This window comes from Arthrobacter parietis (assembly GCF_039530425.1).
GTDB lineage: Bacteria > Actinomycetota > Actinomycetes > Actinomycetales > Micrococcaceae > Arthrobacter_D > Arthrobacter_D parietis.
The window spans coordinates 387,913-445,583 of sequence record NZ_BAAAON010000002.1 but is presented as its reverse complement, the minus strand read 5'-3'; the positions used below and the strand labels follow the sequence as shown (position 1 = coordinate 445,583).

Annotated in this window: 49 protein-coding genes (1 of these 49 running past the window's edge); 11 read left to right on the top strand and 38 right to left on the bottom strand. The window is 63.9% G+C overall.

All coding sequences use genetic code 11. The features are described from left to right. Positions 1–895 carry the 5' portion of a PhoH family protein gene (locus ABFX19_RS10255; RefSeq protein WP_082566156.1) on the bottom strand. Its footprint begins 152 nt before the window's first position, so the window shows 895 of its 1,047 coding nt (coding positions 1–895); its start codon is at positions 893–895; the stop codon falls past the left edge of the window. A gap of 382 nt (positions 896–1,277) precedes the next feature. Here ABFX19_RS10255 and ABFX19_RS10250 point away from each other — a divergent pair, with 382 nt between their 5' ends. Next, the gene (locus tag ABFX19_RS10250) at positions 1,278–2,240 is read left to right on the top strand and encodes a GerMN domain-containing protein (RefSeq protein WP_277357094.1); all 963 of its coding nucleotides are present in this window, start codon (positions 1,278–1,280) and stop codon (positions 2,238–2,240) included. A 7-nt stretch (positions 2,241–2,247) separates the two neighbouring features. Here ABFX19_RS10250 and ABFX19_RS10245 read toward each other — a convergent pair whose 3' ends face one another. The 3 genes from ABFX19_RS10245 to hrcA form a co-directional block, all read right to left on the bottom strand. After that, positions 2,248–3,003 (bottom strand): 16S rRNA (uracil(1498)-N(3))-methyltransferase, encoded by a 756-nt coding sequence (locus tag ABFX19_RS10245; RefSeq protein ID WP_277357093.1) that lies wholly within the window; start codon positions 3,001–3,003, stop codon positions 2,248–2,250. Between the two features lie 15 nt (positions 3,004–3,018). Beyond that, the gene (gene dnaJ / locus ABFX19_RS10240) at positions 3,019–4,146 is read right to left on the bottom strand and encodes a molecular chaperone DnaJ (RefSeq protein WP_346028254.1); all 1,128 of its coding nucleotides are present in this window, start codon (positions 4,144–4,146) and stop codon (positions 3,019–3,021) included. Between the two features lie 66 nt (positions 4,147–4,212). Further along, complete coding sequence (gene hrcA, locus ABFX19_RS10235) at positions 4,213–5,229, bottom strand: heat-inducible transcriptional repressor HrcA (protein WP_056549616.1); 1,017 nt, start codon at positions 5,227–5,229, stop codon at positions 4,213–4,215. 144 nt (positions 5,230–5,373) lie between these two features. On the opposite strand from hrcA, the gene ABFX19_RS10230 reads away from it, so the two are divergent. After that, entirely contained in the window at positions 5,374–6,225 is an 852-nt protein-coding gene (locus tag ABFX19_RS10230) for a DUF3097 family protein (protein WP_277357091.1), read from the top strand. A 119-nt stretch (positions 6,226–6,344) separates the two neighbouring features. Beyond that, positions 6,345–6,776, top strand: coding sequence for a DUF4870 domain-containing protein (locus tag ABFX19_RS10225; protein WP_056549484.1), 432 nt, complete (start codon positions 6,345–6,347; stop codon positions 6,774–6,776). A 4-nt stretch (positions 6,777–6,780) separates the two neighbouring features. On the opposite strand, the gene hemW is transcribed toward ABFX19_RS10225, so the two are convergent. Continuing rightward, positions 6,781–8,010, bottom strand: coding sequence for a radical SAM family heme chaperone HemW (hemW, locus tag ABFX19_RS10220; RefSeq protein ID WP_277357090.1), 1,230 nt, complete (start codon positions 8,008–8,010; stop codon positions 6,781–6,783). Positions 8,011–8,037: 27 nt separating this feature from the next. Beyond that, positions 8,038–9,891 carry a translation elongation factor 4 gene (lepA, locus tag ABFX19_RS10215; protein ID WP_346028416.1) on the bottom strand — a complete coding sequence of 618 codons (1,854 nt, stop codon included), beginning with the start codon at positions 9,889–9,891 and terminating at the stop codon, positions 8,038–8,040. Between the two features lie 146 nt (positions 9,892–10,037). Between lepA and ABFX19_RS10210 the strand changes: the two genes are divergently transcribed. Both ABFX19_RS10210 and rpsT read left to right on the top strand, forming a co-directional pair. Then, on the top strand, positions 10,038–10,484 hold the full coding sequence (locus ABFX19_RS10210; RefSeq protein ID WP_277357089.1) for a type II toxin-antitoxin system PemK/MazF family toxin: 447 nt from the start codon (positions 10,038–10,040) through the stop codon (positions 10,482–10,484). A gap of 225 nt (positions 10,485–10,709) precedes the next feature. Further along, the gene (gene rpsT, locus ABFX19_RS10205) at positions 10,710–10,973 is read left to right on the top strand and encodes a 30S ribosomal protein S20 (protein WP_056549477.1); all 264 of its coding nucleotides are present in this window, start codon (positions 10,710–10,712) and stop codon (positions 10,971–10,973) included. A 96-nt stretch (positions 10,974–11,069) separates the two neighbouring features. Here the strand turns inward: rpsT and holA are convergent, their stop codons facing one another. From holA to leuS, 5 genes are all read right to left on the bottom strand, one after another. Next, positions 11,070–12,065, bottom strand: coding sequence for a DNA polymerase III subunit delta (gene holA / locus ABFX19_RS10200; RefSeq protein ID WP_346028253.1), 996 nt, complete (start codon positions 12,063–12,065; stop codon positions 11,070–11,072). Positions 12,066–12,134: 69 nt separating this feature from the next. Continuing rightward, positions 12,135–14,714 (bottom strand): ComEC/Rec2 family competence protein, encoded by a 2,580-nt coding sequence (locus ABFX19_RS10195; RefSeq protein WP_346028252.1) that lies wholly within the window; start codon positions 14,712–14,714, stop codon positions 12,135–12,137. Then, entirely contained in the window at positions 14,715–15,644 is a 930-nt protein-coding gene (locus ABFX19_RS10190; protein ID WP_346028251.1) for a ComEA family DNA-binding protein, read from the bottom strand. Positions 15,645–15,737: 93 nt separating this feature from the next. Further along, entirely contained in the window at positions 15,738–16,661 is a 924-nt protein-coding gene (locus tag ABFX19_RS10185; RefSeq protein WP_346028250.1) for a DegV family protein, read from the bottom strand. A gap of 23 nt (positions 16,662–16,684) precedes the next feature. Next, positions 16,685–19,183 carry a leucine--tRNA ligase gene (leuS, locus tag ABFX19_RS10180; protein ID WP_346028249.1) on the bottom strand — a complete coding sequence of 833 codons (2,499 nt, stop codon included), beginning with the start codon at positions 19,181–19,183 and terminating at the stop codon, positions 16,685–16,687. 368 nt (positions 19,184–19,551) lie between these two features. On the opposite strand from leuS, the gene ABFX19_RS10175 reads away from it, so the two are divergent. Then, entirely contained in the window at positions 19,552–23,031 is a 3,480-nt protein-coding gene (locus ABFX19_RS10175) for a bifunctional proline dehydrogenase/L-glutamate gamma-semialdehyde dehydrogenase (protein WP_346028248.1), read from the top strand. Positions 23,032–23,202: 171 nt separating this feature from the next. On the opposite strand, the gene glpK is transcribed toward ABFX19_RS10175, so the two are convergent. The 3 genes from glpK to ABFX19_RS10160 all read right to left on the bottom strand — a co-directional run bounded on the left by glpK (position 23,203) and on the right by ABFX19_RS10160 (position 27,419). Continuing rightward, positions 23,203–24,717, bottom strand: a complete 1,515-nt coding sequence (gene glpK, locus ABFX19_RS10170) for a glycerol kinase GlpK (protein WP_056549465.1) — start codon at positions 24,715–24,717, stop codon at positions 23,203–23,205. An 81-nt stretch (positions 24,718–24,798) separates the two neighbouring features. Next, positions 24,799–25,545, bottom strand: coding sequence for an MIP/aquaporin family protein (locus ABFX19_RS10165; RefSeq protein ID WP_277359479.1), 747 nt, complete (start codon positions 25,543–25,545; stop codon positions 24,799–24,801). A gap of 137 nt (positions 25,546–25,682) precedes the next feature. Next, a complete protein-coding gene (locus ABFX19_RS10160) occupies positions 25,683–27,419 on the bottom strand; it encodes a glycerol-3-phosphate dehydrogenase/oxidase (RefSeq protein WP_428831029.1) in 1,737 nt (578 codons plus the stop codon). A gap of 211 nt (positions 27,420–27,630) precedes the next feature. On the opposite strand from ABFX19_RS10160, the gene ABFX19_RS10155 reads away from it, so the two are divergent. The 4 genes from ABFX19_RS10155 to ABFX19_RS10140 are packed head-to-tail and all read left to right on the top strand — an operon-like array spanning position 27,631 to position 31,441. Beyond that, positions 27,631–28,542, top strand: a complete 912-nt coding sequence (locus ABFX19_RS10155) for a sugar-binding transcriptional regulator (protein WP_277359484.1) — start codon at positions 27,631–27,633, stop codon at positions 28,540–28,542. Between the two features lie 58 nt (positions 28,543–28,600). Further along, a complete protein-coding gene (locus ABFX19_RS10150) occupies positions 28,601–29,437 on the top strand; it encodes an aldo/keto reductase (protein WP_277359480.1) in 837 nt (278 codons plus the stop codon). Position 29,438: 1 nt separating this feature from the next. Continuing rightward, positions 29,439–30,320 (top strand): alpha/beta fold hydrolase, encoded by an 882-nt coding sequence (locus ABFX19_RS10145; protein ID WP_404800755.1) that lies wholly within the window; start codon positions 29,439–29,441, stop codon positions 30,318–30,320. Then, positions 30,317–31,441, top strand: a complete 1,125-nt coding sequence (locus tag ABFX19_RS10140; protein WP_277359482.1) for a glycosyltransferase family 4 protein — start codon at positions 30,317–30,319, stop codon at positions 31,439–31,441. The genes ABFX19_RS10145 and ABFX19_RS10140 overlap by 4 nt, the downstream gene beginning before the upstream one ends. Before the next feature lie 20 nt (positions 31,442–31,461). Here the strand turns inward: ABFX19_RS10140 and ABFX19_RS10135 are convergent, their stop codons facing one another. The 13 genes from ABFX19_RS10135 to pyrR form a co-directional block, all read right to left on the bottom strand. Then, entirely contained in the window at positions 31,462–33,540 is a 2,079-nt protein-coding gene (locus ABFX19_RS10135) for a primosomal protein N' (protein WP_346028247.1), read from the bottom strand. A gap of 21 nt (positions 33,541–33,561) precedes the next feature. After that, positions 33,562–34,776, bottom strand: coding sequence for a methionine adenosyltransferase (gene metK / locus ABFX19_RS10130; protein WP_346028246.1), 1,215 nt, complete (start codon positions 34,774–34,776; stop codon positions 33,562–33,564). Positions 34,777–34,780: 4 nt separating this feature from the next. Further along, entirely contained in the window at positions 34,781–36,019 is a 1,239-nt protein-coding gene (coaBC, locus tag ABFX19_RS10125; protein WP_346028245.1) for a bifunctional phosphopantothenoylcysteine decarboxylase/phosphopantothenate--cysteine ligase CoaBC, read from the bottom strand. 30 nt (positions 36,020–36,049) lie between these two features. Then, complete coding sequence (gene rpoZ, locus ABFX19_RS10120) at positions 36,050–36,310, bottom strand: DNA-directed RNA polymerase subunit omega (protein ID WP_026544007.1); 261 nt, start codon at positions 36,308–36,310, stop codon at positions 36,050–36,052. 48 nt (positions 36,311–36,358) lie between these two features. Continuing rightward, positions 36,359–36,928 (bottom strand): guanylate kinase, encoded by a 570-nt coding sequence (gmk, locus tag ABFX19_RS10115; protein ID WP_056549449.1) that lies wholly within the window; start codon positions 36,926–36,928, stop codon positions 36,359–36,361. A 14-nt stretch (positions 36,929–36,942) separates the two neighbouring features. Continuing rightward, positions 36,943–37,278, bottom strand: a complete 336-nt coding sequence (gene mihF, locus ABFX19_RS10110; RefSeq protein ID WP_277357319.1) for an integration host factor, actinobacterial type — start codon at positions 37,276–37,278, stop codon at positions 36,943–36,945. Between the two features lie 99 nt (positions 37,279–37,377). After that, positions 37,378–38,226 (bottom strand): orotidine-5'-phosphate decarboxylase, encoded by an 849-nt coding sequence (gene pyrF, locus ABFX19_RS10105; RefSeq protein ID WP_346028244.1) that lies wholly within the window; start codon positions 38,224–38,226, stop codon positions 37,378–37,380. A gap of 1 nt (position 38,227) precedes the next feature. Beyond that, positions 38,228–41,539, bottom strand: a complete 3,312-nt coding sequence (gene carB / locus ABFX19_RS10100; RefSeq protein ID WP_346028243.1) for a carbamoyl-phosphate synthase large subunit — start codon at positions 41,537–41,539, stop codon at positions 38,228–38,230. Then, positions 41,540–42,784, bottom strand: coding sequence for a glutamine-hydrolyzing carbamoyl-phosphate synthase small subunit (gene carA / locus ABFX19_RS10095; RefSeq protein WP_346028242.1), 1,245 nt, complete (start codon positions 42,782–42,784; stop codon positions 41,540–41,542). It lies immediately after the preceding gene. Then, entirely contained in the window at positions 42,781–43,311 is a 531-nt protein-coding gene (locus tag ABFX19_RS10090) for a PH-like domain-containing protein (RefSeq protein WP_277357315.1), read from the bottom strand. The genes carA and ABFX19_RS10090 overlap by 4 nt, the downstream gene beginning before the upstream one ends. A gap of 3 nt (positions 43,312–43,314) precedes the next feature. Then, positions 43,315–44,634: a dihydroorotase gene (locus ABFX19_RS10085; RefSeq protein ID WP_346028241.1), complete on the bottom strand. Its 1,320-nt coding sequence runs from the start codon at positions 44,632–44,634 to the stop codon at positions 43,315–43,317. Beyond that, a complete protein-coding gene (locus ABFX19_RS10080) occupies positions 44,631–45,632 on the bottom strand; it encodes an aspartate carbamoyltransferase catalytic subunit (RefSeq protein WP_277357313.1) in 1,002 nt (333 codons plus the stop codon). Before ABFX19_RS10080 ends, ABFX19_RS10085 begins: the two co-directional genes overlap by 4 nt. Continuing rightward, positions 45,629–46,204: a bifunctional pyr operon transcriptional regulator/uracil phosphoribosyltransferase PyrR gene (pyrR, locus tag ABFX19_RS10075; RefSeq protein WP_277357312.1), complete on the bottom strand. Its 576-nt coding sequence runs from the start codon at positions 46,202–46,204 to the stop codon at positions 45,629–45,631. The genes ABFX19_RS10080 and pyrR overlap by 4 nt, the downstream gene beginning before the upstream one ends. A 98-nt stretch (positions 46,205–46,302) precedes the next feature. Here pyrR and ABFX19_RS10070 point away from each other — a divergent pair, with 98 nt between their 5' ends. Next, positions 46,303–47,571: a PrsW family intramembrane metalloprotease gene (locus ABFX19_RS10070; RefSeq protein WP_346028240.1), complete on the top strand. Its 1,269-nt coding sequence runs from the start codon at positions 46,303–46,305 to the stop codon at positions 47,569–47,571. 37 nt (positions 47,572–47,608) lie between these two features. Here ABFX19_RS10070 and nusB read toward each other — a convergent pair whose 3' ends face one another. From nusB to ABFX19_RS10015, 11 genes are all read right to left on the bottom strand, one after another. Continuing rightward, a complete protein-coding gene (gene nusB, locus ABFX19_RS10065; protein WP_346028239.1) occupies positions 47,609–48,019 on the bottom strand; it encodes a transcription antitermination factor NusB in 411 nt (136 codons plus the stop codon). Continuing rightward, a complete protein-coding gene (efp, locus tag ABFX19_RS10060) occupies positions 48,016–48,579 on the bottom strand; it encodes an elongation factor P (protein WP_056549427.1) in 564 nt (187 codons plus the stop codon). The genes nusB and efp overlap by 4 nt, the downstream gene beginning before the upstream one ends. A 121-nt stretch (positions 48,580–48,700) precedes the next feature. Next, a complete protein-coding gene (gene aroB, locus ABFX19_RS10055; RefSeq protein WP_346028238.1) occupies positions 48,701–49,792 on the bottom strand; it encodes a 3-dehydroquinate synthase in 1,092 nt (363 codons plus the stop codon). Continuing rightward, positions 49,789–50,313 carry a shikimate kinase gene (locus ABFX19_RS10050; RefSeq protein WP_277357309.1) on the bottom strand — a complete coding sequence of 175 codons (525 nt, stop codon included), beginning with the start codon at positions 50,311–50,313 and terminating at the stop codon, positions 49,789–49,791. The genes aroB and ABFX19_RS10050 overlap by 4 nt, the downstream gene beginning before the upstream one ends. Before the next feature lie 26 nt (positions 50,314–50,339). Then, entirely contained in the window at positions 50,340–51,539 is a 1,200-nt protein-coding gene (gene aroC / locus ABFX19_RS10045; protein WP_277357308.1) for a chorismate synthase, read from the bottom strand. Positions 51,540–51,570: 31 nt separating this feature from the next. Further along, positions 51,571–52,473, bottom strand: a complete 903-nt coding sequence (locus ABFX19_RS10040; protein WP_346028237.1) for a shikimate dehydrogenase family protein — start codon at positions 52,471–52,473, stop codon at positions 51,571–51,573. Beyond that, positions 52,474–53,697 carry an endolytic transglycosylase MltG gene (mltG, locus tag ABFX19_RS10035; protein ID WP_056549416.1) on the bottom strand — a complete coding sequence of 408 codons (1,224 nt, stop codon included), beginning with the start codon at positions 53,695–53,697 and terminating at the stop codon, positions 52,474–52,476. Then, positions 53,694–54,269, bottom strand: coding sequence for a Holliday junction resolvase RuvX (gene ruvX, locus ABFX19_RS10030; protein WP_346028236.1), 576 nt, complete (start codon positions 54,267–54,269; stop codon positions 53,694–53,696). Before ruvX ends, mltG begins: the two co-directional genes overlap by 4 nt. Before the next feature lie 17 nt (positions 54,270–54,286). Further along, the gene (gene alaS, locus ABFX19_RS10025) at positions 54,287–56,965 is read right to left on the bottom strand and encodes an alanine--tRNA ligase (RefSeq protein ID WP_346028235.1); all 2,679 of its coding nucleotides are present in this window, start codon (positions 56,963–56,965) and stop codon (positions 54,287–54,289) included. Positions 56,966–57,025: 60 nt separating this feature from the next. After that, positions 57,026–57,253, bottom strand: coding sequence for a hypothetical protein (locus ABFX19_RS10020; protein ID WP_056549412.1), 228 nt, complete (start codon positions 57,251–57,253; stop codon positions 57,026–57,028). Between the two features lie 48 nt (positions 57,254–57,301). Beyond that, the coding region (locus ABFX19_RS10015; protein ID WP_346028234.1) for a DUF948 domain-containing protein at positions 57,302–57,671 on the bottom strand (370 nt) is incomplete at its 5' end.

Here is a 57,671-nt window from a genome sequence, read left to right as displayed (position 1 = left end):
CCTCGACACCCTGCAGGATGTCACTGACTATCCTGAGCCCTGAACTGGTCCCGCCGGGCAGATCGACCTGGGTCACATCTCCGGTTACCACCATCCGCGAACCAAAGCCGAGACGGGTCAGAAACATCTTCATCTGTTCGGGAGTGGTGTTCTGCGCTTCATCGAGGATGATGAAGGCATCATTGAGCGTTCGGCCGCGCATATAGGCAAGCGGCGCAACCTCAATAGTTCCGGCGGCCATCAGGCGTGGAATTGAATCAGGTTCCATCATGTCGTGCAGCGCGTCGTACAACGGGCGCAGGTAAGGGTCGATCTTGTCGTTGAGAGTGCCCGGAAGGAAACCGAGGCGCTCCCCCGCTTCCACCGCCGGACGCGTCAGGATAATGCGGTTGACTTCCTTGTGCTGGAGCGCCTGGACCGCCTTGGCCATTGCCAGGTATGTTTTGCCCGTACCCGCCGGACCGATGCCGAAAACGATAGTGTGCGTATCTATTGCCTCGACGTAGTTCTTCTGGTTGACCGTCTTTGGACGGATGGTGCGTCCGCGCGAGGAAAGGATGTTCATCGACAGGACTTCGGCCGGCTTGGCCGCGCCCTGCGTCTTGAGCATAAAAAGCAGCTGCTCCAGTACTTGCGCGGTCACCGGTGTTTGGTTGGCGGCAAGCGTGCGGACCTCGCTGATCAGCCGCTCAGTGCGCCCAACGTCGGTTGCCGGCCCCGTGATGGAAAGATCACTTCCCCGCACGTGCAGACTGATACCAGGGAAAGCTCCTTCGATCATGGCCAGTGCCTCATCATTGGCTCCGAGGGCCTGCACCATCTGTTCAGCTGATTCGAATTGGACGACCCGGCTGTCCAGGCCCGCTGCCCCCATACCCACTGCAGAATCGGTCATAGTATCGGCCTGTAGGCCTTCCATCTCTCCTTGTGCCGCCGAATTTTCCGGTTCATCCGGTTGTGTGCTTGTTCAGACCCATGACGAGGCCTTCTACTAGCGTACCGCCGCCGTCCTGTTGCCGCTCACCTGGATGCGGCGCCAAGGGAGCCGGGGTTTGGCCGGGCACGGAAAAATCTCAGGAACGCAACGGACCGATATCAATAGCGTTTCAGTCAGGCCGCGATTCGGAAAAGCACAGGGCAGGGGCTCCTACCTATGCAAAGCTGAAGTAGAACTCCGTGCAGTTCCGGTTCCTGTTGGCGTCACCACTGATTGGCGACGCCCAGACCTACGCTGCACGACAATCGATCGGCCCGACGAATGAGAGGAACGGACACGCATGGGCGTTCTTCCTCTCCTCAACCGACGGACCTCCGGGCGCCGGTGGAAGGGATCCATACTCGTCGCCGCGGCGTTGGGCCTGCAGGCCTGCACGATCGGCGGGCAGAATGAGCCGACCTCCGAGATCGCAGCAGAGGCAGAAGTGTTGCTGGAGTCGACTGCCAGCTTGCCCGAAATCGATCTCCAAAGTCCCGCGGCCCCGGACGCCGCCCCGCTCCTTCCTGTCTACTGGCTCGGAGATGCCAACGGGCTCCTCTATCGCGAGTTCCTTCCTGCTGAGTCAACTGGAGATCCGATTGCTGCTGCCGTGTGGGCGATGACCAGCGCGGAGCCGCTCGATGACGATTACTACAGCCCGTGGCAGGAAGCATCGGCTGTCAACACTTCGATTTCACTCGACAATGTGGTCACGATCGACATCTCCTCGGACGCCTTTACCACCGGCATCGATGCAGCAGTCGCCGGGCGTGCGGTGCAGCAGCTTGTCTACACGGCAACGGCTGCAGCCGCCAATTCCGGTCTGATTGCAAGCGGAAGTCCCAGCAGTGTCCGCCTGCTGGTGGACGGCAAAGCGGGCTACAGCGCTTTTGGACACATCGAGCTGAGTTCCTTGCTCCAACGGGACGTCGGCGCTATTGCGCCCGTGTGGATCATCAACCCGCAGGACAGCTCAGTCCGCTCCGATCGAACGGTTATAGTCCAGGGCAGCACCACGACGACGGATGCTGCCCTTGAGTGGCGGGTGCGGCGCGTAGATGGCGGTGGGGTCCCCGCCGAAGATGTTGTCAGCGGAACGGTTCCCGTGGACGCTGGAACCGGCGCTGTCGGACTATACGAGTTCAGCGTTGCGCTGGAGGCGGGAACTTTTCTCCTCGAGGTGTACGAAGCCGCCGGCCCATCCGCCGAAGCAGGCCCGGCCGCCGGCGTGGTGACCGATGACAAACTGATCAGCGTCCGCTGACGCGCAGCTACCAGCGTCCGGCCAGGTGATTCAGTACCGCGATGGCCGCGGGTCCCGCTGTTGAAGCTCGCAGGACGTTGGTACCAAGTTGCGCCGGAACCGCCCCTGCGTTGGCCAATACACCGAGCTCTTCGGGGCTGATACCGCCCTCCGGACCCACAATCACGGCCAGCGTTTCCGACGTTGCTAACGTACTCCGACCCCAATATTCCGCGAGCGACTCGCTCGCCTCCTCGTGTAGCACAACCGGGTGCTGGACGCCGCCCAGCCAGTGTCCCAGGCCCTTGGTGTCCAGCGCATCGAGTACCTCCGGCACACGTGCGCGCCGACTCTGCTTCGATGCGGCACGAACGAGGGACTCCCACTTGGTACGGCCTTTGATTGCCTTCTCGGCACGCCACCGTACGATACTTCGATCCGCCTGCCAGGGAAGCACCGCGTCAACACCGAGTTCCGTCGCCGCCTCAACTGCCAGTTCCGCCCTGTCCCCCTTCGCCAACGCCTGCACCAGGACCAGCCGCATCGCGGGAGGCGAATCGAATGAGAGCCTGTCCACGGTCACCACCACTGCACCGTGAGTTGCTTCGACAACGGTGCAGCTCAAGCGGTGTCCTTCTCCATCAAGGACATCGATCTCTTCACCCGGCCTAACCCGCTTCACGGCTGCGGCATGATGCGCCTCCGGACCGCGCAGCGTCAGACTGCCGCCGACGGCAGCGGTTTGCACATCGGTCGGATCGCCGAAGAAGGCCTGGTTGGTCATTGTCCGATAACCCGGCTATAGATTCCCGAGGCGTTCACGAAGGCGGGCAAAAACTCCTGATCCGCTGCTCGCCAGCTGGCCCTCGGTAAATTCTTCGCCGCGCATTTCCGCAAGGCGCCGAAGCAGTTCTTCCTGTCCGCTGTCGAGGTTCCGCGGCGTTTCCACGCTCAAATGCACCAGCAGGTCCCCTCTGCCGTATCCGCGCAGGTGGGTCACCCCAAGGCCGCGAAGGGTAATCACTTCGCCCGACTGCGTGCCGGGCTTGATCGTGAGTTCCTGATCACCGTCGAAGCTCTTCATTAACACGTTGGTGCCGAGGGCCGCAGCTGTCATCGGCACGCTCAGGGTCGCGTGAAGGTCGTCGCCCTCACGAAGGAAGGTCGAGTCGCTGTTGACCCGAATCTCTACGTAGAGATCGCCCTGGGGACCGCCGGCCGTGCCGACCTCGCCCTGGCCGGCTAGCTGGATACGGGTACCTGTAGCGACACCCGCGGGCACCTTGATGGTGAGGCTTCGGCGGGAACGGATGCGGCCATCCCCATTGCATTCGTTACAGGGATGCGGGATGACGGTTCCGTACCCCTGGCAGGTGCCGCAGGTCGCCGTCGTCATTACCTGACCGAGGATGGACCGAACCGCACGCTGCACCTGACCGGATCCGCCGCAGATATCACAGGTTCGTGGGGAAGTACCCGGCTGGGTACAGGATCCATCGCAGGTAGGACACACCGCCGCTGAATCTACCTCGATCTTCTTGTTGGTACCAAAGACCGCATCCTTCAGATCGATCCGGACGGCTATCAACGCGTCCTGACCGCGTTGGGTTCGGGATGGGGGGCCGCTGGGACCGCCTCCGCCGAAGAATGTCTCGAAAATGTCCTGGAACGCAAAGCCCGAGCCGGAATAACCGGCACCGAATCCATTGTCGGTGCCGTTTTCATTACCGGTGGTGTCGTAGACGCGCCGCTTCTGGGGATCCGAGAGTACCTCGTACGCGCGCGTGACGAGCTTGAACTCCTCAGCTGCTTCCGTGCCGACGTTGACGTCCGGGTGGAGCTTGCGGGCAAGCTTCCGGTAGGCCTTCTTGATTTCTTCGCCGCTGGCGTCGCGTGCAACGCCAAGGACCTCGTAGTGATTACTCACTCCTGCACATCACTTCCTGTTATCTCACCGCGTGAGCGGCTGGGCTTCATGGGCTCCGTCATCCGGTCAAGATTCATCGAGGATGCGGGAAAGGTAGCGGGCCACCGCTCTCACGGCGGCCATGGTGGTCGGGTAATCCATTCTCGTGGGGCCAAGCACTCCCACCTTTGCCAGTGAATCCGGTCCATAGCCGGTAGCAATCACGGAGGCTTCGGCCAAACCGCCATACGGGTTCTCCCGGCCGATGCGGACCGAGATGCCCAGAGCATCCTGCCCCATCTCGGAAAGCAACCGAAGCATGACAACCTGTTCCTCAAGCGCTTCCAGGACCGGACCAATGGTTAAAGGAAAGTCGAGGGTTGAGCGGGCGAGGTTGGCCGTGCCCGCCAGCACGATCCGGTCTTCCCTGTTAGCGGCTGACAACTGTTCGAGGCTGTGTCCAATTGCCTGGCCGAGAGATTGCAGCGAGGGGGGAAGATCCGCAATGCACGCACCGAGTTCCTGGGGAACCGACGGCAGACGAACACCGGAAACCCTTTCCAGAAAATGCTGGCGCAGGTCGGCCAGGTCATTTTCCTGTGCCTCGGCGGGCACGGACACAACGCGCTGCTGCACAGCGCCGTTCGTGGAGATCAGCACCACGAGCGCGCGACCGGGAGCGAGCAGCACGAGTTCGATGTGGCGGACGGAGGCCGTGCCCAGGTGCGGGTACTGCACGACCGCAACCTGGTTGGTGAGTTGGGCGAGCAGGCGGACGGTGCGGTCGAGGACGTCGTCGAGATCGTCTGCGCCCTCGAGGAGTGCGCGGATAGCCCGCTTTTCCGGGGCCGACAGCGGCTTGACCTCGGCGATCCGGTCGACGAACAACCGATAACCCTTGTCGGTCGGGATGCGGCCGGAACTGGTATGCGGGGCTGTGATCAGGCCCTCTTCTTCCAGAAGTGCCATGTCATTGCGGATTGTTGCCGAAGATACGCCCAGCCTGTGGCGCTCGACCAGCGCCTTGGATCCCACCGGCTCGCGGGAATGGACGTAATCCTCAACGATGGCCCGCAGGACTTCAAGCCGCCTGGGTTCGCTCATGTTCACCTCCGATGTACTTTCCTGCCCTGTTTCTGAGTTAGCACTCAACACACCTAAGTGCCAAGTCTAATACGATCGAGGCGATTGTTAGCATTGGCTCTGCCTGTTCCGAAGGCAGGGATTTGTGGAAGCGAGCGAAGTCACATGTCGTATCACGAGTGGGGAGCACAGGATCTTACCGGACCCCGGGCCGCCCCGGCCGCCAAGGTCGAAGCCCGTCCCGGAGTCGTCCTTGAAGACGTGCAGAGCGGATTCGTCGGGGAGATCCTGCGCACGGAGAAGGCAGGTGGGATGCACGTGATGGTCCTTGAGGACCGCCGCGGCAAGCGACGCACTTTTCCGCTCGGCTTCGGCTTCCACCATGAAGGTTCGCCGGTGGAACTGATTCCTGCCCGCGCGCAGTCAGCAGCACAGCTGAGAACGGCGTCGGGCTCTGTCCGGGTTGCCGGAGCGCGGGCGCGCACGGCTCGGGCCAGCAGGATCTGGGTCGAGGGCAAACACGATGCCGAGCTGGTGGAGAAGGTGTGGGGAGACGACCTGCGGGTTGAGGGCATCGTGGTGGAGCCGTTGCATGGCGTAGACGATCTGGCAGCAGCCGTGCGGGACTTTGCTCCCTCCGCCGGACGCCGCCTGGGTATCCTCGTCGATCATCTACTGCCCGGCACCAAGGAAGCCCGGATCGCGGCCGGGGCGATGACGGTGGCGGGCGCCGCCGGGAACGTACTGATTGTCGGGCACCCCTACGTCGATGTGTGGCAGGCTGTGAAGCCGCGTGCTCTTGGTCTTGATGCCTGGCCGGTAATACCCCGCGGCGAGGACTGGAAGACGGGGATATTGAGCCGGTTAGGCTGGCCGCACTCCACGCAGGCGGATGCCGCGAACGGCTGGAAGCGCATCCTCAACGGCGTCAGCACCTACGCTGATCTCGAACCGACGCTGCTCGGGCGCGTCGAGGAAGTCATCGATTTCCTCACTGCACCGGGAGCCGGCGCATAGCCATTGAAGGCTTCGTCGCGGCACACGCGACTGCGCCCGGCCGGTACACCAAGTACCCTTGAGGAAGTAAGTTCCGCTTGTGTGAGCGGTGAAGTCCGAACAGCCCGAAGGAAGTACCGTTGCCTAACAGCGCAGACCGGCACGGTGACGCCCAGTCACGACCGGCGCCCCGGGACTCTGATCCCGCGTTCCAGGGTGCCAGTTCCAGTGCGCCACCGCTGAGTCCGTCGGAAGACCGTCAATGGGCAACGCTGTCCCACTTCCTCGGCATCCTGGGGTTTGTGCCGTCGCTGATCATTTTTCTGATCTTCCGCGACCGGGGCGCCTTCACCGAGCAGGAATCGAAGGAAGCGTTCAACTTCACTTTCCCGCCAAGCATCATTGCCGGGATCTGCCTGCTGCTGTCCCTGATACCCGGGATCGGCGGGATCTTCGCCGTCCTCAATGCGCTCATCTGGGTGATGCTGGCAGCGTTCTCCGTTGCGGCCGGTATCCACGTCAACCGGGGCAAGCCGTACCGCTACCCCTTCAACCTGAGGATTTTCCACTAGCCGCTCAGTTCGGCAACAACCGCCGGACGACGGCGTCAGCGAGCAGCCGTCCCCGTCCGCTGAGGCGCACAACACCTTTGAAAGCATCCGCCGGCTCTATCAACCCGTCCGCGATCAACCCGGCCACCGCGTGACGTCCCTCCGGCTGGAGGTCAGCCACCGGATACCCCTCGGCCAACCGTGAGCGTAGGAGAACGTCCTCGACGTAGCGAGCCGTTTCGTCCAGTACTTCTCTGCCGGCCGCGGGCGATGCGCCGGTGTCCAGGCGCTGCGCATAGGCGGCGGGATGCTTGACATTCCACCACCGTGTGCCGCCCATGTGGGAATGGGCGCCCGGACCGGCTCCCCACCAGTCGTGGCCTTTCCAGTACGCAATGTTGTGGCGGCACTGATCCTCGCCAGTGCGGGCCCAGTTACTTACCTCATACCAGGACATTCCGGCCCCACGAAGCATGTTCTCAGCAATTTCGTACTTGTCCGCGTGGTCGTCGTCGTCGACCATCGGCACCTCACCGCGGCGGATCCGCCGGGCCAGGGCGGTGCCGTCTTCGATGATCAGCGCGTACGCAGACAGATGATCCGGTTCCAGGGCGAGCGCCGCTTCGAGGGAGCTCTCCCAGTCCGACAACTCCTCACCGGGTGTTCCGTAGATCAGGTCGAGACTGACCTTCAAACCGGCAGCGCGTGCCCATTCAACCGCCAGGGGGACCCGCTCCGGAGCGTGCGTGCGGTCGAGCACGGCGAGGACATGCGGTACTGCGGACTGCATGCCGAAGGACACCCTCGTGAAGCCTGCCCGGGCCAGTTCCGCCAGTGATTCAGGGGTCACCGAATCCGGATTGGCTTCCGTTGTCACCTCGGCCCCGGGTGCGAGGCCCCATACGTTTTTCGCCGTCTGCAGAACCCGTGCAAGATCCTGCGACGGAAGCAGCGTGGGCGTGCCGCCACCGAAAAACACCGTGCTCAGCGCGCGCTGCGCAATGCCGGATTGCGCAAGCGCTCCCGCGGCGAATTCGAGCTCCCGCTCGACCGTGAGTGCATAACTGGCCTGCGACGCTCCCCCACCCAACTCAGCAGCCGTGTAGGTATTGAAGTCGCAGTACCCGCAACGGACCGCACAGAAGGGGATGTGGACGTAGAGTCCGAAAGCACGGTCCCGTGAACCGGCAACAGCTGATGGAGGCAGCCGCCCGTCGGCCGGTGCAGGCTCACCGAGGGGCAAAGTACTAGGCAATGCTGCGTTCCCTGATAGGCGCCGTCGTCACTTCTTGGCTTTGTCCTTCGATTCATCCGACGACAGGGCGGCAATGAACGCTTCCTGGGGCACTTCGACGCGTCCCACCATCTTCATCCGCTTCTTGCCTTCCTTCTGCTTCTCCAGCAGCTTTCGCTTCCGGGTGATATCACCGCCGTAGCACTTGGCAAGGACATCTTTGCGGATGGCCCGGATACTCTCCCGCGCAATGATCCGTGACCCGATGGCCGCCTGGATCGGCACCTCGAACTGCTGCCGCGGAATCAACTCGCGCAGTTTACCCGTCATCATCACACCGTACGCATAGGCTTTGTCGCGGTGGGTGATCGCGGAAAAGGCATCCACCTGTTCCCCCTGGAGCATGATGTCCACCTTGACCAGATCCGCCACCTGATCACCGTCGGCCTTCCAATCGAGGGACCCATACCCGCGGGTCCTCGATTTGAGGATGTCGAAGAAGTCGAAGACGATCTCCGCCAGTGGAAGCCGGTACCGGATCTCCACGCGGTCCTCGGAAAGATAGTCCATTCCGCCCATCACGCCGCGCCGGCTCTGGCACAGTTCCATGATGGCGCCGACGAATTCATTGGGTGCAAGGATGGTCGCGGAAACCATTGGTTCGCGAACTGCAGCGATCTTGCCCACGGGGTACTCGCTGGGATTGGTGACATGGACGACGTTCTTGTCCTCGAGCGTCACCTCATACTCGACGTTGGGTGCTGTGGAGATCAGGCTCAGGTTGTATTCACGCTCGAGGCGTTCCCGGGTGATTTCCAGATGCAGCAGGCCGAGGAAGCCCACGCGGAAACCGAACCCCAGGGCCGCGGAGGTCTCCGGCTCATAGATCAGCGCGGCATCATTGAGCATCAGCTTTTCCAGGGCATCACGAAGCACCGGATAGTCTGCGCCGTCGAGTGGGTACAGCCCCGAGAAGACCATCGGTTTGGCATCCGCATACCCGCTCAGCGACGCCGCAGCCGGCTTCGCGAGATTGGTGACCGTGTCACCGACTTTGGACTGCCGGACATCCTTGACCCCGGTGATGAGGTAACCTACTTCACCCACGCCAAGACCTTTGGACGGCGTAGGCTCCGGCGAGCTGACACCAATCTCAAGCAGTTCATGACTGGCGCGGGTGGACATCATCTGGATGCGCTCACGCGGGCTCAGGTGGCCATCGACCACACGGACATAGGTGACAACGCCGCGGTAGGTGTCATAGACGGAATCGAAAATCATTGCACGGGCCGGCGCATTCGCATCCCCGACCGGCGACGGAAGGTCCCTCACGATCTTGTCCAGCAGTGCCTCCACACCGACGCCCGTCTTTCCCGAGACCAGCAGTACGTCCTCGGGGTCGCCGCCGATCAGGTTCGCCAACTCCGCTGCGTACTTCTCGGGCTGCGCGGCCGGGAGGTCGATCTTGTTGAGCACCGGAATGATCGTGAGGTCGTTCTCCATGGCTAGGTACAGGTTGGCGAGCGTCTGCGCTTCGATCCCCTGCGCGGCGTCCACGAGGAGAATCGCGCCCTCGCATGCCGCAAGGGACCGCGAAACCTCGTAGGTGAAATCGACGTGGCCGGGAGTGTCGATCATGTTCAGCGCGTAGCTGACGCCGTCGAGTTCCCAGGGCAGGCGGACCGCCTGCGACTTGATGGTGATCCCGCGTTCACGCTCGATGTCCATGCGGTCCAGGTACTGGGCCTTCATATCCCGCTGCTCCACCACACCGGTGAGCTGGAGCATCCGGTCCGCAAGGGTGGACTTGCCATGGTCGATATGGGCGATGATGCAGAAATTTCTGATGATCGCGGGATCCGTGGCAGCGGGCACCGGAGCTGTGCGGGCCATGGGTGACACTGACGTACCTCTTACTTTGTGGGACAGTTTGGAAAATCCGCGGAAGAACGACGACGACGCCGGGGCTGCAGCCCGCGCGGAAAGTACAGTCTCCATTGTCCCATGGGGACGTCTCGAGCCCGCAATCTGGCCGGTACGCTGGCCGGATGACCTCACTAGGACAGTCACTGTTCCGTCTTGCCAAGGCGGCACTGAAGTCGATCGCTTCCCGCCCCGCCACGCAGCGCAACACTCCAGAGGCCTATGCGCCGGAGCCGGGAAGCACTGCCGACCCCGGCGAAATTGTATGGACCTGGGTGCCGTACGAGGACGATCCGAGCCAGGGCAAGGACCGACCCGTGCTGATTATCGGCAGGGATGGCAGCTCGCTGCTCGCACTCATGCTCACCTCCCGGGACCGCAATAATGCCCGGAGCCGGCACGACGATTATGTGGACATAGGTAGCGGGTCCTGGGACCGCCGAGGCCGGCCCAGCGAGGTCTATGTGAAACGCCTCCTGACGATCGACCCCGGAGCCGTGCGTCGGATCGGCGCGACGTTGGACCGTCTGCTTTTCAACCGCGTCATGTCCCGGTATGAGGAACGTTCCTGAAACGAGCGGCCCTTGCTGGACGAGCGCGCCTTGATGTAGCTGCGCGGATCCTCCGGACGCGCCCGGAGCGCGAAGCCGCGCCCGTTCTGGTAGCCTGTATAGCTGTGTGTCCGCGCAGGTCGACGGGCACTTCGGCTCGGCCGCCCGGTATCCCCACGCCGCTCAGTCAATGGCCGCACCGAAATCCCTCAGACCAGTCCGCAATACAAAGAGAGTCTTAAATACGTGGCAAATATCAAGTCCCAAAAGAAGCGCATTCTCACGAACGAGAAGGCCCGCCAGCGCAACAACTCGGTCAAGTCCGAGCTGAAGACCGCCATCCGCGCCGTAACCACCGCTGTGGAGTCTACCGACAAGGACAAGGCAGTGGCTGCGCTTGCAGTGGCCAACCGCAAGCTCGACAAGGCCGTAAGCAAGGGTGTTCTGCACAAGAACAATGCGGCCAACCGCAAGTCGGGCATCGCCAAGAGGGTCAACAACCTCGGCTGATTGCCCTTCAGTTACACAGCTTCACCAGCGCAGTGGCCGGCCTTCGGGCCGGCCACTGCTGTTTAACCCAGAAGGATGCTCAGTCCAAATCCCAAGCTAGCGGGACCCGCCCAATGCGATGGCTGTCACAGCCCGCTCAACCGCGTACACGGGGTCCCTCGCCTCACCCTTGACCTGGGCGTCAGCTTCGGCAAGGACCTGGATGCAGTGATTCAGGCCATCCGGGGTCCACCGCTGGGCTTCGCGGCGGGCCTGGTCAACCTGCCAGGGCGCCATGCCGAGTTCCTTGGCAAGCTGAGCGGAGTTGCCCCTGACCCCATAGACTTTCGCCACTCCGCGCAGCTTCATTGCGAGCGCAGCGACGAGCGGCACGGGATCCGCGCCGGTTGAGAGGGCATGACGAAGCATGGTCAGTGCCTGTCCGCCGCGGCCTGCGAGCGCGGCGTCTGCCACCTTGAAGCCTGTGACTTCTACCCGCCCCCCGTAGTACTTCTCCACCAGCTCAGCGGAGACTGCGCCTTCGGAATCCGAAGCGAGCTGGTGGCACGCCGCCGCAAGCTCGGACAGGCTCGATCCCACGGCGGCCACCAGGGCACGCACCGCGTCCGGTTCGATGCGCCGTCGTGCGGTGCGGAATTCCGCTGTAACGAAGTCAGCCTTGTCCGAATCCTTCTTCAGGGGCTGGCACTCAACCAGAACGGCCTTCTGCGCTTTCAGCGCATCTAGGAGTTTCTTGCCCCGCGTGCCGCCTGCGTGGTGCATCACGAGCACCACGTCCGGGGCCGGCTGCGGGATGTATTGCAGGGCATCCTGGAGAAACGCATCGTTCATCTGTGCCAACCCGCGCGCTTCGATGATCTGCGTACCGCCGAACAATGAAGGGCTTCCCAGCATGATCAGGGATCCGGGTTCATAGTGGGCGGCATCAAGCCGGACTGTCTCGGCATCCGGTTCCGTTTCCCGCATTCGGTGGCGGACGGCCTCGAAACTACGGCCGGCGAGGTACTCCTCCGGACCGAGCAGCAGGATGACGGGCGCTGGCGTGACCTCGCGCCAGCTCACAGTCACCGATGCTGCGGGGTTTGGGGACACGGATGCGGCTCCTGATCAATGGAGGGATGGGCTGGCTCAACTTTGCCACGGGGACGCGGTGCATCCAACTCATCGCGACGAGTCCAGGTGTATGCCATTGCCCCGGAGCGTGAGCAGGATGGTGCCGCGCAGGTCGGTACGGGCGACGTGTACGCCCGCCGTCTCGAGGGCGTCGAGTATTTCCGGATGCGGGTGTCCGTAATCGTTTTCCCGTCCGGCTGATATGAGCGCAAGCTTCGGCGAGACCGCGTTGATGATTTCAGCCCCGCCATTGCGGGCGCCATGGTGCGCAACCTTGAGGATGTCCACTCCGGAGGCAGCAAGGTGCGCATGTCCTGCAAGGAAACGTGCAGCGGCGTCCTCCTCAAGGTCTCCCGTGAGAAGGATCGTGAGCCCGGGTCCCCCCGCGGCGCCCTCCACCGTTACGAGGACTACTGCGGAAGCGTTGTTCTCTGAATCTGCGGGAGGTCCGGGTCCCGGCCACAGTACCGACCAGGAAACGTTGGCTAACCTGCCTGCAAGTCCGGCAGAAGCCGACTCCGCTTCTATGCCGGCTTTTGAGGTGATCTCAGTCACGACGTCGGGCAGGGAGTCTTCGGATGTGGAGTAGAGCACGCGGCCCACAGTTCGGTCCTGGAACACCCCGGCTATTCCGCCGAAATGATCCTCGTGCAGATGGGTCAGCACCAGCACGTCGACTGTGTTGACGCCGAGACGATCAAGACAGGCGTCCATCGGACCCGGATCAGGGCCGGCATCAAACACGAGCGCGCTGTCCGGGCCGGTCCTGACAGCCAGCCCGTCCCCCTGACCGACGTCGCATGCCGCAACGGTCCAGTCCGCGGAATTCCGCCCGACCGCGCCAGTCCAGACCCAGACGGCGACAACGCCGAGCACGCAGCCGACGGAGACCCAGATTGACATGCGCATCAGCGCACTCTTCAGTCCCGACTCTCCTGCCGGCACCTGCTCCGGCGCGAGCATCACGGAATGCGCCGTTCGGATGACTCGGACCAACGCGGGCCCCCAGACCACAGCCACCAGGACGACGCCGCTGATGAGGGCCGTCAGGACCGCACCTCCCCATCCCCCGGGCCAGGGAATGGCGGCGAGCGGGGCCGCGGCGAAGAACCGTGCGATTTCTGCGACGCCGACCGCTGCCCACCCTGCTGTAGCGGCGAACGGCGCCGCCGCCCAGGGAGCGAGAGCCACCAGAACAACGGCCACCATCCCGGTGATGGTGATGAAGGGAACGAGCGGAGCAGCCGCAATATTGGCGGGCAAGGAATAGGTCGGCAGGTTCGGCTGGATGAGGGCAAGGATGGGTGAGCAGAACAGCTGGGCGGCAAGCGGAACTGCGACCAACTGTGCCGCCCACACCGGAAGTACCGAGGACAGGCGGGCGGCCAGGACAGGGCCGGCGAGCACCAGGCCTGAGGTGGCGGCGACGGACAGGACGAACGCGTACTCGACACCAAGCCAAGGATCTGCGGCCAGAAGTGCGGCTATGGACAGAAACAGAAGGGTCAGGGACAGCCGCCCGCGGCCGGTCAGGACGGCCAGCACTCCGATGGCGCCCATGACGGCGGCCCTGAGAACGCTCGGCTCAGGCCGCACCAGCAGCACAAATCCGACGAGGGCAACCACTCCCGCCGTGGCGGCAGCCCACCGCGGCAGTCGACACCCGCGACAGAGAAGGAACACAAACGCCAGCACATAACTGCAGTTCGCGCCCGAAACAGCTGTCAGGTGGGTCAGGCCCGTTGCCTTCATGGTCTCCACCAGATCCTGCCCGACGGCGGACCGCGCGCCGATGACCATCCCGGGCATCAAGCCGTCGTCGGGAACGGAGGTAGCGGATGACAGCGTGAGGAAACGGTTTCGCAGCCGCTCGACCAGCACTCCTCCTGGTGGCTCGTCCGCCATCAGCGCCGGTGCCGTTGTTGCAATCAGCAGTGCTCCTGCACGTGCGCCCGGCTCGGTCGCGAGCGGCCGCCCAGCCGAACGCACGACGTCACCGTGCGCTACTGCGCTCCATTCCGTACTACCGATCACCATAACCGGCGTGCTGGCCGTGAACCTCGACCCGTTGAACGTTCCTTCCAGAAGCTCCGCTTCGAGGATCCAGCGGGCAGTACCGTCCGGCGCAGCTGTCGACGCCTCGCGGGGGTCCGATACTGCACGTAGCTTCACGGTCAAATGCGCCTCGTCTGATATTGCGGCGGAGAGCGAAGGGGAGGAGCGCTGATACTGGTGTGAGGCAGCGGCAAGGCACACCATCGCTGCCGCGCCCAGGAAGACGAGCAGCACCTGCGCTACGGGTAAATGTCTCCCGCTTCTCACGACGACGACGGCGCAACCGATGGTTACAAGGGCCAGCAGCCCGCCCAATACCAGTGCATCCTGCGCCTCCAAACGGGTAGCGAACGCTGCTGCTCCCCAGGCCGCGAGCGCTCCCGGAAGCAGCCTGAGGTCCCGTGCCGGACTTGCTTGGGTTGCAGCCGGTTCCTTCCGCCTGCGTGCTTCACGGCGCGCGCGCGGACCGGCTGACCGGTCCCCGCGCCGGTCCCCCGGCACACCGGTTGGTGACCGCGCCCCAGCGGCGGCCCGCACCAGATGCTCCCACCGCCCTGCCCTTGCCGATGTCATTCAGACGGTCACCAGCGGCACAAGTGATTCGAGCATCGCGGGGCCGATGCCCGGCACAGCGTCGAGGTCTTCGGGACGTGCAAAGGGACCGTGCTGGGTCCGCCATTCGACAATGCGCTCGGCCAGGACCGGCCCCACCCTGGGAAGTTCCTCGAGTTCCGGAACATCGGCGGTGTTCAGGTTCACCAGCACGTCCTGCGCCCCCTGCTTCGGTGCGGACGCGCCGGCGGGTGGCTGCAGGGGCTCCCCGGTACGGGGAATCAGGATCTGCTGTCCGTCCTGCACCACGGCTGCCAGATTGACCGCTGACAGCTCCGCTTCAGGCAGCGCGCCACCCGCCTTGTCCAGGACCTCGAAAACGCGGGACCCGGCAGCGAGCTCCACTACTCCGGGTGCCTGCACAGCTCCTGCAACATGGACCAGAACGGTATCTGCGTGGGCGGAGCCTGAACCCTGTACGGATGAACCGGCTTCCTGCGTTTCCTCGACGGGCACGGCCTCCGAGGCATCCGCAGAAGCCTCCGAGCCGGCCGTCGGGTCAGCTGTGCCGGAAGCCTGCGGCCTGATCGGCACCACCTCGGCGGGCTTGCTGTCGGTATTGACGAACTGCCAGCCGCCGACAACCAGGGTGCAGCCCGCCGCCACCAGCGCGGCCCGGCGCGTAGCCACCCATCGCCGGTGCGGGCGCCGGCGATCCTCGCTGGGCGTGGCAGGTTCTTCAGCGCCCGGCTGGCGGAATCGGCCAGTACCGTCCGGTGCTGCATGGTCCCGGCCTCCGTCAGTTGCTGCCCGAACTTCTACCGGGTTCTGCCCGGCTCCTGGAACGGGCTCCGCTTCTGCGACCGTCTGCGCGCGATTCAGGTTGAGGACACGGTCCAGCCGGTCCGGGCTGGACACGCGCTCCCCCGTTGCCCAGCGGTGCCTTGCCATGGCATCAGCGTAGGAACATACGCTTTGCCAAGCGGCCCCGCCGGTCGCTATGTGTACAACCCACCCGCAGCGGAGCCTGTGTGGAGTGCAGGATCAGACGCGTTGCGTCAGGAGCGGGTCGGACAGCGCCACCGCAAGGACACCGAGACCGGTGTGCGCAGCCAGGACGGCCGGTAGCGGGGTCAACACGGCATCGGCACCGTCCGGCGCCCGCTCAGCGGCAACCTCGGCCTGCGACCTGTTGCCGAAGTAATGGTATGCGGCGACGCTGCCCGATGGGCGCCGGTGAAGGTCCTCCCTCACCAGTTCCTCAAGGCGCTGTCGGGCTCGTGCCGCAGTGCGCACCTTTTCGAGTGGTTCGATCGCTCCGTCCCGCACAACCAGAAGGGGCTTTACCGCGAGCAATGCGCCGAAAAAGCCGGCGGCAGCCCCGATCCGTCCACCGCGCCGCAGCTGTTCAAGGCTGGGAACGTAAAACAAGACGCTTGTTCCGGCGCACAGGACCGCGGCACGGTCCGCGGCCTCTGAGGCGGTCGCTCCGGCGCGCAGCGCAAGAGCCGCCGCCGCAACCCCGCACCCCTGAGCCATGCCGACGGTACCGCTATCAACCACATGCACCGGGATGGACACAGTGCGCGCAGCCCAGCGAGCGGCGTCGACCGTTCCGGACAATCTGCCCGACAGGTGGATCGAGACAATCTCCTTGGCGCCTTCGCGCTCCAGCCTCCGGTAAACGCTCTGGAAGTGGCCCGGCGACGGACGCGACGTGCGCACCTCCGCCCCTTCCGCGAGAGCCACTGCGAGCGGCTCGAGCAGGTTGTCAGCCCCTTCACCATAATGGCGGCCCGAGATGATGACCGGCATGGGCACGACAGCGACGTTTTCCGCAGGACCGCCTCCCATGACCCATGCCGGCGGGAAGGCGGCGGCGGAATCGGTGACGACCGCCGTCGTCGGTTCCGCCGCCGGTTCTCTACCGACGGCGGCGCGGCCTGCACGGCGGTCAAACCATGCCACGGCGAAATCTCCTCGCCGGCCGGTCAGGCCGGAACGATGTTGACCAGTTTCGGCGCCCGGACAATTACCGTCCGGATGTTCCTGCCGTCCAGCGTTCGCTGGACCTGCGGGGAATCGAGGGCGAGCTCACGAAGCGCATCCTCGGTGATGTCCGCCGACACTTCGAGGCGGTCCCGTACCTTGCCCTGAACCTGGACGATAGCCGTCACAGTGTCCTGAACCAGCAGTGAGTGATCCACAGCGGGCCAACCGGCAGCCGCCACTGACGCGGGGTGGCCCAGGCGTTCCCAGAGATCCTCCGCGGTGTACGGAGCGAAGAGACTGAGGATGATCGCCGTGACCTCAGCTGCTTCACGGACAGCAGGGTCTGCACCGCCCGCTCCTGAATCGATCGCCTTGCGGGTAGCGTTCACCAGTTCCATGACCTTGGCGACGACCACATTGAACTTGTTGTTCTTCAGCAGGTCACCAGCCTCGGCAAGGGTGCGGTGGGTGACCGAACGCAGCGCGCGATCCCCGGATGCGGCATCGGAGTCGCGCTCGGACGTCACATCGGCGCCGAGGCGCCACGCGCGGGCGAGGAACTTTGCAGAGCCCGACGGCGAAACATCCGCCCAATCCACGTCGTCTTCCGGTGGGGAGGCAAAGACCATTGTGAGGCGGATGGCGTCCACGCCATAGCGGTCGAGCTGCTCACCAAGATTCACACCGTTGCCCAGCGACTTGCTCATTGCCTTGCCGCCGTTGAGCACCTGGCCCTGGTTGAGCAGGGCAGAGAAAGGCTCCGTGAAGTTGACCAGCCCGAGGTCGAACAGGACCTTGGTGAAGAACCGGCTGTAGAGCAGGTGGAGGATGGCGTGCTCCACCCCGCCGACATACTGGCCGACCGGCAGCCACTCATTGACCTTTGCGGAGTCGAACGGCACGTCGGTGGCGTGCGGATCGGCGAAGCGCAGGAAGTACCAGGACGAGTCGACGAAGGTGTCCATGGTGTCCGTATCCCGGGTAGCCGGTCCCGAACACTGTGGGCACTGGACGTTGACCCAGTCCGTCGCTGCTGCGAGCGGCGACGTGCCTTTCGGTGCCAGGTCTTCTCCGCGCAGGTCGCTGGGCAGGCGTACCGGAAGCTGCTCATCCGGGACGGGAACCTCGCCGCATGCACCGCAGTGGATGATCGGGATGGGCGTTCCCCAGAAGCGCTGACGTGAGAGCAGCCAGTCCCGCAGCCGATAATTGACCGTGCGCTCGCCGGTACCCTGGGCGGCGACCAGTTCGATGGCCCGCTGGATCGCGGCATCCTTGGGAAGCCCGTTCAGTTCGCCGGAGTTGACCAGCGTCCCCTCCCCCGTGGTCGCCTTGCCGGAGACCGCCGGATCCTCCTCCCCGGTGTCCACCACCATGCGCACGGGCAGATCGAAGGCCCGCGCGAAGTCGAGGTCACGCTGATCGTGTGCAGGAACGGCCATGATTGCACCGGTGCCGTAGTCCGCGAGCACATAGTCGGCGGCCCACACCGGCAGCTTCTCCCCATTCAACGGGTTTACTGCGTAGCGTCCGGTGAAGACGCCGGTCTTCTCGCGTTCGGTGGACTGGCGCTCGATGTCGCTGAGCGTGTTGACGCTCGCCCTGTAATCGGACAGTGCGGCAGCATGCTCGGGGGTCACCAGGTCCGCGGCGAGATCCGCGTCTGCGGCTACAACGAAGAACGTGGCACCGTGGAGCGTGTCCGGCCTCGTGGTGAAGACGGCGACATCGGTAGCCGGCAGGGTGCCGTCGGCCTCGATCGTGAAGGTGACGTGCGCGCCCTCCGACCGGCCGATCCAGTTCCGCTGCATCGCCAGCACACGTTCCGGCCAGTGTCCCGCCAGCGGTTCCATGTCTTCAAGCAGCCGGTCTGCGTAGTCAGTGATGCGGAAGTACCACTGGTTCAGGCTCTTCTTTGTAACGGGACTCCCGCAGCGCTCGCACGCACCATTGACAACCTGTTCATTCGCGAGCACGGTCTGGTCCTTCGGGCACCAGTTGACCGGATGATCCTTGCGGTAGGCGAGCCCTTTTTCAAAGAAGCGCAGGAACAGCCACTGGGTCCAGCGGTAATACTCGGGATCCGAGGTCTGGAGGCGCCGGGACCAGTCGGCGCTGATCGCGTAGCGCTTGAAGGACGCCGCCTGGGTGTCGATGTTCGCGTAGGTCCACTCGCTCGGGTGCGCGTTGTGTTTGATGGCGGCATTCTCCGCGGGGAGCCCAAAGGAATCCCAGCCGATCGGGTGCAGGACGTCGTAACCGAGTTGCCGCCAGTAGCGGGCAACGACGTCACCCATCGCGAAGGCCTCCGCGTGCCCCATGTGAAGGTCCCCGGAGGGGTAGGGGAACATGTCCAGCACATAGCGGCGTTCCCTACTGCCGTCATCGACCGGTGTGAAGGTGTCAAGCTGTTCCCACACAGGAAGCCACTTCGCCTCGATGTCAGCGAAACTGTACGTACCGGCGTCCGGCTCTTCCACCGTGGGATTTATGCTCACTGTTTCTTGCCCTGTCTGTTGACCACTGGTGACCGTCTTCTCCATCCACCATCGCTTCACCGCTCCGAATGGGTGCCCAGGGTTCATGGCAGGCCCCGGACACACAAAAGCCCCTCAACACAGGAGGGGCGGCCGCGCTCGAATGCGCGGCTAGATAAGGAGCAGATGCGCGAACATTCTTCCACCTTAGCGCAGTTTGGCCCCGGCAGTGTTCTTCAGGAGTTACCATATTTCCATTGGGCGCAACTTTCTGTTATCGCACCCAGCATGCCGAGGCGGAATGCGCCCGCGGCTGATCGGCCAGCCACCGCAGGAGGTGGACTGTTCTGCAGGCATTCTGGCCCGTCGTCGTTAGGTAGACGAGAACAATGACACAAACCATTCCCACCGCAGATCCATCGCCTCAGACCCTCGGCGATGATGCGGTTGCCCTGGTGCGGCGTTGGCTGCACCAGGGCACATCCGGTGGTGACGCCCAGCGCACCACCGGAACGGCTCCGGCAGGCAGCACACGCGGATCGAAGTCCGCGCAACTCCTCGCTGAAGTCCTCAAGGACCAGAACGGCCTCGACTTCACGATCGGTTTCGTGGACCGGGTGATCCGGCCGGAAGACCCTGCCGTTGCAGCACGGAACCTTGCCCAATTGGCCCGGAAGACGCCGTCGTTCCTGCCCTGGTACATGAAGGGCGCCGTCAGGCTGGGAGGGGTCATGGCCCCGGTCCTGCCGCGCGTCGTCGTTCCGGTGGCACAGCGTGTGCTGCGGGAGATGGTCGGCCACCTCATCGTTGATGCCCGTCCCTCGCACCTCGGCAAGTCAATTGCCGCCCTGCGCGGCGAGGGCGTGCGCCTGAACATCAACCTCCTGGGCGAAGCCGTCCTCGGCGACAAGGAAGCTGACGCTCGGCTCAGCGGCACCCGTGACCTCCTGGCGCGCGACGACGTCGACTACGTCTCCATCAAGGTCTCGTCTGTGGTCAGCACCCTCAACCTCTGGGACTTCGAAGGCACGGTCGAGCGGGTCACTGAGCGGCTGCTGCCGCTATACCGGCTGGCAGCCTCATCCCCGGCTCCGAAGTTCATCAATCTGGACATGGAGGAATACCACGACCTTGATCTCACCGTCGCGGTCTTCAAACGCATTCTCGAAACTCCAGATCTGCGGAACCTTGAGTCCGGGATTGTCCTGCAGGCGTATTTGCCGGACGCGCTCGGTGCACTGCAGGACCTGACCTCGTGGGCGCAGGAGCGGCGTGCCGCCGGTGGGTCCGCCATCAAGGTCCGCCTGGTCAAGGGCGCCAACCTCGCCATGGAGCTCGTGGATGCCGCCGTCCACGGTTGGGAGCCGGCCACGCTGCCGAGCAAGCAAGCCACAGACACCAACTACAAGCGCTGCCTGGACTGGGCACTGCGCCCCGAAAATGCGGACGCTGTTCGCCTCGGGGTTGCCGGGCACAACCTGTTCGATATTGCGCTCGCCCGCACGCTTTCCGTTGCCCGCGGGGTCGAGGACCGGATCGAGTTCGAGATGCTGCTCGGCATGGCTGAAGACCAGGCCGCAGAGGTGCGCAAGGACGTTGGCTCGTTGCTTCTCTACACCCCGGTGGTGAAGCCGGCGCAGTTCGATGTGGCGATCAGCTACCTCATTCGCCGTCTTGAGGAGAACGCGAGCCAGGAAAACTTCATGAGCGCCGTTTTCGAGCTCACGAAGAACGAGGAGCTGTTCGAGCGTGAGAAGCAACGCTTCCTCGCATCGCTCACCGAACTCGAACCTACGGTGCCTCAACCGAACCGTTCACAGGAGCCGGACCGCTTCACCGCAACCGGGCCCGGCGAGTTCCGGAACCAGTCCGATTCGGACCCGTCCCTGCCCGGCATCCGGGAGTGGGCCAACGAGGTTCTCAGCCGTGTCCCCGGTTCCACCCTGGGCGTCGCGCTCGTGGAGGCGTCCCAGCTGGAAACCAACGACGACGTCGACACCGTCATCCGATCGGCGCGCATGGCACAGCGCGAGTGGGCGTCGAAGTCGGGAGCAGAGCGGGCGGAAGTGCTGCGGAGGGCAGCGGCCCAACTCGCTCTCAGCCGGGGGGACCTCGTGGAAGTTTCGGCGAGCGAGACAGGTAAGACCATCGCCGAGTCAGACCCGGAAATTTCAGAGGCAATCGACTTTGCCAATTACTACGCGCTGCTCGCTGAAGAACTCGACACCGTTGAGGGGGCCCGGTTTGTCCCTGCAGCGTTGACCGTGGCTACCCCGCCGTGGAATTTCCCCGTGGCCATTGCCGCCGGTTCCGCGCTCGCTCCGCTGGCTGCCGGGAGCGCCGTCATTCTCAAGCCTGCGCCCCAGGCCAAGCGGTGCGCGGCTGTCATGGTCGAGGCGCTGTGGGAGGCCGGTATTCCCCGCGACGTACTGGTGTTCGCTGACGTCGCAGAAGGGCCGGTCGGGCAACATCTGCTCTCCCACCCCGAGGTGGACCGGGTCATTCTCACCGGTGCCTACGACACCGCGAAGTTGTTCCGGTCCTGGCGGAACGATCTTCCGCTGCTTGCAGAGACCAGCGGCAAGAACTCCCTCATTGTGACGCCAAGCTCCGACCTCGACCTCGCTGCTGCGGATATCGTCCGGTCTGCCTTCGGCCATGCCGGCCAGAAGTGCTCCGCCGCGTCGCTGGCCATTCTGGTGGGATCGGCGGGTACCTCCGCGCGTTTCCGCAATCAGCTGGTTGATGCTGTGGCTTCCCTGAAGGTCGGCTACCCCGAGGACCCTGAGACCGAGATGGGTCCGATCATCGAGCCGGCCGCGGGCAAGCTCAAGGATGCTTTCACTACGCTCGGGGAAGGCGAATCGTGGTTGGTCAAGCCGAAACAGGTTGATGACACCGGCCGGCTCTGGAGCCCAGGCGTACGCACCGGGGTCAAGCCCGGCAGCTACTTCCATATGACGGAATTCTTCGGTCCGGTGCTCGGCATCATGCACGCTGAGTCGCTTGAACAGGCGATCGAGTGGCAGAACGCCAGCGCCTATGGTCTGACCGGTGGAATACACACCCTGAATCCCGAAGAAGTCTCACAGTGGCTTGAATCAGTGGAGGCGGGCAACCTCTACGTCAACCGCGGCATTACCGGCGCGATCGTTCGCCGCCAGCCGTTCGGGGGGTGGAAGCGCTCGTCCGTTGGACCGGGCGCCAAGGCGGGTGGACCGAATTACCTCATCCACCTCGGCAGCTGGGAGCGCGAAGAGCTCCATCCGGGTAACGTTCACGCGCCGCTCAGCGGGCCGGTCCGCCAGCTGCTGCACGCGGCGGAAGTCCCCGACGGCAACCGCGGCTTCCTTGCCCGTTCCGCAGCCGACGATCAGCGTCACTGGGTGCGCACCTTCGGAACGCATGAAGATGTGTCGGCCCTTGGCGTTGAACGGAACGAATTCCGGTACCTGCCGACTCCGGTGACCGTCCGGCTCAACGAAGCCGGCACTATCGGCGACTTCGTCCGGGTGGTAGCGGCAGGTCTGCGCAGCGGCTCGACCATGTCGGTATCGACCCCGGAGCCGCTTGCACCGGCCCTCACGGCGGTCCTGTCAGCACACAATGTCGCCCACCGGGTAGAGGACGACGCCGCGTGGCTGGCTGCCGCCCCGTCAGCGGGCCTGGGCCGGGTGCGTCTCGTGGGCGGCGGCTACTCGGAACTGTGTGCAGCCACTGACGGCGATCCGGACATCGCTATCTACAGCGGTCCCGTCACAGAGGCCGGCCGAATTGAGATGTTGCCGTTCCTGCGTGAGCAGGCGGTGACAATCACGGCGCACCGTTTCGGAAATCCGGACAACGTCTCGGGAGAAGTCCTCCGCTAAACACCCGAACCAAACTCCTCTCGCTCAAACGCAACGGGCGCCTGACCAACTCAGGCGCCCGTTGCGTTTGCGGTAAGGACCGGTAGGTTCCGGCGGCACCTACCAGCGTCCGACACAAAAAAGCGGAGCGGACAGAAACGTCCGCTCCGCTTTTTTTGGTGCTAGGAAGAACTACTGAACGTCCTCATCCACCCAGTCGAAGGTCTTGGTGACAGCCTTCTTCCAGTTGCGCAACTGACGGTCGCGCTCGGCGTCGTCCATCGTCGGGAGCCAGCGCTTGTCTTCGGACCAGTTCGAGGCCAGCTCGTCCGTGTCCTTCCAGAAGTCAACGGCGAGGCCCGCGGCGTAGGCGGCACCGAGTGCCGTGGTTTCCGTGACTTTCGGCCGGATCACGGGAATACCAAGGATGTCGGCCTGGAACTGCATCAGCGCGTCATTGGCGACCATGCCGCCGTCGACACGGAGATCTTCCATGTTGACGCCGGAATCAGCGTTGGCGGCGTCAAGCACCTCGCGTGTCTGGAAGGCGGTTGCTTCCAGGGCAGCGCGGGCAATGTGACCCTTGTTCACAAAGCGGGTGAGGCCCACGATCGCACCGCGGGCATCGGAGCGCCAGTACGGTGCGAAGAGGCCGGAGAAAGCGGGAACGATGTAGACGCCTCCGTTGTCCTCGACCGACTTCGCAAGCTGCTCCACCTCGGGAGCGGTCTTGATGATCCCGAGGTTGTCCCGGAGCCACTGGATGAGTGAGCCGGTGACGGCGATCGAACCTTCGAGTGCGTACACAGGCTTGGCGTCGCCGAGCTTGTAGCAGACTGTCGTCAGCAGGCCGTTCTTCGAGTGGACGATCTCCTCACCGGTGTTGACGATCATGAAGTTGCCGGTGCCGTAGGTGTTCTTGGCACCGCCCTTCTCAAACGCCGCCTGACCGAAGGTCGCAGCCTGCTGGTCGCCGAGAATACCCGCCACGGGAACCTCGCGGAGGAGCTGCGAGCTGTGAACGTTGCCGTAGACCTCGGAGGAAGACCGGATTTCCGGCATCATGGAGGCCGGAACGCCGAAGGTTTCCAGGATGGAGGAATCCCAGCTCAGCGTTTCGAGATCCATGAAGAGGGTGCGGGAGGCATTCGTGACGTCGGTGATGTGCACTCCGCCATCAGCACCGCCCGTAAGGTTCCAGGTCACCCAGGAATCGGTGTTCCCGAACAGGAGGTCCCCGGCTTCAGCCTTCTCGCGGGCGCCCTCAACGTTGTCGAGGATCCACTTGATCTTCGTTCCGGAGAAGTAGGTTGCCAGCGGCAGGCCGACCTGCTGCTTGAACCTCTCCACACCGCCATCAGCAGCAAGCTCGTCGACGATCGGTTGGGTGCGCGTGTCCTGCCAGACAATCGCGTTGTAGACCGGCTGGCCGGTGTTCTTGTCCCACACAACGGCGGTCTCGCGCTGGTTGGTGATACCGACGGCGGCGATGTCATGGCGGGTCAGGTTGGCTTTTGAGAGGGCGTTGCCGATGACCTCACGGGTGTTGTCCCAGATTTCAATCGGGTTGTGCTCCACCCAGCCGGCCTTGGGGAAGATCTGCTCGTGCTCCTTCTGGCCGGAGGAGACGATGTTCCCCTGGTGGTCGAAGACGATTGCACGGCTTGAGGTGGTTCCCTGGTCAATAGCGATGACGTACTGCGGCATTACTTCTCCTCATTGAGTGTACTTCTCGGTTCATTCGGACGGCGATGGCCCAGGATCATCTGTGCCACCGGCTGGTGTGGCTCAGGCTGCGGGAGTCGGGAAGGTGACCAGCATGGCGATCAAGCCGCCAAGCACACCGCCGATGATCGGCCCGACAACCGGAACCCAGGCGTAGCTCCAGTCGCCGCTTCCCTTGCCCTTAATCGGCAGGAACGCGTGTGCAATGCGAGGACCGAGGTCGCGGTTGGGGTTGATGGCGTAGCCGGTGGGTCCACCGAGCGATGCGCCGATACCGACGACAAGCAGAGCCACCGCGAGCGGGCCGAGGCCCGACGGCGTACCGGCGAAAGCGATAATGACAAAGACAAGAACGAAAGTGCCGATGATCTCAGTGACCAGGTTCCAGCCGTAGTTACGAATGGCTGGGCCTGTGGAGAACACTCCGAGCTTGTTTGCGGGATCCGGTTCGGCATCGAAGTGCTGCTTGTAGGCCAGCCAGCAGCCCACCGCACCGAGTATTGATCCGAGCATCTGCGCTGCAAAGTAGGCAAGCGCGGTGACCAGGTTCTTATCGACGCCGGGAGCGAACTCCGCGATGTCGCCATTAGCCCACAGGCCGACAGTGACGGCGAAATTCAGGTGCGCTCCCGAGAGCGCAGCGACGTAAACACCGGCGAAGACCGCAAGGCCCCAACCGAAGTTGACCATCAGGAACCCGCCGTTATTTCCCTTGGTCCCGGCCAGCGCAACGTTGGCCACGACCCCTGTACCTAGCAACAGCAGCATGAACGTGCCGAATGTTTCGGCGACGAATACTTCCAGAGACATCTTTGACTCCTCCATTTATTCAACTGTGGGCCGTATTGACCCCGGTACCGTGATGGTCGCGGCACCGCGTTACTCCCCCCGGCAAGTGCTGCCGTTGGTTCTCAGCCACCCGAGGGCTGCTGAAGGTTGCTTGTAACCTATGCAACCAAACTATGCACACTCACCTTGTGTTGTTCCTGCAACAATCGGCGGGTGTCTTCGATTTCGCCCTTTCGCTCGGCTGCAGTCCAGTCGAGGTAGGTCCCGAGAATGTCGGCGATCTCGTCAATCAGCTCTGCGCTGACGAGTCCGTTGAAGGCCAGCGCGGTCCTTCTGATGATGACATCGGAGATGTGCTGTACCTGTTCTTGAAGCACCATGTACTCGAGCTCACGAGTGGAGACTTCCCGGGTAGTCTGCAGCGGGCGGTCCTCGCCGTCGACGATAAAGGCAGCGACCTCGGCGGCTCTCGTGCCGTAGCGCTCGAGCAGGAGCCGGACGCGCTCCGCGGGCAGCCCTGCTCCATTGGCTTCGGTCCAGGCAGCAATGTCACGTGGTTGCTGCGGGAATCCCATCCCGCCGCCGATCGGCATTGCTGCAGTGGAAACGGTCCTGCTGCGCTGCAGCAGGCCGAGGACCTCGTCCGCGAGATGCTCCGAGAGCGCACGGAAGGTGGTCCATTTGCCGCCCACCAGGCTAAGCATGGGGCGGTTGGCGGTAGTTCCCCGTTCAATGCGGTAGTCCCGGGAAACGAAGCCGGGTTGGGTGTCGTCGTGGCGCGGCAGCGGGCGCACACCTGAGAAGGTGTAGACGATGCTGTCCCGGGTGGCGCGAACAGTCGGGAAGACATGGTGGATCAGATCGAAGAAGTAGTCGATCTCGGCGTCGGTGCAGACAGCCGCGGCATCCATGTCCGTTTCAATGTCGGTGGTGCCGACCAGCACACGGTCCCCCATCGGGTAGATCAGAACGATCCGGCCGTCCGAATGTTCAAAGAAGATCTCCCGGCCGGCGCAGGCCGCCAGCAGTTCCGGATGATCGAGCACAATGTGGGAGCCTTTGGTTCCACCCATGAAACTGCTCGGTTGACCCAGAGCGCTGTTGGTTCCGTCCACCCAGGCCCCGGACGCGTTCACGACGACGTCGGCCTGAACCGGAAAGACCTCGCCGCTGAGCTCATCGCGGAGCACGATGCCTTCGTCACTGCTGCCGACCGCGCTGACGTAGTTGACGGCCCGTGACCGGGGGTTGGCGCGCAGTCCGTCCTGGAGCACGTCGAGCGTGAGCCGCTCGGGGTTGTGGACGGAGGCATCGAAATAGGTAGCCGTGTACTTCACATCCGGCCTCAATTTGGGTAGTTGAGCAAGGGAGGCTTTCCGCCCGATGAACTTATGGCGGGGCACGGTACCGCCTGCCCGCGAGAACGCATCGTACAGTGTCAGCCCGGCCTTGATCAGAACGGCGCCGCGCTCGCGGGGTGCGCCCTGCCTGTGGGTAAGGAACCGGAGCGGGGCGGCCAGGATACCGGAAAAGGTGCTGAAGACCGGGATGGTTGTCTGGAGCGGCTTGACGTAGTGGGGTGCGAGTTTCAAGAGGGCATTCCGCTCCACAACCGATTCACGCACCAGCCGGAACTCACCATTCTCGAGGTACCGAATGCCTCCATGGATCATGTGGGACGAGGCACCCGAGGCGCCCTGGCAGTAATCGCCGCGTTCAATGAGCGTGACGTCAATGCCCTGAAGCGAGAGATCGCGGAACGTACCTACCCCGTTGATGCCGCCGCCGATGATGAGTACGGAGGTCCTTCCCGCCTGCTTCAACTGCTGGACGCTATCCCGTAAAGGACGGTTCTGTTCGACCGACGGCGTCGTCGGCCCGGTGCTGTTCCTCACGGGATGCTGGCTCCTTGACTAGTGGTGCAATACGGTTCTGACCCCTATTCTTTGGAGGATTGGGAATATTCGTCAACAACAGTGCACAAACGTGCACTCACCTACGGAGAATTCAGTGAACACTGCTCCCCCGAACGCCGCTGACCGCGCAAATGCCCGAAATTCCGACGTCACCCAGCCGCGTAACCGCGACGCTCTCCGCGCCGCCCAGATGTACTACCTGCAGGACCTCACCATGAACGCGATAGCCCGTGAGCTGCGTACGTCCCGCTCCACCGTGTCCAGGCTTCTCTCCATGGCGCGGGAAACGGGGCTAGTCCAGATTCAGATCAATAATCCCCTTGACCGGGCACCTGCTCTTGAACGTGAGATCCGCAACCGTTTCGACGTGGAAGCGCATGTGGTTCCCGTGACGGACCTGGTGAGCGACTCTGATGTGCTCGACCGCGTTGCCATCCAGGCAGCGCGGACGCTGGGACCTTTGGTTGACTCCAATGCGATCATCGGTGTGGCCTGGGGATCGACTATCAGTGCCGTCAGCCACCACCTGACACGTAAGGTCACGCATGACAGCACAATCGTTCAGTTGAACGGCGCAGGTAACACGCAGACCACCGGAATCACCTACGCGAGTGAGATTCTCCGCCGCTTCGGCGCTGCCTATGGAGCACGGGTCGAACAGTTTCCGGTTCCTGCCTTCTTCGACCATGCCCACACCAAGACGGCCATGTGGGCCGAGCGCAGCGTCAGGCGCATCCTCGACCTACAGGAGCGCATGACCATGGCAATCTTCGGGGTAGGGTCAATCGGCGCGGGCATTCCCAGCCATGTCTATGCGGGCGGCTACCTCGATGAGGAAGACCTCGGGATCCTTCGCGAGAACCGGGTAGTCGGTGATGTTGCCACCGTCTTCTTCCGCGCTGACGGCTCCTACAGCGACATTGTCCTCAACAAGCGCAGCACGGGACCTGACCTCAGGATGCTCGGCCAGGTCAGTCGCCGCATCTGTGTGGTGTCCGGTGAGACGAAGATCAACGGCCTACGCGGCGCGCTCGCTGCCGGGCTGGCAACCGACCTCATTGTGGATGAACGTTCAGCCCGTGCGCTGGTGCGCCAGGGCTGATTCGACCGGCTCGCCGGTCATGACGCGCTCCCGGCCCCACCTCGGTAGAGTCGGAGGCATGCATACTTCCGGCAAGGTATCGGTCTCCAACGGCGTCGTCATGGACCGGCTGGGTTACGGTCTCTACAAGGTACCGGCGGACGATGCCCACGGGCTGTGCACCCTCGCGCTCGAAGCCGGCTACCGGCTGCTGGACACCGCTGCCATGTACGGGAATGAGGAGGGAGTGGGCCGTGCCGTGCGAGATGCCGTCGACGCCGGCCATGTTGAGCGCGGCGACGTCTTTGTGACGTCGAAGGTCTGGAATGAGGATCACGGCTACCAAGCGACACTTGCCGCGTTCGAGGACTCCCTCAAGCGTTCCGGCCTCGACTACCTCGACCTCTACCTGATCCATTGGCCGTGCCCGGCCAAAGACCAGTATGTCGACACCTGGCGGGCACTCGAGGAGCTCTACTCACGGGGCAGGGTTCGTGCCATCGGGGTATCCAACTTTCAGCGACACCACCTCGAAAAGCTTCTTTCCCGAACGGAGGTGGTGCCTGCTGTGAATCAAATCGAACTTCATCCCTACCTGCAGCAGCAGGACCTGAGGAGTTTCAATGCCGAGCACGGCATCCTCACACAGGCGTGGAGTCCTCTCGGACGCGGGAGCCTGCTCACGAACCCCACCATCACCCACATTGCCGCCAAGCATTCCAGGTCACCGGCGCAGATCATTCTCCGTTGGCATCTGCAAACCGGCGGCGCGGCCGTAGCAAAGGCCAGTTCGCAGGAACGGATTGCTGAAAATTTCCGGCTCTCCAACTTCACGCTCGACACGGTGGATATGACCGCCATCGCCCAGCTCGACTCGGATACCCGGGTCGGTTCCCATCCGGACCTGGTCAACTGAGATGGTGGTATTGAATCGCGCTGCCACGGTGCGGTCACTTCACGTGAACGGCGGCTTGCGGCGTTTCTGGGACTTTCCGCCGGAAGGAGCGGCGCCGGACGCGCCTGCGATCTTCATGGTGCACGGATTCCGCGGCGACCACCACGGACTGCTGCGGATCATCGAAGCGCTTCCGGCCTACCGCGTTCTTGCGCCGGACCTCCCGGGCTTCGGTCAGTCCGAGCCCCTGGACGGGACGCACGACGTCGCGGCGTACGCTGCGTTTGTCCGGAGCAGTATGGACCGGCTTGCCCTCGGTCCCCAGACGGTGCTGGTGGGTCACTCCTTCGGGTCCATCATCGCGGCCAGGGCCGCGGCAGACGCTCCCGGCGCCTTCAGCGCGTTGGTCCTCATCAACCCGATCAGCGCTCCAGCCCTCGAAGGGTCCAGTCGGATTGCCACCCGCCTGGCGGAGCTGTACTACCGCCTTGGCGCAGCTCTTCCCGAGCAGGCGGGACAGGCAGTGCTGCGCAACCGCATCATCGTGCGTGCCATGAGCGAGCTGATGGCTAAAACCCGGGACCGCCCGCTGCGGCGGTGGATTCACGCGCAGCACCGCGCCTATTTCAGTGCGTTTGCCTCCCGGGAGGTTGTCCTGCAGGCATTCACAGCGTCCATCAGCGCGACTGTCCGGGACAGCGCCCGCCGATTGCAACTTCCGGTGCTCCTGATCGCCGCTGAGAGGGATGACCTCGGGACGGTGCAGACGCAGCAGGAGCTTGCGGCGCTGATGCCGGACTCCACACTCGTGGTGCTTCCGGAGGTGGGTCACCTCGTCCATTACGAAGCGCCTGATGCCGCGGCCGGCCACATCGCCGATTTCGTAGAGTCGAGGACCCGATGAAAATCCTGATCGATGCCAGGTTCACCCGCACCGACCACCACGACGGCATCAGCCGCTATGGAGCCAGCCTCATTGAAGCGCTCGCACATCGGCCGGACGCCGAGGTAACCATGTTGGTTCATGACCGTCGGCAATTGGCCCTGCTACCGGACGTTCCGCACGTGATGATCAACAGCCCGCTCTCCCCCGCCGAACTGTTCGTCTCCTGGCGCATCAACCGCCTGGAGCCGGACGCCGTGTTCTGCCCGATGCAGACCATGGGCTCGTTCGGGCGCCGTTACCCGCTGGTGCTCACGCTTCACGATCTCATCTACTACCAGAACCGCACGCCGCCGGGCTTTCTGCCCCTACCGGTCCGGGTTCTGTGGCGGCTGTACCATCTGGCCTACTGGCCGCAGCGGATGCTTCTGAACCGGGCCGACGTCGTTGCCACCATCTCGGCGACCACCCGTGCCCTGATGGAGACGCACCGGCTGACGCGGCGCCCGATCCGGATAATTGGCAATGCCCCCCAATCAGGTGCCGTACCGCGGTCACCGGAACCGGCTCCGGACAAGTCGCTGCTCTACATGGGATCCTTCATGCCCTACAAGAACGTGGAGACCCTGCTGGCCGGGATGGCAGGCCTGCCCGACTACACGCTTCATCTGCTGAGCAGGATTACGCCTGATCGGCGGGCGGAGCTCGAAAGGCTTGTACCCGCCGGAGCAACAGTGGTCTTTCACAATGGCGTCAGCGACCGGGACTACGATCAGTTGCTGCGCTCTGCCACTGCCCTCGTGACGCTCTCCCGGGCTGAGGGTTACGGACTTCCCGTCATCGAAGCCATGGCGGTGGGTACCCCCGTTGTCGCTGCTGATACGCCCATATTCCGCGAGGTAGGAGGAACAGCGGCGTTGTACGTGCAGCCGGATTCACCCGAAGAGTTCACCAGTGCCATCCGAGCGCTTGATGATCCGCTGCGTTGGAAGAGCGCGTCCGATGCCGGTCGGGAACAGGCCCTTAACTATTCCTGGGACACCTCGGCTGAGTCACTCCTCGCCGCACTTGAAGAAGCAGCAGGGCTCCACGACGAACCCGCAGGCGGTGGGCGACGACGTTCACGGGCTCGGCAGCGGTGACTGGCTGGAGCACTGAGGCGCTAGAGTGCCCCGACAGGATCGATCCGAACGTGGACAGGTTCGGAGGTCCGCCTGGCCGAGAGCGAAACCCGGCGCGCCCGTAACGCGCCGACGACCTCTGCGGCATCGCGGTACCGGAAGAACACCAGAGTACGGTGCGAGCCCGCCGCTGACTGTTGGCCCGGTTCCTCCGGGCCTGCCGGACCCGCTGCGGCGCGCACTGCCGTTGGACCGACAACCCTGCACGATGGCGGCAGGTCCACTCCTTCAAGGAAGGCCGCCAGTGACTCCAGGGAACCGGTCAGCGCTGCGTATCGCACGGCCGGCGGCAGCCCCAGTTCAGTGCGCAGTTCGAGCTCACGCGCCGCAGCACCGGCAGGATCCCAACGGACCAGGTGGCCGGCAGCGACGTCGTCATCCGCGGTGACAACCACCACACCGCCTGCCGAGGCAGGACGGGCGAGCACCGCAGCGTTGAACCAGCGCTGGAGGGTACTCTCCAGCGCACGCAGGGACTCCCTGCCCAGAAGCGCGTTCCCGTCCAACAGGACCACGGCGGCGTAGCCCGAAGCCGCCACAGGTTCGGCACCCGGGGTTGCCACCACCACTCGGGGCGAATCATCCACCGCATCGAGAATATGATCGCCGGACGAGGAAACGACGACGGCGCCGGGGAACGCCCGGCCCAGTTCCTCGGCGGTGCGCGCAGCGCCGCTGACGGTGGAGCGGAGCCGGCCGCCCGAACATGTTGGGCAACGCCAGGCGTGATCAGGCCGTCCACACCAGCGGCACGCGACAACCGAGCCCCGGCCGGACTGCGCCAGGGGACCGGCGCAGCGCTGACAGCGGGCGGGTTCCCGGCAGTCCTGGCAGGCCAGGGCAGGTGAGAATCCCGTGCGCGCAACCTGGATCAGGACAGGCCCGCGCTGCAGCCCATCCCTGGCGGCGCGCCAGGCCACCGGAGGAATCCGGACCTGGTGCGTCAGCGGTTCGCGGTCGGTGTGAAAAGTATCGGCCGAGTGAAGGACCCGCGGAGCGAGCCGACGCACGGCCGGACGATCAGCGGTAAGGGACTGTGCCCAGCCGCTGTCGATCAGCCGCTGGGCCTCGACGCTTCGGGAGGCTGAAGCAATCAGCAGTCCGCAACCTTGCAGTTCACTGCGCAGCAGCAGCACCTCGCGGGCGTGCTGGTAAGGGGCGCGTGGTTCACTGTGTGACTCATCATTGTCGTCCCAGAGGCACACGAGCCCCAGGTTCCGCACAGGTGCATAGGCGGCGGACCGCGTACCCACCGCCACTCTGACCTGTCCATGCAGGAGTTTGAGGAAGTTGCGGTACCGGGGGGTGGGGCCGTCTTCGGCGGTAAGCCGGACGAACTCATCCGCACCGATGCGCGCACGAAGTGCCTCTTCAACACGGCCGAGGTCCCGCTGGTCAGGAACAACGACGACGGCGCCACGCCCCGCCGCCCAAACTGCATGTACCGCTTCGGCCAGTTCCACCGGCCACCCGGCCGGCCCGTAGCCTCCGAGTGTCGTCAGTACCGCGCGCGGACTCTCACCTTCGGTCAATCGTGCCAGGAACAACGTGCCGTTGACGTACCGGTCGTACACAGAGGGCTGACCGGCCTGTGCGGGCACATCGGGGGGAACCGTCCCGTCAACTGTGAACTCCTTCTCCACGCGGGCCACCCGCGGAGGCACTGCTGATCGAAGGACATCGCTGACGGAGCCGGCGTAACGGGCCGCCACGGCGGCTGCAAGTGCCAGGATTTCAGGGGTCGCCACCGGATGCGCAGACACCACCCTGGCCAGCGGCAGCAAACGTGCCGGGCTGTCGGAGACGGCAAGCCGTTCGATGATGAACGCCGCATGCTCCCGCCCGGCGAAGCGGACTTTGACCCGGGCGCCAGGGACGGCGGCGTCGTCGTCCAACGCCGGAACCAGGTAATCAAACGGACGGTCAAGATGCGGCAGTGGTGAATCGATCAGGACCCGGGCGACTGGCAACTCGGCTGCGACCGGGGACGTACCGCGCGGAGCCGCCGGTGCGCTGAAGCCCTGCAGCAGCGAAAGCTGCCGTCCATCGTCGGAACTCATCGGTTCGAAGGTAATACCTGCCTACGCGTTGAAGTAGCTCTTGAGCTCGTCGGTGCGGTCCGTGAGTTCCCAGTTGAACCCCTCGCCCTCGCGGCCGAAATGCCCGTGCGCGGCGGTCTTTTGGTAGATGGGCCTGAGCAGGTCAAGAGAATTGATGATCGCCAGGGGGCGGAGGTCAAAAATCTCGTTGATAGCCGAGCCGATTGCAGCCGGATCGACCTGCTCGGTTCCGAAGGTCTCCACGTAAATGCCGACCGGCTGCGCCATGCCGATTGCGTACGCGATCTGGATCTCCGCGCGGCGGGCAAGCCCGGCAGCCACCACATTCTTGGCGACCCAGCGCATGGCGTAAGCGGCCGATCGGTCAACCTTTGACGGATCCTTGCCGCTGAACGCACCGCCGCCGTGACGGGCCATTCCACCGTAGGTGTCCACAATGATCTTACGTCCGGTCAGTCCTGCGTCTCCGACCGGCCCGCCGATGACGAATTCACCGCCCGGGTTGAGGATATGGCGGACGTTTGAAACGTCGAGCTGGGACGTTGCCAGGACTGGGTTGATCACGTGCTCCACGAGGTCAACCCGCAGGGTTCCAAGGTCGACTCCCTGGGCGTGCTGAGAAGAAATGACCACCGAGTCGACGCTGACCGGCCTGTCGCCGTCGTAACCGATTGTGACCTGTGTCTTGCCGTCCGGGCGCAGGTAGGACAGCGTGCCGTTCTTCCGGACATCGGTGAGCTGCTCGGACAAGCGGTGGGCCAGCCAGATGGGCGTCGGCATCAGGACGGGCGTCTCGTCGCTGGCGTACCCGAACATGATCCCCTGGTCCCCTGCACCCTGGGCATCATAGGGGTCGGTGCTGGTGCCCTCCCGTGTTTCGAGCGACCTGAACACGCCTGAGGCGATCTCGGGAGACTGCTGACCAATGGAAACGGACACACCGCAGCGCGCTCCGTCGAAGCCATTCGCTGATGAGTCGTAGCCGATTCCCAGGATGGTCTTGCGCACGATCTCCGGGATTTCGACGTACGCTTCGGTGGTCACCTCGCCGGCCACGTGGACCAGGCCCGTGGTCACAAGGGTTTCCACCGCTACACGGGACCGTGGGTCCGCCGCCAGCAGCGCATCCAGAATGCCGTCGCTGATCTGGTCACAGATCTTGTCGGGATGGCCCTCAGTCACCGATTCCGAGGTGAACAATCGCAAGGGATGGCTAGGCGTATGGGGTGAATTCACGTGATCACTCTACTTGGTCGGATGAGGTCCCCAGCATGGCAGCAACCCGCGCAAGGATGACGGCTGCAACGCTGGTCTTGCTCCCGCTCACGGTCTCCGGCTCCGCGCCGCCCGCGTCCAAAATAGTCACCTCAGTGGAATCCTGACCAAAGACCAGTGAGCGACCCACCCTGTTCAGTATCAGCAGGTCGCAGCCCTTGCGCTGCAGTTTCTGCTGTCCGTGCGCAAGAGGTGTGGCGTCGTCGTCGCCCGTTTCGGCAGCGAATCCGACAATCACCGCAGGAGATTCCAGCTCTGCGCGCTGCTGCACCACTTCCACGAGGATGTCCGGGTTACGAATCAGCGTGATCACAGGGTTCTCACCGTCGTCGCGCTTTTTGACCTTCGTATCCGAGACGGTGTCCGGTCGGAAATCAGCAACGGCCGCAGCCATGATCAAGGCATCCGACCGCTGCGCCAGCTTGAGCGTGACTTCCCGCAGCTCTTCGGCGGTTTCCACGACCGTGAGCTGCGCACCGGGCGGAGGCTGCACTTCCAGATGGGCCGCAATGAACTGCACGGTAGCGCCCGCCTGAAGAGCGGCCGCGGCAAGCGCCACCCCTTGCTTCCCGGAGGACCGGTTACCAAGGAAACGCACCGGATCGAGCGGTTCGCGGGTGCCGCCTGCGGTGATGGTGACCGTGCGGCCGGCCAGCGGACGTGCTGCCCCGGCCGGCGTGCCCGAAGCTGCCCCCAGCGCGGCAGCGAAAATGTCGTCAGGCTCCGGGAGCCGCCCCGGTCCGCTGTCCGCGCCCGTCAGGCGGCCTACCGCCGGCTCCAGAACGACGGCGCCACGGGCCCTCAGCGTCGCAACGTTCGCGGCGGTAGCCGGATGCTGCCACATTTCGGTGTGCATGGCCGGCGCGTACACAACCGGTGCCCGGGTCACCAACAAGGTTCCCGTGAGGAGGTCATCCGCCATTCCGGCGGCTGCGCGGGCGAGCAGGTCGGCGGTCGCAGGAGCGACGACCACGAGATCCGCCTCCTGGCCTAACCGCACATGGCGGACCTGGTCGACGGCGTCGAACACATCGTTGCTGACCCGGTTCCCCGACAGCGCCTCCCAGGTGGCCGTGCCCACAAAGCGCTGCGCTGCATCGGTGGGAATGACCGTCACCTCATGGCCGGCTTCAGTGAACAAACGCAGAAGGGACGCCACCTTGTAGGCGGCGATCCCTCCTCCAACTCCCAGGACGATACGCACGTCGAGTCTTCGCGCTGACCGGCGGAGCGCTTACTCCGACGCTTCCGCCGGTGCAGCTACGAGCATTCCCTCATTGATCTCGCGCAGGGCGATCGACAGGGGCTTCTCATTCAGCTTGGTCTCGACAAGCGGCCCGACGTACTCGAACAGGCCCTCGTGCAGCTGCGAGTAGTAGGCGTTGATCTGGCGGGCACGCTTGGCACCGTAAATCACCAGGGCGTACTTCGAATCCGACGCCTCGAGCAGGGAGTCGATCGGCGGGTTGATGATGCCTTCGGGCTGAGTAGACACAAAATCTCCAATAGTCGCTGGGCCGTAAAAGCCACTGCGCGTTGCGTTTTACTGCGAGTGCGCGGTGAGGCCCATCAATGAAACAAGCTCATCTGCTGCGCGCTGAACATCGTCATTAATCACGGTGTGATCAAATTCCGGTTCGGCAGCAAGTTCCAGTTTAGCGGTTACCAGGCGCTGCTGTTGTTCCTCGGCGGTTTCGGTACCCCTGCCGATGAGCCGCCGGACCATTTCCTCCCAGCTTGGGGGGGCGAGGAACACGAAATTCGCTTCCGGCATACTCTCCTTCACCTGTCGCGCGCCCTGCAGGTCAATCTCGAGGAGAACCGACTTTCCGGCCTCCATCGCTGAATTGACCGTGCGTCTCAGGGTGCCATAGCGGTTCCGCCCGTGCACAACAGCCCACTCCAGCATCTGGCCCGTTTCCACCAGGGAGTCGAACTCTTCCGGCGACACGAAGTGATAATGAACTCCCTCCACCTCACCCGGACGGGGAGCGCGGGTTGTCGCCGAGACGGAGAGTTCCACCTCCGGGTAATTGTCACGGATGTAGGTCGAGACAGTCCCTTTGCCCACAGCCGTTGGGCCCGCAAGCACGGTCAGCCGCGGCTGATTCACGAATACTTCTTTCTCTAGTGGCGGTTGTTCGCCGGGTGGTTCGTCAAATGTTCAACGAGGGCCTTGCGCTGGTGGATTCCCAGCCCGCGAACCCTGCGGGTAGCTGCGATTCCCACTGCGTCCATGATGCCCGCGGCCCGCTTCTCCCCCACACCGGGCAAGGCCTTGAGTAAATCAAGAACCCGAAGCCTGCCGATCGCTTCTTCATGCGTAGAGCCGTTGATGACCTCATCGACCGTCACTTCTCCCGACTTCAGCCGGGACTTCAGCTCCGCCCGGACGGCCCGGGCCGCAGTTGCTTTTTCCCGCGCCAGTGTTCGTTCGCTATCGGTGAGAGGTTTCAGGCTCACTCGGGCTCCCTAGGCAGTTGAAACCGTCGGCCAAGCACCGGCAGTGACGGGTCTGGAGTTTGGGCTTGCACTGAACCTATCTGCTCGGCTGACTGAAAATCAATCCGTTCCGGGCTCAGCGACCCCGGACAGGTCCACCGCGCTTTGCGCCGTGGCGACCGCCTGGCGAAGTCGTGCCGCGTCGGGACCGGAGCTAAGGATCTCCCTGCTCGAGTTGGGCAGGATCACTCCGGAGGCGCCCGCGAAGGTTTCCAGAAGCTCCTGGCGCCCGGCACCCTGCGCCCCCACGCCGGGAGCGAGAATCGGCCCGTTCAGCGTGCCCAGGTCGAGCCCAAGCCGACGCACCGCTGCCCCTGCGGTCGCGCCGATCACCAGACCCACCGAACCCGGGGTGCCGCCTTCGTTCTCTGCAGCCGCTGCCTGGACTATGCGGCGCGCAACCGAGTCCTCGCCGCCCACATGCTGCACGGAAGCGCCCTCCGGGTTGGAGGTGAGGGCCAGGACAAAGACTCCGCGACCCGTCTCACTGGCCGCGGTCAAGGCCGGGCGAAGCGACTCGAACCCCAGGTACGGGCTCAGGGTGAGGGCGTCCGCTGCCAGTGCGGACCCGTCTCGGAGCCAGGCATCGGCATAGCCGGCCATGGTTGATCCGATGTCCCCGCGCTTGGCGTCTGCGATTGTCAGCACCCCGGCCGCGGTGCTGTGCTTCAGCAGCCGCTCGAGGACGGCCATTCCGCGGGAACCGTGCCTCTCGAACAGGGCAACCTGCGGCTTCACGACCGCCACACTTCCCGCGACCGCCTCCAACACCGTCTCCGAAAAAGTGTCCAGCCCGGCGGGGGTATCGGGAAGGCCCCACGCCGCCAGCAGTGAGGGGTGCGGATCGATTCCGACGCACAGGCTTCCGAAACGCCCGACGGCGGCCGCCAGCCGCGATCCGAACGTCACCTTATGCTCCGGCCGGGTCCGGAACGGTCTCGCCCCGGATAGCCCGTGCGTGGTCCTGCAGGCTTGTGACCGACCACTCGTAGGTGCGCAGCGCCTCGATTGCCTGCACCGCCGCGTTGAACTCAGCGACGGTGGTGATGCACGGAATGCCGATCGAGGTTGCGGCAGCGCGCAGCTGGTACCCGTCGCTGCGAGCCTCCCCGCCTGAGGGCGTGTTGAAGACCATATCGATTTCACCGGCGACCACCAGGTCCGCAATGGTTCCCTCGCCCTCTGCACTGCTGCCTTCGGCGACTTTCCGGACAGGAGTGGCCTGAATGCCATTGCGGCGCAGCACATCGGCAGTGCCGCCGGTGGAGACGATCTCGAAGCCGAGATCCGAGAGTCGCTTGACACCCATGATGATCGAACGCTTGTCCCGGTTGGCCACGGAGACGAACACTTTGCCCTGGGTGGGCAGGGCGTTGTTGGCAGCGGCCTGGCTCTTGGCGAAGGCGGTATCGAAATGCTTGTCAATACCCATGACCTCACCGGTCGAACGCATCTCAGGACCCAGCAGCGAGTCAACCACTGTGCCCTCCGGCGTGCGGAAGCGGCTGAACGGAAGCACCGCCTCCTTCACGGACACCGGCGCGGATAGCGGCAGCTGTGAGCCGTCACCGTTTTCAGGCAGGATTTTATAGGCAGTCCTCAGCTGGTGGATGGTGACACCGGTGCCGATGAGCGCGGCGGCCTTCGCCATCTGGACACCCGTGGCCTTCGAGACGAACGGGACGGTACGCGAGGCGCGCGGGTTGGCTTCGAGCACGTACAGCACATCTGTTGCAAGCGCGAACTGGATGTTGATGAGACCGCGGACGCCGACGCCCTCGGCAATGGCGCGGGTTGCTTTCCGGACCCGATCCAGCACATCGGTACCCAGAGTGATCGGGGGCAGCACGCACGCGGAGTCTCCGGAGTGGATGCCGGCTTCCTCGATGTGCTCCATAATGCCGCCGAGGTACAGGTCCTTGCCGTCGTACAGCGCATCGACGTCGATCTCGACGGCATCCTCGAGGAACCGGTCAATCAGGACCGGATGGTCCGCAGTGATTTCTGTCGCGTTGGAGATATAGCGGGACAGGTTCGGCTCGTCATACACGATCTCCATGCCGCGTCCACCCAGCACGTACGACGGCCGGACCAGGACCGGATAGCCGATCTCGTCGGCAATGGCCCGGGCATCCTCAAAGGAGACTGCCGTACCGTTCTTCGGGGCTATCAGTCCGGCCTCGGCCAGGACCCGCGCAAACTCACCCCGGTGCTCAGCCAGGTCGATGGCCTCAGGCGACGTGCCGAGGATCGGGATGCCGGCATCGGCCAGCGCCTGGGCAAGCTTCAACGGCGTTTGGCCGCCTAGCTGCACAAAGACACCCATGACCCCGCCGGTCCGTTCCTCAGCGGCAATCACTTCGAGGACATCCTCCAGCGTGAGCGGCTCGAAGTAGAGTCGGGTGGAGACGTCGTAGTCCGTGGAAACGGTCTCCGGATTGCAGTTGACCATCACCGTCTCATAGCCGGCCTTGCGCAGCGCCATGGTCGCGTGGACGCACGAGTAGTCGAATTCGATGCCCTGTCCGATGCGGTTCGGGCCGGAGCCCAGGATGATGATGGACGGCTTGGCGTGCAGGCCCACCTCGTCCTCTTCGTCGTAGGACGAATAGTGGTACGGCGTGTACGCCGCGAATTCGGCTGCGCAGGTATCTACAGTCTTGAAGACCGGCCGGATGTCGAGCGCATGACGTACGCCCCGCACCACTGCCTCCGGCGTATGCGTGAGGAGGCCAATCTGCTCGTCGGAGAAGCCGTGCCGCTTCGCCAGTCGCAGCGTGTCAGGCTTGATCCCTTCCTGGCGGACGGTCGCAGCCACCTCGTTGAGGAGGACGAGCTGGTCCAGGAACCACGGATCGATACCGGTGGCCTCATAGAGGTCTTCAATGCTCGCTCCTCCGAGGAGTGCCCGCTGCACCTGGGAGAGACGCTCCGTCGTCGGGCGCCTTGCCGCCTCGATCAGTTCGGGGACGTCGAATTCGCTGACCGGATCAAAGGTCAGCTGTGAGCCCTTTTGTTCCAGGGAGCGCAGCGCCTTCTGCAGCGCTTCGGTGAAATTTCGGCCCATCGCCATCGCCTCGCCGACGGACTTCATGGTGGTGGTCAGCGTGTTATCTGCGGCGGGGAACTTCTCGAACGCGAACCGGGGAACCTTGACCACAACGTAGTCCAGTGTCGGCTCGAAGGACGCCGGTGTCTTGCGCGTGATGTCATTCGGGATTTCGTCGAGCGTGTACCCGAGGGAGAGCTTCGTGGCGATCTTCGCGATGGCGAATCCGGTGGCCTTCGAGGCCAGGGCCGAGGACCGCGAGACGCGTGGATTCATCTCGATAACCACGACGCGACCGGTACCTGGCTCAACCGCGAACTGGATGTTGCAACCGCCCGTGTCCACGCCCACTTCACGGATGACCGCGATCGAGATGTCCCGCAGGCGCTGGTACTCACGGTCGGTGAGTGTCAGGGCCGGCGCCACGGTAATGGAGTCGCCGGTATGGACCCCGACCGGGTCGAAATTCTCGATGGAACAGACGACGACGACGTTGTCCTTCTTGTCGCGCATCATTTCCAGCTCGTATTCCTTCCACCCGAGGATGCTCTCCTCAAGCAGTACCTCGCTGGTAGGGCTGTACTGCAGGCCCTGACCCACAATGCGCCGCAGGTCCTGCTCGGTGTAGGCAAGGCCGGAACCGAGACCACCCATGGTGAAGGAAGGGCGGACCACCATCGGGTATCCGAGATCCTCCGCAGCAACGAAAGCTTCCTCCAGGGAGTGAATAATGGCGGACCGGGCCGATTCCGCGCCGCAACGCTCCACGACGCCCTTGAACTTCTCGCGGTCCTCGCCGAGCTCGATCGCAGCGATGTTCGCGCCGATGAGTTCCACACCGTATTTCTCGAGTACGCCGTTCTTGTCCAGGGCGATCGCCGTGTTGAGCGCGGTCTGGCCGCCCAGCGTGGGAAGGATCGCGTCCGGACGTTCCTTCGCGATGATCTTCTCGACCACTTCCGGCGTAATCGGCTCAACGTAGGTTGCGTCGGCGAACTCCGGATCGGTCATGATCGTTGCCGGGTTGGAGTTGACCAGGATGACCCTCAGGCCTTCCTCCTTCAACACGCGGAGCGCCTGGGTGCCTGAATAGTCGAACTCGGCCGCCTGGCCGATGACGATGGGCCCCGATCCGATGACCAGGACGGAGGTGAGATCGGTTCTGCGGGGCATCTAGATTTCTTCCTGCGCGGGGGTGGGAGCTTTGGAGACTTCGGAGGCATCAAGCTTGCCGGAGCCGTCGCCGGAGCGGGCAGCTTCGGCCATGAAGTCGATGAACCTGTCAAACAGGTACGCGGAATCATGCGGGCCGGCAGCCGCTTCCGGGTGGTACTGCACCGAGAACGCCGGCAGATCCAGGCACGCGAGGCCCTCGACGACGTCGTCATTGAGGCACACATGGCTCACCTCGACGCGGCCGAAGCGTTCCTCAGGGGCGGTAACCGGTCCCTCGAGTGGTGCGTCCACCGCGAACCCGTGGTTCTGGCTGGTGATCTCTACCTTGCCCGTACGCCGGTCGAGTACGGGCTGATTGATCCCCCGGTGCCCGTAACGCAGCTTGTACGTGCCGAAACCGAGTGCCCGGCCAAGGATCTGGTTGCCGAAACAGATTCCGAAGAACGGCATCCGCGCGTCGAGAACGTGGCGCAGTAGCGAAACCTGGGCGTCCGCGGTTGACGGATCCCCCGGCCCGTTTGACATGAAGACCCCATCGGCACCGACGGCCACGACGGCGTCGTAGGTTGAATCTGCAGGCAGCACCACTGTGCGCACACCGCGCTGGGCAAAGTGCTTCGGTGTCATGGCTTTGATCCCGAGGTCCAGGGCCGCAACCGTGAACCGTGGCTCGCCGTCCCAACCGTGGTCGGAGGGCTCCACAACGTAGCGTGCGGTGGCGCTCACTTCCTCCGCGAGCCGGAACCCCTCCATGCTGCGCTGGCCTTTCACCTCGGCGAGGAGCTCAGCATCACTGCGTGCGGCGTCCGGTCCGGAGAAGATGCCGGCCTTCATAGCGCCGCGCTCGCGCAGGTGGCGGGTGATGGCACGGGTATCCACACCCTGAATACCGACGACGCCCTGTTCGGTCAGCTCGTCATCGAGGCTTTTCTCGGACCGCCAGTTGGAGGGGCGCCTCGCCGGGTCACGCACAACGTAGCCGGCCACCCAGATCCGCCGGGACTCGGCGTCGTCCCGGTTCACCCCGGTGTTGCCGATGTGCGGTGCCGTCTGCACTACGAGCTGCCGCGCGTAGGAGGGATCCGTGATGGTCTCCTGATACCCGGTCATGCCGGTAGCGAAGACTGCCTCGCCCAGAGCCGTTCCGGGCGCTCCGTAACTGAGTCCACGAAAGGAACGTCCGTCCTCCAGAATCAGAACCGCCTCTGCACCGGCGCCTGCTACTCCCGCGTGTGTTGTCACTGTATTTCCTTGCTCGTGGGGTTGGTGAGGGGGTCAGCGTCCTCAATCAGTGCGCTGATTGCGGCCAGAAGCTGAGTCTTGTCCGCGGAATACCGGGTTCGGAAGCCGGTATCAAAGGTCTGGGAATCCAGGGTCCATGACACAACCACCAAACCGTCCTTTTCAACGAATTTTCCGGCCATGCCGCGCTCGAGCCGAACGTCTGAAAGATTTTCCTTGGCGATGTACACCTCGCTATCACCGGTGCGGTCAAACAGGAGACCGTGCGCATACACGGCTGCGGTCGCTGTTGCCTTATTGCCCAAACCATGGGCTGTGACGCGGTCAAGCCAGTCACCGCCGGTGGTGGTGACCACGTATTGCCCTTCCGCAGCATAGAGCGGTGTCCCGGGATTGCCGGGAAGACCGGCAGGAGCCTGCAGCCCCTGCTGGCGCAGCTGGCGATTGCGCCAGCCAAGGGCCATCAGTCCCACCACCAGCACGATCGCAATCAGTGAGATGACGACCGCGGTTGTTGCTACGTCCACGCTTCATTCCCCTTGTGCATCGGGATGCGGTGTGTTGAGCCGCCCTTCGAGCACGGTCGGATGCCCCGCGAAGAAGGTTGCGACGACGGCGCCTGGCAACTCAAGGCCGGCGAAGGGACTGTTACGGCCCTTGGTAGCCATCTTATGGGGATCGACCGTCCACCGGGCTGCTGGATCCACCAGTGTGAGATTTGCCATCTCGCCAACCTCCAGCGGTCTTCCCTGCGTCTCCACCCTGCCGATGCGCGCAGGGAGAATGGACGTCGCATCGGCAAAACGCGACCAATCCATGAGTCCGGTCTCGATCATGCTGTGCTGCACGACGGACAGAGCAGTTTCCAGGCCCGTCATGCCCATTGCGGCCTGCGCCCATTCGCACTCCTTGTGTTCGGAGGGGTGCGGCGCGTGATCAGTGCCGACGACGTCGATGGTTCCGTCAGCCAGCGCCTCGCGGAGAGCCGTGACGTCGTCGTCCGTGCGCAGCGGCGGGTTCACCTTGTAGACGGGATCCCAGGAACGGACAAGTTCGTCGGTCAGCAGCAGGTGGTGCGGCGTGACTTCTGCGGTCACCTTCACGCCGCGCTGTTTCGCCCATCGGATGATGTCAACCGACCCGGCAGTTGAAACATGGTAGACGTGGAGCCGTGAACCAACGTGCTGCGCCAGCAGGACGTCACGCGCAATAATGCTTTCCTCGGCAACCGCCGGCCAACCCGCCAGCCCGAGGACTGCAGAGACGGCGCCCTCATTCATCTGCGCGCCCTCAGTGAGCCTCGGCTCCTGCGCGTGCTGGGCGACTACGCCGTCGAACGCCTTCACGTATTCCAGTGCGCGCCGCATCAGCACCGGATCTGACACACAGATGCCGTCGTCGGAAAATACCCTGACCCTGGCACGCGACTCCGCCATCGCGCCGAGCTCCGCGAGCCTCTCCCCGGCAAGCCCGACTGTGACAGCACCAACCGGACGTACGTCTACCCAGCCGGCGCGCCTCCCAAGTGCATGAACCTGCTCAACCACGCCAGCGGTGTCTGCCACGGGCATGCTGTTGGCCATCGCGTGCACGGCTGTATAGCCCCCCAGCGCAGCTGCCCGGGTACCGGACTCCACTGTCTCCGCATCTTCGCGTCCCGGTTCCCGAAGGTGTGTGTGGATATCCACCATTCCGGGTAGCAGGATCAACCCGTCGGCATCAAGAACGACGGCGCCGGCAGCTGAAAGGGATCGCCCTCGGTCAGCTATGCGTCCATCTGAAACCAGTACGTCCACACCGGCCTCCCCCGTGGCGATGGTGGCGCCCTTGATCAGGTAGCTGGTACTCATACTGTTATTGCCTCCTGGGCGGGTGTGGGCTGCGCGGAATCATCGCCCGACAGCAGCAGGTAGAGAACGGCCATCCGGACGGATACGCCGTTGCGCACCTGGGCAAGCACGGTTGAACGGGGAGAATCAGCCGCAGCTGAGGAAATCTCGAGGCCCCGGTTCATGGGGCCCGGATGCATGATGATGGTGTCCTTGCCGGCGGAGGCCTCCAGCGCTGCCAGCCGCTCATCGTCGAAGCCCCAGGTGCGGGCGTATTCACGGGTCGAGGGGAAGAAGGCAGCGTTCATCCGCTCGCCTTGAACCCGGAGCATCATGACCGCGTGCGGACCGGTCGCCAGTACCTCGTCAAGGTCGAAGCTGACCCTGCAGGGCCAGGTATCGATACCGACGGGCAGCAGGGTCGGAGGCGCCACGAGGGTCACCTCCGCACCGAGGGTGGTGAGCAGCCAGAGGTTGGAGCGGGCTACCCGCGAGTGCAGAACGTCACCCACAATCGCGATCCGCAGCCCCCGCAGGTCTTCACCGAGGGATGGGCGTCCGGCGATCTTCGACCAGTGCCTGCGGAGTGTGAAGGCATCGAGCAGCGCCTGGGTGGGATGCTCGTGGGTTCCATCGCCCGCATTGATCACGGCGGCGTCGATCCAGTCCGAGGCAGCAAGCCGGGCGGGAGCCCCGGATGCCCAGTGCCTGATGACCACGGCATCGGCACTCATCGCCTCAAGGGTCTGCGCCGTGTCCTTGAGTGACTCGCCCTTGGAAACCGAGGAGCCCTTCGCAGCGAAGTTGATCACATCAGCGGACAGCCGCTTCGCTGCGGCTTCGAAAGAGATACGGGTCCGTGTCGAGTCCTCGAAGAAGAGATTTACGACGGTCCGTCCACGTAGCGCCGGCAGCTTCTTCACTTCCCGCTCACCGACAACCGCCATTTCTTCGGCGGTGTCGAGGATCCGGATAGCTTCCGTTCCCGTCAGGTTCTCGGTCGACAGGAGGTGCTTCATGCCGGTCCTTCAATGACTACTTCGTCGACGGAATCGATTTCGCTGATCCGCACACGAACTTTTTCTGCGGAGGAGGTGGGAAGGTTCTTTCCAACGTGATCCGCTCGAATGGGGAGCTCGCGGTGCCCGCGGTCCACCAGAACGGCCAGACGGACAATTCGGGGTCTTCCGACGTCGACGATTGCGTCAAGCGCTGCCCGGATCGTGCGGCCGGAGTAGAGCACGTCATCCACCAGCACGACAACCTTGTCGTCGATGCCGGAAGGCGGAAGCTTTGTGGGACCGGGCGGGCGGGTGGGGTGCTTGCGGAGGTCGTCACGAAACATCGTGACATCGAGGCGTCCGACCATGCGCTCGGGGTTCACGGTGGGATCGGTGCGCGCGATCTTGCGGGCGAGCCTTTGCGCGATGGGAAAACCGCGGCGGGGAATGCCCAGCAGTACGAGGTCTTCTGCGCCCTTGTTGGCTTCGAGGATTTCGTGCGCGATCCGCGTCAGGGCACGATCGATATCAGCGTCACCGAGGACCGTGCGGAACACGGAGCCTCCGGTGTGAGGGCTGGGTACACTCATGGAACGCGTCCTCCTTCTCCGCCTCACGGGACGGCCTTTAAAGGGTTGGGCTGCGCGTTCAAAACTATCACAGCCGCCCCACCGCCTATCCTGTGGGGATGAGTATGAACGCCGGGCGCCCCTACTCGGAGCCACGTCGGACGGTACAACCGGCGGCACAGCCGCCGCTGGGAATGTGGCAGCAGGTAAGTCCGGGGCCACCGATTCCGTCGCCTGCCCACCCGCCCCCCGGAATGGAATCACTTGGCAGGGAGCACTCCCGTCCGGTGCGCGCCGCCGTCGTCAATGGTTTGCTGCTCGTTTTTGCGGCCCTCATTCTTGGTGGAGTGGCGGTGCTCGTGACGGTGCAGTTGGGGGCGGCTGCACTGGTTCTGTGCGCCGCTCTTGCACTGGTGCCGCTGGCAATCTGCCTGGCCGGCATCCGCTGGGTGGACCGGTGGGACCCGGAACCGCGGGGCGCCCTGACTTTCGCTTTCCTCTGGGGAGCAGGAATGTCGGTGGCTGTCACGCTCCTGCTAGGGCCCGTCGTCACGGCGCTTTTGAGCGTAGGGCTGGAGGGAACGAGTCCCGACATCATCGGTCCTGTCTTCCAGGCTCCGCTGGTGGAAGAAGCAGCCAAGGGTCTCGGCGTACTGATTCTTGCTCTGTCCCGACGCACCCATTTTGACGGGCCGGTGGACGGGATGGTCTATGCCGGAACTGTCGCCGCGGGCTTCGCGTTCACCGAAAATATCCTCTACTTCGGATCGGCGATCACTGACCCTGCAGGGCTCGGCGGACTCATCACGGTGTTTGTGATGCGGGGACTGTTCTCACCGTTCGCCCATGTGATGTTCACCGGTGCGCTGGGAGTTGTCCTCGGGATGGTCGTCGCGAAAGGCCGTGGGAAGGGCCGGCTGCTGGGTGCGTTTGCTATCGGCCTGCTTCCCGCCATCGCCGGTCACATGCTGTGGAACGGCGGCCTGGTGGTCCTGTTCACCGACTTCTTCTCGTTCTATTTCCTGGTTCAGGTGCCGCTATTCCTCGTGGTGATCGCAGTCGTGCTTGGTTTGCGCCGCGCTGAACGGGCAGTGACATATCAGCGCCTGGCGGAGTACTCCGGTGCCGGTTGGCTCACCAATCAGGAGTTGGAAATGGTGGCGGCGCCGCGCGGTCGGTCATCGGCGATGGCGTGGGCGCGGGCCGTCGGCGCGGGTCCTGGTATGAAGCAATTCATCAACACCGGCGTCCGTCTGGCCTTTGTGCGCCAGCGTCTCCGCGCGGGCCACGCGGCCACGCATGATCCGCAACTGGAGGTCCACCTCCTACACGAACTGGAGGCGGCCCGCCGCCGGATCCTCAACGCGGCGTCAGCGCGCAGGGTCTGAGTTCCCGGCGCAGACTTCCGGTCCGGGCAGCTGGAAACTACGCCAGCAGCGTGGGTTTGAGCTGCTGGAGCCTGCCCAGCAAGCCGTTGATGAACGTGGGCGACTCATCGGTCGACAACATGGTTGCCAGCTGCACAGCCTCGCTCACAGCGACGGTGTCCGGAACATCCTCGTTGTACAGCAGTTCCCAGGTGCCGACCCTGAGAATCATACGGTCCACCGCGGGCATTCGATCAAGCGTCCACCCCTGCGAATACGTGCCGAGGAACTCATCGATCTGCGTGCCGTGGGCCATCACGCCTTCGATGATCTCCACCGAGTACCCATTGATGACGGTGTCCGTTTTCTCGCGGCGTGCCTGCAGTGCTTCCAGGGGAGAAACGGACCTCTGCTCGGCCTCGAACAGGATATCCATGGCCCTGCGCCGCGCCTTGCTCCGGGCGCTCACTCGTTGACGCGTCCCAGGTACTCACCGGAGCGGGTGTCGACCTTCACTTTGGTCCCGGTTTCCAGGAAAAGGGGCACCTGGATCTCGTACCCGGTTTCAACGGTGGCCGGCTTGGTGCCGCCGGTAGAGCGATCTCCCTGCAGCCCTCGCTCTGTGTAAGTGATTTCAAGGACCACTGACGGCGGCAGTTCGAGGTAGAGCGGCGAACCCTCGTGCATGGCGATGGTCGCCATCTGGCTTTCGAGCATGAAATTTTCCGCACTGCCCACGGTAGCGCCGGGAACGGTGATCTGGTCATAGTCCGTCGTGTCCATGAACACGAAGTCGTCGCCGTCCTTGTACAGGTACTGGTAGTCGCGGCGGTCCACGGTGGCAGTTTCGATCTTGAGCCCGGCGTTGAAGGTTTTGTCGACGACCTTGCCGGACAGGATGTTGCGGAGCTTCGTACGGACAAATGCGCCGCCCTTGCCCGGCTTCACGTGCTGGAACTCAAGCACATTCCAGAGGTTTCCCTCAAGCTTGAGAACAGTGCCGTTCTTGATGTCATTCGTGGTAGCCACGGATTCTCTTTCGTCGATTCACTGATGTTTGGCTTACGTCGCAGCAGGCGCAGTACCGGACTGTTCAGGAACTGCCCGCCAAAAGACCGAAGACCAGTCTACCCTGCCCGCGGTAACCGGATCAGGAAGCGATTTCCTGGTACGCGGCGAAGAGGAGTGATGTGTCCGGGACCTCAAGAATTCCAGGCCGGGCAACGTCATCGAGCACCACGAACCGCAGCAGATCACCCCGCGCCTTCTTGTCCCGCCGCATGCCGTCCAGGAGCGTTGCCCAGCGGTCACGCCGGTACGTCACGGGAAGGCCAAGCGTTTCCAGGATCGAGCGGTGCCTGTCTGCTGTGGCATCATCCAGGCGGCCAACCATCCGAGACAGTTCCGCTGCGAAGACGAGGCCTACCGAGACGGCGGCTCCGTGCCGCCAGGAATAGCGTTCCGCCAGTTCGATTGCGTGCGCCAGCGTGTGCCCGTAGTTCAGGAATTCGCGCCGGCCGGACTCCTTGAGGTCCTCGGAAACCACAGCAGCCTTCACAGCGATTGAACGCTCTACGAGTTCGCGTACGGCGCCGCTGGTGGGGTCCTTGACCGCTTCGGGGTCCGACTCCAGCAGCTCGAGGATTCGGGGGTCCGCAATGAATCCGCACTTCACAACCTCGGCCATGCCGGTGATCAATTCATTGGCCGGAAGTGTCTGAAGAGCGTCCAGATCGGCGAAAACTCCCGCCGGCGGATGAAAGGACCCGACCAGGTTTTTGCCCTCGGCGGTGTTGATCCCGGTCTTACCGCCAACGGCGGCGTCCACCATGCCGAGCAGGGTGGTGGGCAGGTGCACGACCTTGACCCCGCGCAGCCAGGTCGCGGCAACGAAGCCGGCGACGTCGGTGACCGCACCTCCACCGACAGCCACGATGGCATCGGACCGCGTGAAATCGTTCTGGCCGAGTACCTGCCAGCAGAATGCGGCCACCTGGATGTGCTTGCCTTCTTCGGCGTCCGGAATCTCTGCTGTGACCGCAGTGAATCCATCTCCGGCCAACTGCTCCCGAACGGTATCTCCTGTGGATCGCAGGGCGCGGGGGTGAACCACCAGGACACGCCGGACCCGCTCGCCGAGCAGCGGTGAGAGCCGGTCCAGCAGGCCATGCCCGACGACGACGTCGTAGTTCTCCGCCGCGGAACTTCCCGTGATGCGGATGGCAGTAGGTTCAGCGGTCATGGCCGTTGGTCCTTATCTTCAGTAAGAATGTGGTTTCGCAGGCGGATTTCGAGACGGTCGGCAACTGCTTCTTCGGACGCATTCCGAGTATCTATCACCGTGTCTGCCAGAGCTTCGTAGAGAGGACGGCGCTCCTGCTCAAGCCGCGCCCAGGTCTCGCCCGGGTCCTGGGCCAGCAACGGCCTGCCGGTGTCGCCGCTGAGCCGCGGCAGGACGGTCAAAAGGTCCGCGTCGAGGAAGACCACGAAAGCTGATCCAAGAAGCCGCCGCGTCCCTTCGTTGAGGACCGCTCCTCCCCCGAGGGAAATGACTGTGCCTGGTTCCGCTGCCGTGAGGACCTCAGACACGATGCCGGCCTCGAGTCGCCGGAAGCCCGGTTCGCCGACTTCAGCAAAAATGGCGGGAATCGGGCCATGGCGGTCGACGATCGCTGCGTCCGTATCGACGAATCGCCAGCCATGCCTGGAAGCGATCCGACGCCCGACGGTCGATTTTCCCGTGGCCATGAGCCCGATGAGCACCAGCGGTTTATGGGCCGCCGGATGCATCAGGGCGCAACCGAATTCAGGGACGCCGGGATACTCTCCAGGTATGAATTGACGTTGCGCTTCGTTTCCGCCACAGAATCGCCCCCGAACTTCTCCGTCACGGCTTCTGCGAGGACCAGGGCAACCATGGCTTCGGCGACTACACCCGCCGCGGGCACAGCACACACATCGGAACGCTGGTGGTGAGCCCTGGCGGCGTCACCGGTACTTACATCGATTGTCTGGAGGGCTCGCGGAACCGTTGCGATGGGTTTCATGGCTGCTCGCACGCGCAGGACATCACCGATGCTCATACCGCCCTCGATCCCGCCTGCCCTGTTGGTTGTGCGCCCGATCCGCCCGGACTGTTCCCGCACGATCTCATCATGCGCCGCCGAGCCCCGCCGCCGGGCAGTCTCGAAGCCGTCGCCCACCTCAACGCCCTTGATGGCCTGAATACCCATCAGCGCACCCGCGAGGCGGGCGTCGAGCCGGCGGTCCCAGTGGACATAGCTTCCCAGTCCGGGGGGAAGCCCGTAGGCGAGCACCTCGACCACCCCACCGAGTGTCTCCCCGTCCTTGTGGGCGGCATCCACTTCGGCCACCATTGCGGTTGAGGTTTCGCGGTCAAAGCAGCGCAGGGGATCTTCATCCAGTGCCAGGACGTCACGGGGGCCCGGCAGTTCGGATCCTTCCGGAACGGCGACGGACGCCACACCGACGGTGTGGCTGACGAGCTCGATGCCGAGGGACGACAGGAATTGGGCTGCAACGGCGCCCAACGCTACGCGAGCGGCCGTCTCCCTTGCACTGGCGCGTTCAAGCACCGGCCGCGCCTCATCGAAACCATACTTCTGCATGCCGGTGAAATCCGCGTGGCCGGGCCGGGGCCGGGTTAGAGGTGCGTTACGCGCGGATTCCTGCAGTACTCCTGCATCCACCGGATCCGCCGACATGACCTGTTCCCACTTGGGCCATTCGGTGTTTCCCACCTCGATGGCCACCGGGCCACCCTGGGTCAGTCCGTGGCGGACTCCCCCGACAATCCGCACTTCGTCCTGTTCGAATTTCATGCGGGCGCCGCGGCCATAGCCGAGCCGGCGGCGGGCCAGAGCGGACTGGATAGCCTCACTGGTGATCTCAACGCCCGCGGGCATTCCCTCGATGATTCCGACCAGAGCAGGGCCGTGGGATTCCCCGGCCGTCAACCAACGCAACATACGTCCATCCTGCCACGGCCCAAGGGCGCCGCTAGCGCCGGGGCGCCCCCACCGCGTCACACATCACATTTATGACAGCGGACTCCTCTCGAAAGGCATCCCCGGCGAAGAGTTTCACCTGCTCCACAGCCTGGTAGAGGAGCATCTCAAGGCCCGGAACAATGACGCCGCCAAGCGAGGACCACGCCCGGGCCAGGGCGCTGGGCCAAGGGTCGTAGGCCACGTCGAGAAGTACGCGAGGGTCGGAGTCAATCCGCAGTCCAGCATCGTCTCGCGCTGCTGCCGCACCCAGTGCGCCGGCAAGCTCATCCGCCCCGTGCGGCGGCAGCGTAGAGATCACCAGCGACGAGCTTCCGCAGAGCTCTGCGGCTTCGCTGAACCCGCTGAGCTTCACGGCGATACCGAGCCGCCGACCGAGTTCAGCCAGGGATTCTGCCTTCTGCGGTGATCTGGCGCAGATCTGCGCCCGCTCGACTCCCATGCGTGCCAGCGCAGCGACAGCCGCTGAGGCCGTCCCGCCGCCACCGAGCACCAGGGCCTCCTTCGGGGACCCGGCGCCGGCGTGGCGTACCGCACGGACGATCCCGTCGATGTCGGTGTTGTAGCCCATCAGACGCCGCTGTTGGCCCGTCCCAACAGCGCGCACGGTATTGATTACCCCGAGTTCAGCGACCCCTGGCCCCAGCTCATCCATAAGCGGCAGGGAAGCAGCCTTGTGAGGCATGGTGACAGACAGCCCGCGCCAGGCAGGATTCGCCCTGACCTCAGCCACCCTGTCCTTGAGCGAATCCGGCGAAGTGTCGATTGCCGTGTAACTGCAGTCAAGACCCAGGAAGGCGTAGGCAGCGCTGTGAAGGAGCGGTGATTTCGAATGCGCGATGGGTTGGCCGATGACGCCGGCCCGGTACTGGGCCGGCGTCTGATCGGGAACCACCTATTCGCACCTTCCGACATTGTCAGCGCACCACGCCTGGTACTCCGCGACATATCGTGCATGTTCGGCAAGCGTTTCCGAGAACTTGGTTTCTCCGGAGTCCAGGTTGACGGTTACCCAGTAGTAGTAGGGCACATCGGCTGGGTTGACCGCAGCCTCGATCGCTTCCGCGCTGGGTGACCCGATAGGACCGACAGGCAGTCCCTCGTTGGCGTACGTGTTGTACGGGTTCGAGGTGTCGGCCTTTTCCTCAGGCGTCAGGTTGTAGCTCTTGCGTCCAAGCCCATAGGTCACGGTCGCATCAGACTGGATCAAACCGTTTGTCTCCGTATTGTCCGGGCCCAGTCGGTTCATGATGGCGCCGGCTACCTGCGCGTAATCGGCCTGGCCGGCCTCGGCCTGGACGATGCTCGCGATAGTCAGGATGCGGTACTGCTCGGCTGGGTCGGTGACTCCTGCATCCTCAAGGGCCGCCTTGGTGTTGTCGACCATCTGTTGGATCACTTCAGTGGCGGTTACATCAAGATCGAAGCGGTACTCGCCGGGATAGAGATACCCTTCCAGGCTGGGTGACTGTTCGGGAATGCCGAACTGTGTTGGGTCCTCGGCTAACGCCTCAAATTCCTCACGCGGTATCCCCGTTGACTCGGCCAGGATGTCGAAGACCTCGTTCTGCCTCAAATCCCTGGCCACGGCAGCATAGTGCACCTTGGAATCAGCGTCTGCAAGCAGCGCTTTCGCTGCTTCCTCGGAACTCATCTGGTATTTCAACTCGTAGTCGCCGGGCTGGATCACGCGACCGTCGGCAACAGAGGAAAAAGCGTTGAGGAATTCGTCTGCGCTGGCAACGATGTCCTGCTGCTCCAGACTGTTACCGACGAGCAGCGGTCCGGCGCCGGCGTCGACTGTAAAGGTCACCGACCCTGTTCCCGGGCCCGCGTAATCAGTAACTTCCCCTACACCGAGGAGGCTCCTGAGGAACATGGCGACGGCGACCACTACTCCGACGAATCCAAGGACGACCACCAGCATGACGATGGTCCTGCGCCTCCGGCGGCGTTGGCGCGCTTTGGAGGGCCGGCGGTTGCGGCGGGACGGGAGGTCTGCTTCGAAAAACTGCTCGACTGGCTCGGGGTGCACCGGGTAATGCTCCTCGAAATGATCGTCGGGGTGCTGTTCAGCTCCGTGGTCTGCTGCCGGGAAAGGAGGATGACGATGGCTCACTGCTCCTCTTTCCTCCCACTGTAGGTTTGCGAAATGTCTGACTCCTCAGATGAGGCCGACGGCGGATCAAGACTTCGCCGCCGGTCCTGAACGACCGGCTCCCCCACATCCCGCTCAAGGTTACGTTGCATGTCGATGGCATGTTGAAGGATCTCCACGGCTGCCACCTGATCTACTACCTTACGGTGTTGACGACTGTTCAAGCCAGCCTGCCGAAGCGACCTATGGGCCGAAACGGAGGAGAGCCGCTCGTCGATCAATCGCACCGGCACGTCCATGTGGGCTTCGGAGATCATGCCGGCAAGGGTCGCCGCGTAACTGCGTGCCATGGCCGTTGAGGCGGACTCGGTCCCGCTCAGGTTGCGTGGCAGCCCAACGAATACTTCAACGGCTGCCAGCTCCACAATGTTCCTGAGAAGCAGGCGCAAGTCCCTGTTCTTCCGCGAATCCCGATTGAGAGTGCAGACGGGCGTGGCGATCAGACCGTCTCTGTCACTGGCCGCAACTCCAACGCGAACCATGCCGACGTCCACGCCGATCTTGACCCCTCGAGGGTACTCTCCGAATGCCACGATGGAAGGAGGTCCTGCTACCTGGCCGCCACGGCGGCGCGGATGGACTCCAGCGCCGACTGAACCTTAGCCGGATCGGATCCGCCGCCCTGCGCCATGTCGTCCTTGCCGCCGCCCCCGCCGCCGAGGATACCTGCAGCGGTACGCACCAGCGCACCGGCCTTCACCCCTGCTGCGCGTGCTTCCTCGTTGGTGACGACGAGGACCACCGGACGGTCCTTGCTGACTCCGGCCACAGCAACCGCAGCGGCTCCTGAGCCGAGGCGTCTCCGCAAATCGAGCGCGAGATTGCGGAGATCGTCCGCACTGCCGACGGTGCCGGCATCGTGGATGATTAAGCGCACGCCGGCAAGGTCCTGGGCGGTAGCGACGAGCGAGGCGGCGGCGTTCGACAGCTGTTCCTTCCTCAGGCGCTCCAGTTCCTTCTCGGCTGCTTTGAGCCGGTTCAGGGTTGCGCCGAGGCGCTCCGGAAGCTGCGGGGAGGGCACCTTCAACATTTCCGAGAGCTCGGTAACCAGAGCGCGCTCAGCGGCAGCGTGCCGGAAAGCGTCCATGCCGACGAGGGCCTCGACACGGCGGTTGCCGGATCCCACCGACTGGTCCCCGAGCAGTGTCAACGTACCGATCAGCGACGTTGAGTCGACGTGGGTGCCGCCGCACAATTCGCGCGACCACTCGCCATCGATTTCGACGACGCGCACCCTGTCTCCGTATGCCTCCCCGAACAGCGCCGTTGCGCCTAGTGCCTTGGCTTCATCGAGGCCCATCACCTTCGTTTCGACGGTGTGGTTGCTGCGGATAGCGAGGTTCGAGACTTCTTCGATCTCAGAGCGGGCTGCCGTGCTGATGCCCTCTCCCCAGGAGAAGTCGAACCGCAAGTAGCCGGCCTTGTTGAACGAACCGCGCTGCAGCGCGTCGGGGCCGAGGACCTGGTGGAGCGCAGCGTGGACAATATGTGTTCCCGAGTGTGCCTGTTCACCCGCATGGCGACGTTGACGGTCCACGGCTGCGGTAACAGGCGCACCCTGCGTGATTTCGCCCTCGCGGACAAGCGCACGGTGAACGTTCAATCCCTTGATTGGCCTCTGGACGTCCGTGACCTCCACGGTGAAGCCGTTCCCCGTGATCAGGCCGACATCCGCGGCCTGTCCACCGGCCTCGGCGTAGAACGGGGTCCGGTCGAGGATCAGTTCGATTTCCTCGCCCTGACGCGCGGCGGGAATTGACGCTCCGTTGCTGATGATGCCCCGCACCACAGCCTCACTGGTCAATTCGTCGTACCCGGTGAATACCGTCTCACCAGTTGTGAGCAGCTCGTTGAAAACCGTCATGTCAGCGTGCCCGGCCTTCTTGCCGCGCGCGTCAGCCTGCGCCCGCTCGCGCTGCTCGAGCATCAGTGCGCGGAACCCTTCGGCGTCGACTTTCACGCCGGCTTCCTCAGCCATTTCAAGGGTGAGATCGATGGGGAACCCGTAGGTGTCATGCAGGCTGAATGCGTCCTCGCCGGACAGGTTCCGGCCCGCGCTCTTTGACTCGCGGACGGCTTCCTCGAGGCGGGCCGTGCCGGAAGCGATGGTGCGCAGGAACGCCTTCTCTTCCGCATAGGCGATCCGGCTGATGCGTTCGAAGTCCCGCTCGACCTCCGGGTAGACACCCTTCATGGCGTCCCGGGAAACGGGCAGGAGCTCCGGCAGACACGCCTTCTCAACACCCAGCAGGCGCATCGCCCTCACCGCCCGGCGTATCAGCCGTCGAAGGACGTAGCCCCTGCCTTCATTGGACGGCGTCACACCGTCGGTGATCAGCATCAGGGCTGAACGGATGTGGTCGGCCACGACACGCATCCGCACGTCGTCCTGGTGGTGCGGGTCGTCGTCGGATTCTGCACTGGTGTACTCGCGGCCGGACAGTTCCGCAGCCTTGTCCAATACAGGGCGAACCTGATCGGTCTCGTACATGTTTTCTACGCCCTGCAGCACCATTGCCAGGCGCTCCAGGCCCAGGCCGGTGTCGATATTCTTCTTGGGCAGTTCACCCGCGATGTCGAAATCATCCTTGCTGCGCACGGCCGAGAGCCGGTACTGCATGAACACGAGGTTCCAGATTTCGATGTAACGGTCTTCGTCCGCCTCCGGTCCGCCGTCCCTGCCGTACTCCGGCCCGCGGTCGTAGAAGATTTCAGAGCACGGCCCGCCGGGGCCAGGCTGGCCGGTGTTCCAGTAGTTGTCTTTCTTCCCCATCTTCTGGATTCGTCCGGCTGGGAATCCCACTTCGTCCCGCCAGATGGCGAGGGCCTCGTCGTCGTCCTGGTACACCGTGACCCACAACCGGTCGGCAGCCAGTCCATAGCCGCCGTCTTCCACACTGCTTGTCAGCAGCTCCCACGCCATGCGTATGGCGTTCTGCTTGAAGTAGTCGCCGAAGGAGAAGTTTCCGCACATCTGAAAGAACGTGCCGTGCCTGGCGGTCTTGCCCACTTCCTCAATGTCCGCGGTACGGATGCACTTCTGGATGCTCGTCGCTCGGCTGTAGGGCGGCACCTCGCGTGCAGTCAGGTAGGGAATGAAGGGAACCATACCGGCAACAGTGAACAGCAGTGACGGGTCGCTGGACACCAGGGAGGCCGACGGCACGCGGGTGTGTCCCTGGCGTTCAAAGTAGTCGAGCCAGCGGCGGGCGATCTCTTGGGACTTCATGGGAATCCTTCGGTGTTGCGCGCGGACGGGGCGCAGCGGCGGTTTCGGGTGATTCAGGGATCAGGAACGGTGCTCGGTATCAACGCCTAGCGCAGCACGCAGATCGGTCTCGCGCTCCAGCATTCCCTGCCGGAATACGTCGGCGAAGTCGGCGACGCTGTCGGTCAGCTGCGCGACAGCACGGTTCAGTCCCTCGGGACCGACAGCCGACTTCATCGCAGATACCTTGCGTACCGCTATGACCCCGATAGCGGCACCTGCCGCGAGCCAGAAAACCCTCTTGATCATCAAGAATTCCTCGTCTGTTGTAAGTGCGTCTTGTAGGTGAGGTATCGATCAACGACTACGACGGCGGGAGGCCGGCTTCCGTCTTGAGGCGAATGCGTTGCGCACCCCGTAGGAGAACGCCGCCACCTTGATGAGCGGGGATCCCACTGTGGCTGCGACCAGCGACGACAGCGCGGAGATGTTGGCCGAGGCGTCCGACACATTTGAGGTGATCCCGTCAACGTTCTTCAACTGTTGATGGGTTGTCGACACCGTGCTGGTGACCTCATCGATGAGCGGAGTGGTGCCCTCGCTCACGGACCGGATGGCCTGGCGAAGCTCATCGAAAACCTTGCCAAGCTTCCACACCGGGATGGCAAGCAGCGCGACCAGGATCGCAAAGACTCCGGCGGCAATCAGCCCGGCGATATCTCCACCT

What these genes read in the sequence shown, in the direction of transcription:
- ABFX19_RS10165 (WP_277359479.1), bottom strand. Translation starts at nt 25,545, where the DNA reads ATGTCTCTGGAAGTATTCGTCGCCGAAACATTCGGCACGTTCATGCTG.
- ABFX19_RS10085 (WP_346028241.1), bottom strand. Translation starts at nt 44,634, where the DNA reads ATGAGTACCAGCTACCTGATCAAGGGCGCCACCATCGCCACGGGGGAG.
- ABFX19_RS10020 (WP_056549412.1), bottom strand. Translation starts at nt 57,253, where the DNA reads ATGATCAAGAGGGTTTTCTGGCTCGCGGCAGGTGCCGCTATCGGGGTC.
- ABFX19_RS10210 (WP_277357089.1), top strand. Translation starts at nt 10,038, where the DNA reads ATGACCTCACTAGGACAGTCACTGTTCCGTCTTGCCAAGGCGGCACTG.
- glpK (WP_056549465.1), bottom strand. Translation starts at nt 24,717, where the DNA reads ATGCCGCAGTACGTCATCGCTATTGACCAGGGAACCACCTCAAGCCGT.
- ABFX19_RS10230 (WP_277357091.1), top strand. Translation starts at nt 5,374, where the DNA reads ATGTCGTATCACGAGTGGGGAGCACAGGATCTTACCGGACCCCGGGCC.
- aroB (WP_346028238.1), bottom strand. Translation starts at nt 49,792, where the DNA reads ATGACCGCTGAACCTACTGCCATCCGCATCACGGGAAGTTCCGCGGCG.
- pyrR (WP_277357312.1), bottom strand. Translation starts at nt 46,204, where the DNA reads ATGAGTGTACCCAGCCCTCACACCGGAGGCTCCGTGTTCCGCACGGTC.
- carB (WP_346028243.1), bottom strand. Translation starts at nt 41,539, where the DNA reads ATGCCCCGCAGAACCGATCTCACCTCCGTCCTGGTCATCGGATCGGGG.
- ABFX19_RS10145 (WP_404800755.1), top strand. Translation starts at nt 29,439, where the DNA reads ATGGTGGTATTGAATCGCGCTGCCACGGTGCGGTCACTTCACGTGAAC.
- alaS (WP_346028235.1), bottom strand. Translation starts at nt 56,965, where the DNA reads ATGAAGTCCCAAGAGATCGCCCGCCGCTGGCTCGACTACTTTGAACGC.
- ABFX19_RS10190 (WP_346028251.1), bottom strand. Translation starts at nt 15,644, where the DNA reads ATGGCAAGGCACCGCTGGGCAACGGGGGAGCGCGTGTCCAGCCCGGAC.
- ABFX19_RS10155 (WP_277359484.1), top strand. Translation starts at nt 27,631, where the DNA reads ATGTACTACCTGCAGGACCTCACCATGAACGCGATAGCCCGTGAGCTG.
- aroC (WP_277357308.1), bottom strand. Translation starts at nt 51,539, where the DNA reads ATGTTGCGTTGGTTGACGGCCGGGGAATCCCACGGCCCTGCTCTGGTC.
- ABFX19_RS10250 (WP_277357094.1), top strand. Translation starts at nt 1,278, where the DNA reads ATGGGCGTTCTTCCTCTCCTCAACCGACGGACCTCCGGGCGCCGGTGG.
- ABFX19_RS10245 (WP_277357093.1), bottom strand. Translation starts at nt 3,003, where the DNA reads ATGACCAACCAGGCCTTCTTCGGCGATCCGACCGATGTGCAAACCGCT.
- ABFX19_RS10195 (WP_346028252.1), bottom strand. Translation starts at nt 14,714, where the DNA reads ATGACATCGGCAAGGGCAGGGCGGTGGGAGCATCTGGTGCGGGCCGCC.
- ABFX19_RS10175 (WP_346028248.1), top strand. Translation starts at nt 19,552, where the DNA reads ATGACACAAACCATTCCCACCGCAGATCCATCGCCTCAGACCCTCGGC.
- hrcA (WP_056549616.1), bottom strand. Translation starts at nt 5,229, where the DNA reads ATGAGCGAACCCAGGCGGCTTGAAGTCCTGCGGGCCATCGTTGAGGAT.
- ABFX19_RS10150 (WP_277359480.1), top strand. Translation starts at nt 28,601, where the DNA reads ATGCATACTTCCGGCAAGGTATCGGTCTCCAACGGCGTCGTCATGGAC.
- ABFX19_RS10070 (WP_346028240.1), top strand. Translation starts at nt 46,303, where the DNA reads ATGAGTATGAACGCCGGGCGCCCCTACTCGGAGCCACGTCGGACGGTA.
- ABFX19_RS10135 (WP_346028247.1), bottom strand. Translation starts at nt 33,540, where the DNA reads ATGAGTTCCGACGATGGACGGCAGCTTTCGCTGCTGCAGGGCTTCAGC.
- ABFX19_RS10140 (WP_277359482.1), top strand. Translation starts at nt 30,317, where the DNA reads ATGAAAATCCTGATCGATGCCAGGTTCACCCGCACCGACCACCACGAC.
- ABFX19_RS10080 (WP_277357313.1), bottom strand. Translation starts at nt 45,632, where the DNA reads ATGAAGCACCTCCTGTCGACCGAGAACCTGACGGGAACGGAAGCTATC.